General features: G+C 29.3%; 48 protein-coding genes and 1 riboswitch (1 of these 49 running past the window's edge). Of the genes, 36 read left to right on the plus strand and 12 right to left on the minus strand.

What is annotated here, in order from left to right:
• Positions 1-184 precede the first annotated feature (184 nt).
• From Q3287_RS08310 to Q3287_RS08355, 10 genes are all read left to right on the plus strand, one after another.
• On the plus strand, positions 185-832 hold the full coding sequence (locus tag Q3287_RS08310; protein ID WP_407963856.1) for a cobaltochelatase CobT-related protein: 648 nt from the start codon (positions 185-187) through the stop codon (positions 830-832).
• 132 nt (positions 833-964) lie between these two features.
• Positions 965-1,158, plus strand: a riboswitch (cobalamin riboswitch).
• A 188-nt stretch (positions 1,159-1,346) separates the two neighbouring features.
• Positions 1,347-2,099, plus strand: a complete 753-nt coding sequence (locus Q3287_RS08315) for an energy-coupling factor ABC transporter permease (RefSeq protein WP_009888182.1) — start codon at positions 1,347-1,349, stop codon at positions 2,097-2,099.
• Complete coding sequence (locus Q3287_RS08320) at positions 2,089-2,373, plus strand: energy-coupling factor ABC transporter substrate-binding protein (RefSeq protein ID WP_009888183.1); 285 nt, start codon at positions 2,089-2,091, stop codon at positions 2,371-2,373. Before Q3287_RS08315 ends, Q3287_RS08320 begins: the two co-directional genes overlap by 11 nt.
• A gap of 2 nt (positions 2,374-2,375) precedes the next feature.
• A complete protein-coding gene (cbiQ, locus tag Q3287_RS08325; protein WP_407963857.1) occupies positions 2,376-3,074 on the plus strand; it encodes a cobalt ECF transporter T component CbiQ in 699 nt (232 codons plus the stop codon).
• On the plus strand, positions 3,067-3,885 hold the full coding sequence (locus Q3287_RS08330; RefSeq protein WP_054269003.1) for an energy-coupling factor ABC transporter ATP-binding protein: 819 nt from the start codon (positions 3,067-3,069) through the stop codon (positions 3,883-3,885). The genes cbiQ and Q3287_RS08330 overlap by 8 nt, the downstream gene beginning before the upstream one ends.
• A gap of 252 nt (positions 3,886-4,137) precedes the next feature.
• On the plus strand, positions 4,138-6,402 hold the full coding sequence (locus Q3287_RS08335) for a DUF3553 domain-containing protein (protein WP_054275709.1): 2,265 nt from the start codon (positions 4,138-4,140) through the stop codon (positions 6,400-6,402).
• A gap of 18 nt (positions 6,403-6,420) precedes the next feature.
• Positions 6,421-7,719 carry a M18 family aminopeptidase gene (locus tag Q3287_RS08340; RefSeq protein WP_407963858.1) on the plus strand — a complete coding sequence of 433 codons (1,299 nt, stop codon included), beginning with the start codon at positions 6,421-6,423 and terminating at the stop codon, positions 7,717-7,719.
• 30 nt (positions 7,720-7,749) lie between these two features.
• A complete protein-coding gene (locus tag Q3287_RS08345) occupies positions 7,750-8,502 on the plus strand; it encodes a patatin-like phospholipase family protein (RefSeq protein ID WP_407963859.1) in 753 nt (250 codons plus the stop codon).
• A gap of 64 nt (positions 8,503-8,566) precedes the next feature.
• Positions 8,567-9,091, plus strand: a complete 525-nt coding sequence (locus Q3287_RS08350; protein ID WP_054269007.1) for a peptidylprolyl isomerase — start codon at positions 8,567-8,569, stop codon at positions 9,089-9,091.
• 746 nt (positions 9,092-9,837) lie between these two features.
• Positions 9,838-12,270 carry a DNRLRE domain-containing protein gene (locus Q3287_RS08355; RefSeq protein WP_407963860.1) on the plus strand — a complete coding sequence of 811 codons (2,433 nt, stop codon included), beginning with the start codon at positions 9,838-9,840 and terminating at the stop codon, positions 12,268-12,270.
• 85 nt (positions 12,271-12,355) lie between these two features.
• On the opposite strand, the gene Q3287_RS08360 is transcribed toward Q3287_RS08355, so the two are convergent.
• Positions 12,356-13,954, minus strand: coding sequence for a putative manganese-dependent inorganic diphosphatase (locus Q3287_RS08360; protein WP_054268916.1), 1,599 nt, complete (start codon positions 13,952-13,954; stop codon positions 12,356-12,358).
• A gap of 878 nt (positions 13,955-14,832) precedes the next feature.
• Here Q3287_RS08360 and adhE point away from each other — a divergent pair.
• Positions 14,833-17,475, plus strand: coding sequence for a bifunctional acetaldehyde-CoA/alcohol dehydrogenase (adhE, locus tag Q3287_RS08365; RefSeq protein ID WP_054268917.1), 2,643 nt, complete (start codon positions 14,833-14,835; stop codon positions 17,473-17,475).
• 360 nt (positions 17,476-17,835) lie between these two features.
• Here adhE and Q3287_RS08370 read toward each other — a convergent pair whose 3' ends face one another.
• Genes Q3287_RS08370 through Q3287_RS08380 form a run of 3 tightly spaced genes read right to left on the minus strand, consistent with a single transcriptional unit; the run spans position 17,836 to position 21,467 of the window.
• Positions 17,836-18,177: a hypothetical protein gene (locus Q3287_RS08370; RefSeq protein ID WP_021382906.1), complete on the minus strand. Its 342-nt coding sequence runs from the start codon at positions 18,175-18,177 to the stop codon at positions 17,836-17,838.
• A 39-nt stretch (positions 18,178-18,216) separates the two neighbouring features.
• Positions 18,217-18,879 carry an ABC transporter ATP-binding protein gene (locus Q3287_RS08375; RefSeq protein ID WP_054275714.1) on the minus strand — a complete coding sequence of 221 codons (663 nt, stop codon included), beginning with the start codon at positions 18,877-18,879 and terminating at the stop codon, positions 18,217-18,219.
• 11 nt (positions 18,880-18,890) lie between these two features.
• Positions 18,891-21,467, minus strand: coding sequence for an ABC transporter permease (locus Q3287_RS08380; RefSeq protein ID WP_407963861.1), 2,577 nt, complete (start codon positions 21,465-21,467; stop codon positions 18,891-18,893).
• A 207-nt stretch (positions 21,468-21,674) separates the two neighbouring features.
• Here Q3287_RS08380 and Q3287_RS08385 point away from each other — a divergent pair, with 207 nt between their 5' ends.
• Both Q3287_RS08385 and Q3287_RS08390 read left to right on the plus strand, forming a co-directional pair.
• The gene (locus Q3287_RS08385) at positions 21,675-22,610 is read left to right on the plus strand and encodes a sensor histidine kinase (RefSeq protein WP_009888196.1); all 936 of its coding nucleotides are present in this window, start codon (positions 21,675-21,677) and stop codon (positions 22,608-22,610) included.
• Positions 22,611-22,628: 18 nt separating this feature from the next.
• The gene (locus tag Q3287_RS08390) at positions 22,629-23,366 is read left to right on the plus strand and encodes a LytTR family DNA-binding domain-containing protein (protein WP_009888197.1); all 738 of its coding nucleotides are present in this window, start codon (positions 22,629-22,631) and stop codon (positions 23,364-23,366) included.
• Positions 23,367-23,526: 160 nt separating this feature from the next.
• Here Q3287_RS08390 and Q3287_RS08395 read toward each other — a convergent pair whose 3' ends face one another.
• The 3 genes from Q3287_RS08395 to Q3287_RS08405 form a co-directional block, all read right to left on the minus strand.
• Positions 23,527-28,584: a DUF4132 domain-containing protein gene (locus Q3287_RS08395; RefSeq protein WP_407963862.1), complete on the minus strand. Its 5,058-nt coding sequence runs from the start codon at positions 28,582-28,584 to the stop codon at positions 23,527-23,529.
• Positions 28,585-28,608: 24 nt separating this feature from the next.
• Complete coding sequence (locus Q3287_RS08400) at positions 28,609-29,028, minus strand: hypothetical protein (RefSeq protein WP_407963863.1); 420 nt, start codon at positions 29,026-29,028, stop codon at positions 28,609-28,611.
• A 225-nt stretch (positions 29,029-29,253) separates the two neighbouring features.
• Positions 29,254-29,505, minus strand: coding sequence for a hypothetical protein (locus Q3287_RS08405; RefSeq protein WP_054268922.1), 252 nt, complete (start codon positions 29,503-29,505; stop codon positions 29,254-29,256).
• Positions 29,506-29,593: 88 nt separating this feature from the next.
• Between Q3287_RS08405 and Q3287_RS08410 the strand changes: the two genes are divergently transcribed.
• The 11 genes from Q3287_RS08410 (at position 29,594) to Q3287_RS08460 (ending at position 39,113) form a co-directional block, all read left to right on the plus strand.
• Positions 29,594-30,343, plus strand: a complete 750-nt coding sequence (locus tag Q3287_RS08410) for a YkgJ family cysteine cluster protein (RefSeq protein ID WP_407963864.1) — start codon at positions 29,594-29,596, stop codon at positions 30,341-30,343.
• A gap of 40 nt (positions 30,344-30,383) precedes the next feature.
• Positions 30,384-31,295 (plus strand): MBL fold metallo-hydrolase, encoded by a 912-nt coding sequence (locus tag Q3287_RS08415; RefSeq protein ID WP_407963865.1) that lies wholly within the window; start codon positions 30,384-30,386, stop codon positions 31,293-31,295.
• A gap of 50 nt (positions 31,296-31,345) precedes the next feature.
• Complete coding sequence (locus tag Q3287_RS08420) at positions 31,346-32,158, plus strand: GTP pyrophosphokinase family protein (RefSeq protein WP_054268925.1); 813 nt, start codon at positions 31,346-31,348, stop codon at positions 32,156-32,158.
• Between the two features lie 109 nt (positions 32,159-32,267).
• Positions 32,268-32,960: a metallophosphoesterase gene (locus tag Q3287_RS08425; protein ID WP_054268926.1), complete on the plus strand. Its 693-nt coding sequence runs from the start codon at positions 32,268-32,270 to the stop codon at positions 32,958-32,960.
• 86 nt (positions 32,961-33,046) lie between these two features.
• Positions 33,047-33,985: a hypothetical protein gene (locus Q3287_RS08430; protein ID WP_407963866.1), complete on the plus strand. Its 939-nt coding sequence runs from the start codon at positions 33,047-33,049 to the stop codon at positions 33,983-33,985.
• 36 nt (positions 33,986-34,021) lie between these two features.
• Positions 34,022-35,179, plus strand: a complete 1,158-nt coding sequence (locus Q3287_RS08435; RefSeq protein WP_223152931.1) for an SAM-dependent methyltransferase — start codon at positions 34,022-34,024, stop codon at positions 35,177-35,179.
• Between the two features lie 151 nt (positions 35,180-35,330).
• Positions 35,331-35,891, plus strand: a complete 561-nt coding sequence (locus Q3287_RS08440; RefSeq protein ID WP_407963867.1) for a 5' nucleotidase, NT5C type — start codon at positions 35,331-35,333, stop codon at positions 35,889-35,891.
• Positions 35,892-35,919: 28 nt separating this feature from the next.
• A complete protein-coding gene (locus Q3287_RS08445; RefSeq protein WP_021382913.1) occupies positions 35,920-36,411 on the plus strand; it encodes a hypothetical protein in 492 nt (163 codons plus the stop codon).
• 226 nt (positions 36,412-36,637) lie between these two features.
• Positions 36,638-37,189, plus strand: a complete 552-nt coding sequence (locus Q3287_RS08450) for a helix-turn-helix domain-containing protein (protein WP_054268930.1) — start codon at positions 36,638-36,640, stop codon at positions 37,187-37,189.
• Between the two features lie 71 nt (positions 37,190-37,260).
• Entirely contained in the window at positions 37,261-38,196 is a 936-nt protein-coding gene (locus Q3287_RS08455) for a D-aminoacyl-tRNA deacylase (protein WP_223152932.1), read from the plus strand.
• A 53-nt stretch (positions 38,197-38,249) separates the two neighbouring features.
• On the plus strand, positions 38,250-39,113 hold the full coding sequence (locus tag Q3287_RS08460; protein WP_407963868.1) for a GRP family sugar transporter: 864 nt from the start codon (positions 38,250-38,252) through the stop codon (positions 39,111-39,113).
• Positions 39,114-39,292: 179 nt separating this feature from the next.
• On the opposite strand, the gene Q3287_RS08465 is transcribed toward Q3287_RS08460, so the two are convergent.
• The 3 genes from Q3287_RS08465 to Q3287_RS08475 all read right to left on the minus strand — a co-directional run bounded on the left by Q3287_RS08465 (position 39,293) and on the right by Q3287_RS08475 (position 41,767).
• Positions 39,293-39,889, minus strand: a complete 597-nt coding sequence (locus Q3287_RS08465) for a TIGR04100 family radical SAM protein (RefSeq protein ID WP_407963869.1) — start codon at positions 39,887-39,889, stop codon at positions 39,293-39,295.
• Between the two features lie 26 nt (positions 39,890-39,915).
• On the minus strand, positions 39,916-40,443 hold the full coding sequence (locus tag Q3287_RS08470) for a TIGR04002 family protein (protein WP_054268933.1): 528 nt from the start codon (positions 40,441-40,443) through the stop codon (positions 39,916-39,918).
• A gap of 325 nt (positions 40,444-40,768) precedes the next feature.
• Positions 40,769-41,767, minus strand: a complete 999-nt coding sequence (locus tag Q3287_RS08475; protein WP_054268934.1) for a D-2-hydroxyacid dehydrogenase — start codon at positions 41,765-41,767, stop codon at positions 40,769-40,771.
• 676 nt (positions 41,768-42,443) lie between these two features.
• On the opposite strand from Q3287_RS08475, the gene hadA reads away from it, so the two are divergent.
• From hadA to Q3287_RS08515, 8 genes are all read left to right on the plus strand, one after another.
• Positions 42,444-43,643, plus strand: coding sequence for an isocaprenoyl-CoA:2-hydroxyisocaproate CoA-transferase HadA (hadA, locus tag Q3287_RS08480; protein WP_054268935.1), 1,200 nt, complete (start codon positions 42,444-42,446; stop codon positions 43,641-43,643).
• Between the two features lie 38 nt (positions 43,644-43,681).
• Complete coding sequence (gene hadI, locus Q3287_RS08485; protein ID WP_021382982.1) at positions 43,682-44,482, plus strand: 2-hydroxyisocaproyl-CoA dehydratase activator HadI; 801 nt, start codon at positions 43,682-43,684, stop codon at positions 44,480-44,482.
• Between the two features lie 14 nt (positions 44,483-44,496).
• Positions 44,497-45,723, plus strand: coding sequence for a (R)-2-hydroxyisocaproyl-CoA dehydratase subunit HadB (gene hadB, locus Q3287_RS08490; protein ID WP_074179972.1), 1,227 nt, complete (start codon positions 44,497-44,499; stop codon positions 45,721-45,723).
• Positions 45,723-46,850 (plus strand): (R)-2-hydroxyisocaproyl-CoA dehydratase subunit beta, encoded by a 1,128-nt coding sequence (gene hadC, locus Q3287_RS08495; RefSeq protein ID WP_054268937.1) that lies wholly within the window; start codon positions 45,723-45,725, stop codon positions 46,848-46,850. The genes hadB and hadC overlap by 1 nt, the downstream gene beginning before the upstream one ends.
• Positions 46,851-46,897: 47 nt before the next feature.
• Positions 46,898-48,031: a putative isocaproyl-CoA dehydrogenase AcdB gene (gene acdB, locus Q3287_RS08500; RefSeq protein WP_021382942.1), complete on the plus strand. Its 1,134-nt coding sequence runs from the start codon at positions 46,898-46,900 to the stop codon at positions 48,029-48,031.
• 32 nt (positions 48,032-48,063) lie between these two features.
• The gene (gene etfB / locus Q3287_RS08505; RefSeq protein ID WP_054268938.1) at positions 48,064-48,849 is read left to right on the plus strand and encodes an electron transfer flavoprotein subunit beta; all 786 of its coding nucleotides are present in this window, start codon (positions 48,064-48,066) and stop codon (positions 48,847-48,849) included.
• Between the two features lie 18 nt (positions 48,850-48,867).
• A complete protein-coding gene (locus Q3287_RS08510) occupies positions 48,868-49,905 on the plus strand; it encodes an electron transfer flavoprotein subunit alpha/FixB family protein (RefSeq protein WP_021382901.1) in 1,038 nt (345 codons plus the stop codon).
• 483 nt (positions 49,906-50,388) lie between these two features.
• Positions 50,389-52,020, plus strand: a complete 1,632-nt coding sequence (locus Q3287_RS08515) for a sigma-54-dependent Fis family transcriptional regulator (protein WP_054268939.1) — start codon at positions 50,389-50,391, stop codon at positions 52,018-52,020.
• A gap of 239 nt (positions 52,021-52,259) precedes the next feature.
• Here Q3287_RS08515 and fba read toward each other — a convergent pair whose 3' ends face one another.
• Positions 52,260-53,186 carry a class II fructose-1,6-bisphosphate aldolase gene (gene fba / locus Q3287_RS08520; RefSeq protein WP_054268940.1) on the minus strand — a complete coding sequence of 309 codons (927 nt, stop codon included), beginning with the start codon at positions 53,184-53,186 and terminating at the stop codon, positions 52,260-52,262.
• A 192-nt stretch (positions 53,187-53,378) separates the two neighbouring features.
• Between fba and Q3287_RS08525 the strand changes: the two genes are divergently transcribed.
• Genes Q3287_RS08525 through rlmD form a run of 3 tightly spaced genes read left to right on the plus strand, consistent with a single transcriptional unit; the run spans position 53,379 to position 55,809 of the window.
• Positions 53,379-53,708: a DUF1904 domain-containing protein gene (locus Q3287_RS08525; protein ID WP_407963870.1), complete on the plus strand. Its 330-nt coding sequence runs from the start codon at positions 53,379-53,381 to the stop codon at positions 53,706-53,708.
• The gene (locus tag Q3287_RS08530) at positions 53,708-54,430 is read left to right on the plus strand and encodes a pseudouridine synthase (protein WP_231301296.1); all 723 of its coding nucleotides are present in this window, start codon (positions 53,708-53,710) and stop codon (positions 54,428-54,430) included. The genes Q3287_RS08525 and Q3287_RS08530 overlap by 1 nt, the downstream gene beginning before the upstream one ends.
• A gap of 23 nt (positions 54,431-54,453) precedes the next feature.
• Positions 54,454-55,809, plus strand: a complete 1,356-nt coding sequence (rlmD, locus tag Q3287_RS08535; protein ID WP_407963871.1) for a 23S rRNA (uracil(1939)-C(5))-methyltransferase RlmD — start codon at positions 54,454-54,456, stop codon at positions 55,807-55,809.
• Between the two features lie 804 nt (positions 55,810-56,613).
• On the opposite strand, the gene Q3287_RS08540 is transcribed toward rlmD, so the two are convergent.
• A complete protein-coding gene (locus Q3287_RS08540) occupies positions 56,614-57,357 on the minus strand; it encodes a phosphatase (protein WP_407963872.1) in 744 nt (247 codons plus the stop codon).
• A gap of 165 nt (positions 57,358-57,522) precedes the next feature.
• Here Q3287_RS08540 and Q3287_RS08545 point away from each other — a divergent pair, with 165 nt between their 5' ends.
• A protein-coding gene (locus Q3287_RS08545; protein WP_407963873.1) for a sigma-54-dependent transcriptional regulator crosses the window boundary here: on the plus strand, positions 57,523-57,671 show its start. It continues 2,419 nt past the right edge of the window; the window shows 149 of its 2,568 coding nt (coding positions 1-149); it begins with the start codon at positions 57,523-57,525; its stop codon lies off the right edge, out of view.

A 57,671-nucleotide genomic window follows, 5' to 3' on the forward strand; every position in this document is an offset into this window, starting at 1 on the left:
TGTATGTAAGAACCGTAGGAACTATGGGGATAGCCTGTGGAGAATTGGTAAGACATATTTCAGTATGCAAAATTCTATGAAGTAGGAACCCTGTGACTTTAGTCATGGGAGGTTCAGAGAAGAAAATGCTAAAATAAGAGTATACTCTGATTGTGGAACTATATTAGCAAATAGGGCTTGGAGAGTGGGTAGAAGTAATAATAATAAAATATTTTATAAAGATATAGAAAATGAAAAAGGAAAGTATGTTATTGATATATTATTAGATGCAAGTGGTTCTCAAAGTAGAAATCAAGGAAATGTGGCAATTCAGGCGTATATAATTGCAAATGCCTTAACAGAGGTTGGCATACCAAATAGAGTTATGGGATTTTCTAGTTTTTTGGATTATACAATATTAAAAAGATTTAAAGATTATGATGATAGTTTAAAAAATAGTGAAAATATATTTGAATACTTTTGTGCTGGTAATAATAGAGATGGTTTAGCTATAAAATCTATATGTAGTGGTCTAATAAATAGAGATGAAGAAAATAAAATTTTGATAGTTCTTAGTGATGGAAGACCCAATGATGTAAAGATAGGAAAAAATAGTGAGAGAACCTTAAGAGGAGAAAAAGCTTATAGAGGGATAGTTGGTTTAAGAGATACAGCTAATGAAGTAAGAAAAGCTAGGAAACAAAATATATTAGTATTAGGAGTATTCACAGGGAAAGAATCGGAGCTTGAGGCTGAAAGATTAATATATGGAAACGATTTTATATATTCAAGAGATATAACTAGATTTTCTGATGTGGTTTCGATGTATTTAAAGAAGATAATTAGAAATTAATCAAGATTATAAAAAATAATTTATATACATAAAAATATAAAAATGAATAAAATTTGTAAAAAATGTAGAAATTTTCACAGAAAAGGTATACAATGATTTATATAGAAAATGTTTTAAGAATAATTTAAAAATTAAATATATAATATTATAGGTTCTTCAAGCAAGATTAATAGGGAAAAAGGTTAAATTCCTTTACAGCCCCCGCTACTGTGATGCAGACGAAACTTTTGTTAGCCACTATGATGATATACTTTTATATTTCATGGGAAGGAAGAGGAGTAGGAAGAAGCTAAGTCAGGAGACCTGCCTAAAATATTAAAGTAATTTCTTCGGGGATGGAGAAAGTTTCTTATAATAATTATACAGATATGTTCATTTTATGTGTTTGTATTTGGATTGTCGAAAATTAGAAGCCTAGCCATCGAGTTAGGCTTTTTTATTTTTATTTTTAAAATAAATCAGACATATATTATTTATATTTTAATTATTAGAAAGGGAGAGAGGGGATAGTAAAATGAAACAAAATATCAAATTAGGGGTTATAGCTGCACTTATGTTAATCGTTTTAACTCCAGTTACATCGAATGCAATGCACATAATGGAAGGATACTTACCAGTAAAATGGTCTATAGCATGGGGAGTTATATTTATACCATTTTTTTTAGTAGGACTAAAATCAATAGGAAAAATAGTAAAGCAAGACCCTAAAAAGAAAGTATTATTAGCGCTGTGTGGAGCATTTGTATTTGTATTGTCAGCACTAAAGATACCTTCAGTAACAGGAAGTTGTTCACATCCTACTGGAGTAGGTCTTGGAGCAATAATGTTTGGACCAAGTGTAATGTTTGTTCTTGGAACTATAGTTCTAATATTCCAAGCATTACTATTGGCACATGGAGGAATAACTACTTTAGGAGCTAATGCTTTTTCAATGGCTATTATAGGACCAATTATATCATTCTTAATATTTAAAGCATTAAAGAAAAAAGACGGAAATAATGCAATGCCAGTATTTCTTGCAGCAGCAATAGGAGATTTGGCTACATATACAGTAACTTCGATACAGTTAGCACTGGCTTTCCCAGACCCATCAGGTGGAGTGATGGCTTCAGCAATTAAGTTTTTAGGAATTTTCTTTATGACTCAAATACCAATAGCGATAGCAGAAGGTATACTTACTGTAATTGTATATAATTTAATTACAGAAAATGGAGAAAAAAGCATACTAGAAAATAATGATAAAGGAGTTAAAGCTAATGAGTGCTAAAACAAAGACAAAAACTAATATATTACTACTTTTATTAGTAGTAGCTCTTATCATATTCCCATTACTTGTTAATTCGGGAGCTGAATATGGAGGAGCAGATGGTCAAGCTGAGAGTGAAATTACTAAGATAAATCCAGATTATGAACCATGGTTTAGTAGCCCATATGAGCCACCAAGTGGAGAAATAGAAAGTTTATTATTCTCTGCACAAGCAGCGTTAGGTGCTGGTGTAATAGGGTACATATTAGGTGTTCAAAAAGGAAAGAGAAGTTAATTATGCTTATAATTGATAAATATGCATATACAAATAGATTAAGTAAAATAAATCCAAATAAAAAAGTAGCCATAGGAGTAATCTTTCTGATTGCTTCTATGGTAATAAAAAATATATTTGTTTTAAGTGGAATTATGATTTTAATGAGTATTCTAGTTGTTTGTGTAGCTGGAATAGATTTAAAGAATTATTTAAAATTACTCAGAATACCAATGTACTTTTTATTTCTTAGTATAGGAATAACTCTTGTAAATATATCTTTTAATAAGGCAGACTTATTATATAGTTTTGAAATTTTTAGTTTCAATGTAGGAATATCAAAAGCATCTATTGACATGTCTATTCATGTGTTATTTAGAGCTATGTCTTGTTTGACTTGTGTATACTTTTGTATACTTACAACACCTTTTAATCAATTAATATTCTTCTTTAAAAAAATGCATTTGCCTGATACTTTTGTTGAGCTATCAATGTTAATATATAGGTTTATATTCATATTTTTAGAAGAATTTTCAGAAATATATAAGTCACAAGAACTAAGATTTGGGTACATAAATTTAAAAACTTCATATAAATCCTTAGGAATTCTTGGAAGTATGCTGTACAAAAGACTTATGACAAGGTATGATGATATGTGTATATCATTAGACATAAAATTGTATGATGGTAAATTTCACATAGTAGGGGATAATGATGTTTAAAATAAATAATTTAACTTATCAATATGAAAAGAATGCCAATGCATTATTAAACATTAATATGGATTTCTCAAAGGGAAATGTTATAGGTATAATAGGTTCAAATGGTTCAGGAAAATCAACATTATTTATGAATTTAATGGGTATATTAAAACCTACATCTGGAGAAATTCTTTTTAAAGAAGAAAAATTAAAATATGATAAAAAAAGTTTGTATAATCTTAGAAAAAATGTGGGTATTGTCTTTCAAGACCCAGAAAAACAAATTTTCTATTCAAAAGTATACGATGATATAGCATTTGCAATGAGAAATATTGGTATAGATGAAAAAATAATTAAAGAGAGAATAAACAAAGCTCTAGTAGCTGTTAATGGAATAGATTTTATAGATAGACCAGTACATTTTTTAAGTTATGGTCAGAAAAAAAGGGTAGCGATAGCATCAGTTATAGCAATGGAAAATGAAATTATATTGCTTGATGAGCCTACAGCTGGTTTAGACCCAGTAAGTACTAGGTCTATTGTAGATATAATAAAGGGATTGAATAAAGATAATATAAAAATAGTAATATCCAGTCATGATATGAATTTAATGTATGAAATATGCGATTATATATATGTATTGGATAAGGGGATTTTAATTGATGAAGGAAAGGCAGAAAATGTATTTGTAAATGAAAATAACATTATACAAGCTGGCTTAGAATCCCCATGGCTAGTAAAGGTACACAAAAATATGAACCTACCTTTATTTAAGAAAGAAGAAGATTTGTATAAGTACTGGAAAGAAAGAGAACTTAATACAAACAAATAATTAAGCCCTAAACCTATTTTAAAAAAATAGATTTATATATAATAACCCTTAACCTAGACCCCTTAAAGGTGCCTTATGATTCCCCAAATCATAAGGTTATTTTTTTATTAAATAATAAAATAAATTATATGTAAAGTGTTATTTAATTGTAATATATTGGAAATAATCTATTAGTATAATACATAATTATAATTTGAAGTAATTCATATTTTAGATTAAAATATATTTATGGCTGTTAACAGGAGGAGAAATATGAATTTAGATACATTAAATCCTGCTCAAAGAGAAGCAGTAGAAAAGACTGAAGGTCCAGTACTTATACTGGCTGGAGCTGGTTCAGGTAAAACTAAGGTATTAACAACGAGAATGGCATACCTTATAGAAGATAAAGGTGTACAACCACCAAATATATTAGCGATAACATTTACAAACAAAGCTGCAAATGAAATGAGAGAAAGAGTTGAACAAAATATAGGTTCTGAGACTAAGGAAATGTGGATAAGTACATTCCATTCTTGCTGTGTTCGTATACTTAGAAAAGATATAAATAAGATTGGTTACAACAGGAGTTTTGTAATTTATGATGCAGCAGACCAAGTTACATTGGTTAAAGACTGTCTTAAAGAACTAAATTTAAGTGATAAGGTGTTTGAACCAAAAGCAGTTATAAGTGCTATTTCAGGAGCAAAAGATAAGCTTTATACTCCAAAACAGTTTAAAGACATTAACATGGCAGATAATAGAATGAGTAAAATTGCAGATATTTATGCATTATATCAAGACCGTTTAAAAAGAAATAGTGCACTTGATTTTGATGATTTAATACTTAAAACTGTAGAGCTTTTTAAGGCTAATGAAGAAGTTTTAGCATATTATAGAAGTAGATTTAGATACATAATGGTAGATGAGTATCAAGATACAAGTAAAGCTCAATATGAATTGATAAAATTATTAGCCAGAGAACATCAAAATATTTGTGTTGTTGGAGATGATGACCAAAGTATTTATGGATGGAGAGGCGCAGATATAAGAAATATACTTGAATTTGAGAAAGATTATGATAATGTACATGTTGTAAAATTGGAGCAAAATTATAGGTCTACACAAGTGATATTAGATGCAGCTAATAAAGTCATATCTAATAATATAGAAAGAAAAAGGAAAAAGCTTTGGAGTGAAAAAAAAGAAGGAGAGCTTATAAAGATACAATTAACTGGTAGTGAAATAGAAGAAGCTGATTTCATTGCTGATTCAATTGCACAAATAGCTAGAAAAGAGAAGAGACCATATAAAGACTTTGCAGTACTTTATAGAGCAAATGCACAAGCTAGACCTGTAGAGGATGCTTTAAATAGAAGTCAAATACCATATAATATATATGGTGGTACAAAATTTTACGAGAGAAAAGAGATAAAGGATTTATTAGCGTATTTAAGAGTTATTCAAAATCCACAAGATGATATATCTATAAAAAGAATTATAAACGTACCTAGAAGGGGTATAGGGCTTAGAACAATAGAAAAAATTGAAGATAGAGCTAATTTAAAGCAGGAAAGTATATATTCAGTATTAATTGATATAGAGACAAATTCAGATATATCTACTAAAGCAAGAGCAAGTATAAGTGGATTTGTTGATATTATAGGTACACTTAGAACTATAAAAGAAGTTTATCCTGTTAGTAAACTTATAGAAAAGGTCTTAGATACTACAGGATATATGGATGAACTTGTAGAGATAAGGAATAAAAATGAAAAAGATTTGACTGGTAAGGGAGAGGAAGCTCAAGATAGAATTGACAACTTAAGAGAATTCATATCTATAGCTTTGGAGTTTGAAAGTAGTAATGATGAGAATTATGAAAACAAAGACTTAGAAACATTCTTAACTAGTATAGCACTTACATCTGAATCAAATGATGAAGAAGACAATGATAGAGTTTCTCTTATGACAATTCATACATCTAAAGGGCTGGAATTCCCTGTAGTATTCCTAATAGGTATGGAAGAAGGATTATTTCCTATATCAAGAGCTATAAAGTCTCTAAGTGATTCACAGATAGAAGAAGAGAGAAGACTTTGCTATGTTGGTATAACTAGAGCCAAGGAAGAGTTATATATGTCATTGACAGAGAAGAGGACATTATATGGTAAAACAAATGTTGCAATAGCTTCGAGATTTATGGAGGAGTTACCAGAAGAATGTATAGAAAGATTGTACAAAGTAAAGAAAGAACTGAGTTATTCTAAAGCAAGCTATAATATGTTAGATAAATATACTAAAAAGTACATGAATACTATAAGTAAATCTAAAGTTGCTGACAAAGTTAATGCTACAATAAAAGATTCCAATAAAGAGACTAACCCAGATGATATAAAACTTGGTTCTAAAGTGCATCATCCTAAATTTGGGGTTGGGACAGTAGTATCTATAATTGGCACAGATGTTACTATAGCTTTTGACAAGCAAGGAATTAAAAAGATAAACAAAGAATATACAACACTAAATATTTTATAATGGAGGTTAATATAGAGAATGGATAGTATAAATTTTGCTAAGAACTTAATAGACTTCATATATGATAGTCCATCATCTTTTCATGCAGTTGATAGTGATAAAGAAATTCTAGACAAAAATGGATTTGAAGAGTTAGCTTTAAATCATAAGTGGAACCTAAAAGTGGGTGGAAAATACTATGTTACTAAAAATTTATCTGCTATAGTAGCTTTTGTAGTTAATTCAGAAGACATAGAAAAAGATGGTTTTAGAATAATAGGTTCTCATTCAGATTCTCCTACATTTAGCATTAAACCAAATGCAGAAATAGAAGCTGAAAAATCTTATTTGAAGTTGAATACAGAGTGCTATGGAGGAGCAATATTGAGCACATGGTTAGATAGACCTCTTGGCATAGCTGGCAGGGTAGTTTTAAAGAGTGATAATGTATTAAAGCCAAGTGAAAGACTTATAAACTTTCAAAAGCCAATTTGTATAATACCAAACCTAGCTATACACTTAAATAGAAGTATAAATGATGGTCATTCATATAATAAGCAAAAGGATATGTTACCTTTAGTTGGTTTGTTGAATGATACATTAGAAAAAGATAACTTCCTTTTAAAACAAATAGCATCTAATTTGGATGTAAATATGGAAGATGTCATAGATTTTGATTTGTTTTTATATGAATTTGAAAAAGGAAGTTTAATAGGGGCTAATGATGAATTTATATCTATAGGAAGACAAGACAATCTTGCTATGGTACATGCTAGCTTGAATGCTCTTATCGATACTAAAGGTCAAAATGGCGTAAATGTAATGGCCGTATTTGATAATGAAGAAGTTGGTAGCTCTACTAAACAAGGTGCAGATTCAAACATGCTATTAAATATATTGGAAAGAATTTGTCTATCAATAGGTAAAGATAGGGAAGAGTTCTTTGAGTCTATTTATTCATCTTTTATGATATCATCAGATTTGGCTCATGCTATCCATCCAAATACTCCAGAAAAACATGACCCAACTAATAAACCAGTTATGGGAAAAGGACCTGTTATAAAGATAAATGCTAGTCAGGCATATACAAGTGATGGGTATTCTATAGCTGTTTATAAGAATATATGTAGAGAAGCTAATGTTGAGTATCAAGAATTTGTTAATAGGTCAGATGAAAGAGGTGGAAGTACTATAGGTCCAATATCTTCAACTCATATAGATATACCATCTGTGGATGTGGGAAGTCCAATTTTGGCAATGCACTCTATAAGAGAATTAGGAAATGTTGAAGACCATTATAGCATATATAAAACGTTTAGCAAGTTTTTTGAAATATAAATATAAGATAAACAATTTGGAGATGAGACTATGAAATTAGGATTATGCTTAGAAGGTGGAGGCGCAAAAGGGGCTTACCAAGCAGGAGTAGTAAAGGCATTATATGATGGAGGAATAAATAAATTTTATTCAATTTCAGGGACATCAATAGGAGCAATAAATGGATATTATTTGTACACAGGTAATGTTGATAACTTAGAAAAAATGTGGACAAATATAAAAGATATCCAGAATGGAAATGTAAAAATAGTAAATAATACTGTGGATAATTCTCCTGCTATAGACAATTTGAGGGAACTAGATGATAGTAAAATTGAAGAAATGAAGTTTTATGTTAACTATGTAGAAGTCAATAATAAGGTAGTATCAGAAAAGATTGTTGATGTATCAAAAATGACTCGTGATGAAGCAATTATCAGTATTTCATACAGTGGATTGTTACCATCAAACCCAAAGGCTACTCTTGGTTTTAAAGAACAATTTGCAAAAGATGTTCAAGAAGGGTTATATGATGGTTTTAAATTAGATGGAGGTCTAATTAGGAGCGCATTGATTGAACCTTTAATTGTGGATAATGTGGATAAGATTGTTTTAATATCAACGAAATATAATTATGAATTACCAGAAGATATTAAAAAAACATACGATGAAGACAGAATAATAGTAGTTAGACCAAATACTCAGTTCGCACCTAAAGACACTCTTAATTTTGATGATGAGTTTTGTAAAGCTATTTATCAAGAAGGATATGAAATAGGAAAAAATATACTTGATAGACTTTAATTTAGAGTATAATATAATAAATGTAATTGTATAATTTAACTAAGGAAAAGGAAGGTAATGAATTATGGAAAATAAAAATCCTATAGTAACTATAGAAATGGAAAATGGAAAAGAAATTAAAATTGAGTTGTACCCAAATATAGCACCAAATACAGTTAAAAACTTTGTATCATTAGTAAATGAAGGATATTATAATGGAATAATATTTCATAGAGTAATACCAGGATTTATGATACAAGGTGGATGTCCAAATGGTACAGGAATGGGTGGTCCAGGTCACTCTATAAAAGGTGAATTTAGTGGGAATGGATTTACTAATAATTTAAAACATGAAAGAGGAGTCATATCAATGGCTAGAACTATGGCACCTAATTCAGCTGGTTCTCAATTTTTCATAATGCATAAAAATTCACCACATTTAGATGGTCAATATGCAGGATTTGGTAGAGTAATAGAAGGTATAGAGGTTGTTGATGAAATAGCATCAATTAGAACAGATGCAGCTGATAAACCACAAACTCCACAAGTTATGAAATCTGTTACTGTGGAGACTTTTGGAATAGATTACTCTGATGTAGAAAAAAATTAAAACATATATAAAAATTAGTTATAAGTAAAAGTCAAAATATATGTTGTTTATTGAAGATAAAATGGGATGTAGTTACGTCTTTAGACGAATACATCTCATTTTTTATTTATTCTATATAATAAGAAATTGTGTATTAAAATAATAAATTACAGAGTATACCAATTAGAAATAACATTGGATTTTTATGATACTTATTCCATAAAATTAGTATCATAGAATTTTAATTAAAAAATAAAGTATAGTTAAAAAAAATTTTACTAAAAATATTTTTATCCAAGTTTGTATATAATAATATATTAAATAAATATGGAAGACATATGGAAAACAATTATTCCAGTGTCTTTTTAAGCTATTTTATCTATTTTATTTAAGAAAAATAAGTTTTTCTATGTTTTTTATTTATAAAAAAATATCATCATGGAAATATCTTCTATTTACAATTTTATAACTTTGGTTTACAATAATAGAGACAATAAATCCTAAAAAACATAAGAAGAAAAAAGTGCTTAATATTTGAGAGAGACTGGTTTAGTTTACACCAGCTAGGCCAGTCAAGGAATAATTTAAAGTGTAATATATAACAATGAAAAAGAACCTGTAATTAGAATCTTCTAATTTACAGGTTCTTTTTTTGCAGAAATTGGTATTATTATATAAATATTTAAGAAAGTAAATTTTTAACTTTATTGTAACTAAGTATGTTTTTTAACATAGTATAATATAGACCCAAAATGGAGGGATTATAAATGAGAAATATTATACTTTATTTAAATGATGATACCTTTATATCAAGAAAATATCCAGATAAAAACTTTAGTTTTTTAGAATATTGTTTAATAGGAACTAAATATTCAAGCACTTTTGCAGAAGAAAAACTTCTTACTTTTTTCAAAGTAAGAATACCAGAGATATTAAAAGATAAAAATATATTAAAAGCAGAGTTATTTATTCATATTAATTCAGATAATAATTATATTTTTAATGAAAAAATAGATATTGAAGTAAAAAGAATAATCGAATATTATAATTCAAGGACTATATCATGGAATGATAAATTGCCTATAGAAAATATTGAAGGATATTTACCAATTGGTATAAGTGATACGTCTAACTATATATGTTTAAATATTACAAGTATTGTAAAAGCATGGGCGGTGGGCAAGTATCCTAATTATGGATTAGCTTTATCTTTAAATTATCCTTGTAAGATTATAGAGTTTACATCTAGTAGAGGTCGTAACAAACCATATATACTTATAACATTTGAAGAAAGAAAAAAAGAGTGCTGTCCTCCTAAATTCGGATGTCCTCCAATTAGAGTTACAGGTCCAACCGGACCAAGAGGCCCAATGGGAAGCACAGGAGCAACAGGTCCAACCGGAAATACCGGAGTAACAGGTCCAACCGGAAATACCGGAGTAACAGGTCCAACAGGAGCGACTGGTCCAACTGGAAACGCAGGAATAACAGGGCCAACCGGAGCAACAGGTCCAACAGGAAATACTGGAGAAATAGGTCCAACAGGCCCAACCGGAAACACCGGATTAGAAGGAGCAACAGGTCCAACAGGAAATACTGGAGAAATAGGACCAACTGGAGCAACAGGCCCAACAGGAAACACAGGAGAGATAGGGCCAACTGGAGCAACCGGCTCAACAGGAAACACCGGAGAAATAGGACCAACAGGCCCAACCGGAAACACCGGATTAGAAGGAGCAACAGGTCCAACAGGAAATACTGGAGAAATAGGACCAACTGGAGCAACAGGTCCAACAGGGAATATAGGAGAGATAGGGCCAACAGGTCCAACAGGAAATACAGGAGCAACTGGAGCAACAGGTCCAACAGGGTATACAGGAGAGATAGGGCCAACTGGCTCAACAGGAAACACAGGATTAGAAGGCCCAATGGGAGCAACAGGCCCAACAGGAAACACAGGAGCAACTGGAAATACAGGGTTAGAAGGTCCAATGGGAGCAACAGGCCCAACCGGAAATACCGGAGAAATAGGTCCAACCGGAGCAACAGGTCCAACAGGAAATACTGGAGAAATAGGTCCAACCGGAGCAACAGGTCCAATAGGAAACACAGGACCAACTGGAGGAATAGGACCAACCGGAGCAACAGGTCCAACAGGAAATACCGGAGAAATAGGTCCAACAGGCCCAACCGGAAACACCGGATTAGAAGGAGCAACAGGTCCAATCGGAAATACTGGAGAAATAGGACCAACTGGAGCAACAGGTCCAACAGGTCCAACAGGAAATACAGGAGCAACTGGAGCAACTGGAGCAACAGGTCCAACAGGGTATACAGGAGAGATAGGGCCAACTGGCTCAACAGGAAACACAGGATTAGAAGGCCCAATGGGAGCAACAGGCCCAACTGGAAACACAGGAGCAACTGGAAATACAGGGTTAGAAGGTCCAATGGGAGCAACAGGCCCAACTGGAGCGACTGGTCCAACAGGAAACACAGGAGCAACTGGAGAAATAGGACCAACCGGAGCAACAGGTCCAATAGGAAACACAGGACCAACTGGAGAAATAGGGCCAACAGGAAACACAGGAGTGATAGGACCAACAGGAGTAACAGGACCAACCGGAAACACAGGAGTGACAGGACCAACAGGACCAACCGGAAATACAGGAGTAACAGGAGAAATAGGACCAACAGGAAACACAGGAGCAACAGGAGCGACAGGCCCAACCGGAAATACTGGAGCAACAGGTAATTTCTCACAGCCAATTGCTAATTTTCTTGTAAATGCTCCATCTGCACAAATCTTAAATAATGGGGAAGCTATAAAAAATTGGCAAGCAGTACTGGGGAATAGTTCAAGTATAACAGTGGATGCAAATGGTACATTTAAAGTAGAAGAAAATGGTGTGTACTACATTTCAGTTTCATTAGCATTGCAACCAGGTTCATCAAGTATAAATCAATACTCTTTTTCTTTCTTATTTCCTATTTTAGGAGGGAGAGATTTAGCAGGTATCACTACTGAGCCAGGTGGTGGAGGTGTGGTTTCTGGATATTTTGCTGGTTTTCTATTTGGTGGAACTACATTTACTATAAATAATTTTTCATCTGTGTCTGTAGGAATAAGAAATGGCCAATCAGCAGGGACAGCGGCAGCTTTGACTATATTTAGAATAGCTGATACTATTATGACTTAACTTTATATTTAATATTAATATATGTATAATAAAAAACTGTTTCAAATATATATTTGAAACAGTTTTTCTGTTTAAAAATTTTATATTATTTAAAGTTCTTGATTGCAGTAGTTAAATTAGGCACTAGTTGTTTCTTTCTAGATACAACACCTGGTGCAAATGTACCTTGAACACCTTCAACACTAAATGCATCAGCAATTAATCTATCTTCTGCCTTATAGATTAAATAAGAGCCTTCTTTAATTATGTCTGTAACTGCAATAACTAATTTATCATAATCAGTTGAATTTATATAAGATAAAAATTCATCTTTTTTAGCAAATATAGAATCTATATCTAAAGTAAATACTTGTCCAATACCAACTTTATATCCACTCATATTGAATTCTTTAAAGTCCATATTTACTATTTCTTCTATAGTATATTCATCTAAAGAAGTACCACATTTAAACATATCCATAGCATATTTTTCCATATCTACATTTGCTATTTTGCTTAGTTCTTCACATGCTTTTTTATCCATGTCAGTTGTTGTTGGAGATTTGAATAATAATGTATCAGATAATATAGCAGATAAAAGAAGCCCAGCTATTTCATAAGGTATCTCAACATTATTTTCTTTATACATTTGGTAAATTATAGTACTATTACATCCAACAGGCATAACTCTAAAAGACATAGGAACATCAGTAGAAATACCACCAAGTTTATGATGGTCAATTATTTCAACTATATTTGCTTGTTCAATTCCATCAGCACTTTGGGCATATTCATTATGGTCAACTAAAACAACATTCTTTTTAGTTGGGTTCAATAGATGCCCTTTTGAAATCAATCCTAAAAACTTATTATCATCATCTAATATAGGATAAGATCTGAAGTTTGTCTCTAGCATGATTTCTTTAATTTCATCCATGTAATCATCTTCTTTGAATGTAATTAAATTTTCTGTAGCCTCTATAGAGTCTAAGAAACTACATTGATTTATCACATTAGAAGTTTTATAGTTATCACTTTCAACAGAAACAACAGAAACTCCATTTATTTTAGCAAGAGCTAGTAAGTCTTTTGAAATCTCTGTATGATTAGTAAGTATTAAAAGTTTAACTTTTGTATCAATAGCATATTCAATACTATCATATCTATCACCAACAATAGCTATGTCTCCCTCTTTTAGAGTCTCTATTAGAGTTTCCATACCAAATGATAGAGTAACCACTCTACCTTTTACATCTTCACCACAATCCACAAGAATAGTACCATTAAGGTTTTTACAAATATTTGATAGTGATGTGTGTATAGTTGTAAAGTGTTGATGAAGTAGGTTTTTAGCTATTTCTTTCATAGTAATGATACCAGCAAAAGTTCCATCATCATAAGTTACAGGCAGTGTCTTAACATTTTTTTCATCCATAAGATTATAAGCTTCTAATATAGATGAAGTTGGAGTTAAAGGAACTACTTTATCATAATTTAAATCTCTAACTTGTATTCTAACATTATCTAAAATTTCAGGTGCATCTACCTTAAAGTAATCTAAGGCATATTTAGCCTCTTTTCTGATATCTCCTAAAGCATAAGCTGTTGCTTTTATTCCTAGTTTGTTCTTTAAATGTGCTAATGAAATTGCAGAACATATTGAATCTGTATCTGGATTTTTATGTCCGAAAACTAATAAACTCATTTTAATACTCCTTTCAAAACTTGAATATAAATAATAATTGATAAAAATATTATATCAAAAGGTTGTGGGTATATGTTGTAAAAAGAAAAAAATTTAATGAAAAAATATTATATAAAATTTTATTTCTTACATAAATACAATGAATTTGATATAAAAATCATTATGATATTATACTTTTACCCAATTATATTCTAAATTAAATTTACTTTTATTCGAAATAAATCGATTAAATATACCTGCGAAAAAATTAATTAATATGATAATAAACTAAAAATTTATAAATATTTTATACTATAAAAATTTTTGTATATATGTTATAAGTAAAAAATTAACGGATTTAACATAAAAATTATTTATAGATATGAAAAGTATACTAAGTATGTATTGATTTAAAAATAACTTATATAAACTATACTAATTTCAGTTTATATATTTTTTAAAATTATACGGATGTTGTAGAACGAAAAATTGCATATAAGTCAAAAATAAGTGTTATTTTATGAAAATATGACAAAAATTTTATATGTTATTTATGCAAATAATACATAAATAACATATAAAATTTAATAAGTAAAAAAAGTGAAAGATATAAATTATCATTTTAGTATTTTATTTAGTCAAAGTAAATTATTCAAATGAAAAATATCTCATTTAAATAAAAAATTTAAATAAAAGTAAAAAAAATAATGTATTTGTTAAAAAATAAATTGACAAAATATTCAGAAAAAAACTTCTTGACCTAGAGAGACAAAGTAAATAAAATCTAAGGTATAGACATGAAATCTATAAAAATATTTTAAGTATAAGTTAAAATATAGATGATGTATTTAAGATTTATAAAAATAGGCGATACATAATTATTTAGGGAGGTTTTTAGTATGGAGAAGAAAGAAAAAGCTGTAGAAAAATTAAATGTTGAAGTATGTAGTCCTGAAATTGTCAATAGTGTTGAGACATTAAAAATGAGGCTAGAAGAAATCAGACTAGCACAAAAAGAATTTGCAACATTTACACAAGAGCAAGTAGATAAAATTTTCTTAGCTGCTTCAACTGCAGCAAATCAACAAAGAATACCTCTAGCAAAAATGGCAGTAGAAGAAACTGGTATGGGTATTGTTGAAGATAAGGTTATAAAAAATCATTTTGCTTCAGAGTATATTTATAATGCTTATAAAGACACTAAAACTTGTGGTGTTATAGAAAAAGATGAAGCATTTGGTTTCACAAGAATTGCTGAACCAGTAGGTGTTTTATCAGCAGTTATACCAACAACTAATCCTACATCGACTGCAATATTTAAGTCCCTAATAGCACTAAAAACTAGAAATGGTATAATTTTCTCTCCTCATCCAAGAGCTAAAAACTGTACTATAGAAGCAGCTAAAGTTGTACATGATGCAGCAGTTAAAGCAGGTGCCCCAAAAGGACTTATAGGTTGGGTAGATGTACCTTCAATTGAACTTACTAACGTTGTTATGGCAGAGGCAGACCTTATATTGGCTACTGGTGGACCTGGAATGGTTAAATCTGCATATTCTTCAGGAAAGCCAGCTGTTGGAGTTGGACCTGGAAATGTACCTGCAATAATAGATGAGAGTGCAGATGTAAAAATGGCTGTTAGTTCAATATTAGTATCAAAATCATTTGATAATGGTATGATATGTGCTTCTGAGCAAGCAGTAATAGTGCCAGAAAAAATATATGAAGAAGTTAAAAAAGAATTTAAATATCGTGGAGCACATTTCTTAAATAAAGAAGAAACAGAAAAAGTAGGAAAAGTAGTAATAATTGATGGTTCATTAAATGCTAAGATAGTTGGTCAGCCAGCTCATGTGATAGCTAAAATGGCTGATGTAGAAGTTCCAAAAACAGCTAGAATAATAATTGGTGAAGTAGAATCTGTTGAAGTAGAAGAACCTTTTGCACATGAAAAACTTTCTCCAGTACTTGCAATGTACAAATCTAAAAGTTTTGAAGATGCAGTTGCTAAAGCTGAAAAATTAGTTGCAGATGGTGGATATGGCCATACATCTTCGTTATATGCAGACTCTATAAATCATCCAGATAGAGTAGAGAAGTTTGTAAATGCTATGAAGACTTGTAGAGTATTAGTTAATACTCCATCGTCACAAGGTGGTATAGGTGACTTATATAACTTTAAATTAGCGCCATCTCTTACTCTTGGTTGTGGTTCTTGGGGTGGAAACTCAGTATCTGAAAATGTAGGAGTGAAACATTTACTTAATATCAAGACAGTAGCTGAAAGGAGAGAGAATATGCTTTGGTTTAGAGCACCAGAAAAGGTTTATTTCAAAAAAGGTTGTTTAGGTGTAGCAGCAAGAGAATTTAAAGATGTTATGGATAAAAAGAAAGCCTTTATAGTAACAGATTCTTTCCTTTACAATAATGGATACACTAAGAAGCTAACTGATTTGTTAGATGAGATGGGAATTAAGCATACTACATTCTTTGATGTTGCTCCAGACCCAACATTAGCTTGTGCAAGAGAAGGAGCTAAGGCTATGGCTGATTTCCAACCAGATTTAATAATAGCTGTAGGTGGAGGTAGCGCAATGGATGCTGGTAAGATAATGTGGGTAATGTATGAGCATCCAGAGGTAGACTTCCAAGATTTGGCTATGAGATTTATGGATATAAGAAAAAGAGTATATGCATTCCCTAAAATGGGTGAAAAAGCATACTTTGCTGCTATCCCAACTTCAGCAGGTACTGGTTCAGAGGTAACTCCATTTGCAGTTATAACTGACCAAGATTCAGGTGTAAAATATCCATTAGCAGATTATGAATTAATGCCAAACATGGCTATAATCGATGCTGACATGATGATGGAGATGCCACCAAGATTAACAGCAGCATCAGGTGTTGATGCCTTAACACATGCACTAGAAGCATATGTGTCTATGTTAAGAACTGAACCAGCTGATGGATTAGCACTTCAAGCAGGTAAAATAATATTTGAATATCTACCTCGTGCATACAAAAATGGAAAGAATGATAAAGAAGCAAGAGAAAAAATGGCAATGGCATCTACTATGGCTGGGATGTCTTTCGCAAATGCTTTCTTAGGAATTTGTCACTCTCTAGCACATAAATTGGGTGCATTCCACCACGTTCAACATGGTGTTGCAAATGCATTATTAATAAATGAAGTAATTAAGTTCAATTGTGCAGAAGCTCCAAATAAGATGGGTGCATTCTCACAATACAGATATCCTGATTGTATACAAAGATATGCTGAATTTGCTTCTTTTGTAGGAATCAAGGGAAATACAGACCAAGAAAAAGTAGATAACCTTATAAAAGCAATAGATGAATTAAAGGCAAGAGTAGGACTTCCTAAAACTATAAAAGAGGCTGGGGTAGAAGAATCTAAATTCTTAGAAGGATTAGATGCTATGGTTGAACAAGCTTTTGATGACCAATGTACAGGAGCTAATCCTAGATACCCATTGATGAGTGAATTAAAAGAGATATATTTAAAAGTTTATTATGGTAAATAATATTTATTGTACAATATAGGTTCTATTAGACTTGAATATAAATTATTAGATTTGAATATAAATAGATTTTTATTAGAGTCGTATATAAATAGTTTTTAATAATACATTATAACTTAAATCTTAAACGGAAATGATAAAAAGTTAAGAAATTCATATTGATTTTGAATATGTGTATTTAATCAATTAACTTTAAAATTAGTCGGAAAATTTTTTTATTACATATAATTTTAAAGCAGAATATATAAAAAACTTTATGAAAAAATTATAAAAATATTCAGAAAATTCTATTGACTAATTTATTTATCATGATATAATAAGTTTAGAAAACAAAAAGAATTGGGGCCTATTAAGGCCCCCTTACTACTTTTTGATAGATTTATTTAGAATAACTTTTTCACTTTGATTTTTTATATTTATTATAGAATCAGTATAATCTACTTCAAAGTTAGCAAAAGCAGAGAATAAATCTATGTCCCTTAATAAATGAATTGTCATACATTGATTGTTCTTATTTACCCTTAGAATCAATGCTCTTACAAAGGGAAATTGGATTCTAGAATTAAATAAGTTAGAACCGTCAGTATCTATATCTAAGCTACGATAATTAATATCTATAAATACATCTACATCATCGTTTTCTTCTCTTATTATTCTATAGTCAAAATCCAAGTCTAAATTTAAATTACCTAAAACCAATAACATTTAAATCCTCTTTTCTATAAGTAGTTTTAGAGTATTAGTTTAACTAAGCTCTCCATCTATTATAGATATAATTCTATCTGCTTTTCTAGCAATATTTTCATTATGTGTTATTATTATAAGAGTTTGGTTATATTTTTTTATAGAATTTTTTAGTAAATCCATGACTTCTTCTGTAGTTTTACTATCCAAATTTCCTGTTGGTTCATCTGCTAGTATTATACTCGGTTTTGCAGATAAAGCGCGTGCAATAGCAACTCTTTGTTGTTGACCACCAGATAATTGATTTGGAAGATGATTTTTCCTCTCACTAAGACCCAATAAATTTATAATGTCTTCGATGTATTCTTCATCAACTTTTTTATTGTCTAACTTTAGTGGTAATTCTATATTTTCTTTTACATTTAATACTGGAATTAGGTTATACTGTTGAAAGACAAATCCTACTTTTTGTCTTCTATATTTTGCTAATCTTTTATCTGAAAGGCAACATATATCTTTACCATCGACTTTTATAGTCCCGCTACTTGGTCTTTCAAGACCGCCTACTAAATGTAGAAATGTGCTTTTTCCACTTCCACTTGGACCAATTATCGCAACAAATTCACCCTTATTTATTTTTAAATTTGCATCCTTTAGTGCATGTACAGCTGTTTCCTTTTTTCCATAAATCTTACCTAAGTTAAGAATCTCTAATATAGGCATAATTAATCCTCCTATTCTGTAATGTTTATAGCTTCAACTATACTAATTTTATTTATTTTCCTTAATGGAATATATGTAGCTAGAATACCTACAATTATGTTTGCTAAAACAACTAGGATATATATTTTGTAATCTATTGAAAATCCCAAGCCATATGATACAAAGCCTTGCATATAATACATTTTAAACTGTATTATAAGTCCTGAAATGATGGTAATTACACTTGAGAGTGTTCCATATAATATTCCTTCATAGAGTATCATATTTTTAAAGCCTCTCTCAGAAATACCAATAGCTCTCAACATTCCAAATTCACTAGTTCTTGAAGTTAAGTTATAACTTATGTTATTTATTATGTTAAGTACACTAATTATAAACATTACTGTTACTATGCCATAACTATAAATCAAAGACCTAGATGTCATCTTATCAGAATTTTCTTTTTCTACCATCATATCTACTGTTGTAGTTCCAGGAACTTCACTTCCAATTTTACCTAGAAGTCTATTTATTTTTTTCTTGTTTGCATTTTCATTAATGTCTGTATAAACTAAGTTATACTTATCTACACCAGTTAATTTTTTTAGATATTCGCTACTCGTTATTACATCTACACCATCATCTCCAGAGTACATACCATTATCTGCAAAAGGATAACTTATAATAGCTCCAACTTTAAATTCATATTCTAAGTATTCATAATTATCTTTTAAACTTTCATAAAGTCCTGTATCCATTCCAGCCTTCGGGTATTTAACTTTTATAGTATCACCTACCTTTATATCTATAGCTGGTGTCCCTTCACCAGGAGTAAAGGTCTTTGTATATTTTTGTGTTTTAGAAATTTCTGGTACATATACTATAGCTAAGTTTTCTTTTTTCATTTTTTTTAAGTTTATACTTCCACTTACTAAGTAATCTTCTAATGAATTTATCATCTCATCATTATAACCTTTTAACTTTTGTTTTAATGTATATTTTCCAGTAGTCTTATTTTTTATAAATAAAGGATTTTTCTTATAATAAGGAGCTGAATTTATAGCTTCGTAGTAATCTAATCTATTTATTTTATTTACCTCTATTCTCGTGTTTAAGATGCTAGCAGTTTTGACTTTGTCAATTCCATCTATATTTTTAATTTTATCTATCTGATTATCATTAAATCCCCTTATATCTTTAAAAGAGGTATTGCTGCCAATTTCATTGAGATAAGTATTTGATAGAATAAAATCTGCATTCATATATACTTGCTCTTGAATGTTTTTGTTTTTGACATCTAAAAAAGAATATTTATAATTGTCTTTTATGACAATTATACCTCCTATACTCATAGATAATACAATTATAAGGAATCCCTTTTTATTTCTAAAGATGTTTTTTGCAGATATAGATTTTGTTACTGACATATTTAAAGTCAATTTTGATATTAAAGAATTAACTTTGATTATATTTTTATCAGTTCCAAAAGTTTTTCTTATAGCATCAATAGGAGAAATTCTTCTTATCTTTAAATATGTAAAGAAACTTATAATGAGTATTGTCAGTATTATACATGCAATTGATAAGAGGATTATTTTATCTGGAATAACAAAAGGAGTAACATTTATATTTCCTTCAAATTGAATATTTCCTGCAAACCTATTAAATATTTGTGCACCTCCCATACCTGTACATATACCTAGAGGCATTGCTATCAGAGCAAGTATGAAAAGTTCATAAAACATAAGTTTGAAAATCCTAAAGTTAGTGGAGCCAATAGCTCTTAAGATACCATATTCTTGTACTCTTTGGTATATTGATATAACATAGATACTATAGATTACAATACCAGAAAATATACTCATAGCAATTGCAACATATTTACTTGAATTATCTAAAGTACCATTTTCCATAGTAGCGTCTATAAGCATTGAGTTTATTCCTACGCTTTTCTCATCCAACATAGCATTTTTTACTATATTGTCTATGTTTGTATTTATATCACTGCCTTCATTAAATTCAATAGAAGCTGTAAACTTATTCAATTTTGATTCATGTAGGTTTAAAAAAATTTCACATTTCCCCTTTTGTTTCTCTATAAATCTATCTTCAAGTATTCCTACAACTTTAAAGGTCTCTGGTTTTTCTTTTTGATATAATTTAAAAGTAAGGTTTTGATTTATTTCTGGCTTTAAACCCATACTATTTAAAACCCATTTTTCTACCACCACCTCATTGTTAGCTTTTGGGAGGTGACCTTTTATAAGTTTAGATTGATTAGTTAAGTAATTTTTATTTGCATATTGTATGTTTATAGGTAATTTTTCATTAACATCTGTAGATGCATAATAAGATGTTATACCTAGGTTTTTAATATCTTTACCAGATTTTATGGATTCTAATTGATTTCTCTTTATATCTTTAAAGTATGCATGGTCAGTTCCAAGCTCTCTCTTTGATCTATCTACATCTGCTTGTTGAGCACTTCTTGAGAGGGTGCCAATACCGACAATGAGTGATGTAGCAAGAATTATACTCAGAGTAATTGCTAAAGATCTTGCTTTATAACTTTTTATGTATCTTAGTACTATTTTTAAATTATCTTTCATATTTACCACTTCCTTTCTTAGCTAACTCAATTATATGTTTATTTAAAATATATAGCAAAGTAAGTATTTACAAGTTTTGAGTACTTAATTGTACAAATTTATATGCATATTTACAAGTTTAATTAATGTACATGTAAAATTTGACTTTTTACATAATTTTTCTAAAATGATATAATCCTCATATAAAGTGTAGATGGGAGGGGAATTATGGAGAATAATTTTATATTTCCTATAGTAATACTAACTTTGTTTATATTTAGTAATCTTATAATGAATAAATACAGGTTTTATAAAGAATTAGACATATTAAAAAGAGGAATATTAACATTTTTTGTATCGTGTTTTGTATGGATTTTATTCATGGAGGGTATTGAGTATATACAATTAAGTTTAGGATATAATTTTTTACTTGAAGGAGTATTAAATATTATACTTTTTTTAATTTTAATTATTTTAAGTTTTTATATAGGATTTAAATTTATAAGATTACTAGACAATAACAATAAACAAGAGTATAAGCTACAAAAATTAGACAGTAAAATAAATCATAAGGACAATATAATCGTAAAATTAAGAAGTCAAAAACATGACTATTTAAAACATTTACAAGTAGTATATTCTCTATTAAATACTGGCTTAGCTGAAGATGCCAAAGAATATATAACGAATATATCAAATAGCTTTAAATCAAAGAATTCAAGATATGGGAAAGTATCTTATTTAGATGCTATAGCTTCCTTAAAATATGAGGAATGTCTTGAAAAGAACATATCTTTTGATGTATATATCCAAGATTTTATGGATAATTTAGAGATTGAACCTAATGATATGAGTTCAGTGCTATTAAACATAATAGACAATGCAATAGAATCTTTGTCTGCTATACAAAAGGAAAAGAAGTATATAAGATTACATGCATATGAAGATGAATTTCAGTATATTATAGCCATAAAAAATAATGGTCCTAAAATACATAATGTCGAAAGTATATTTTTGGATGGATTTAGCACTAAAGAAGGGCAAGACAGAGGTTTTGGGTTATATCTAGTTAAAAATATACTAGATAAGTATGATTATAGTATACTTGTAAATAGTGACGATTTTTTAACTGAATTTGTAATTTTAATACCAAAATATTATTAGTTAGGAGGAGAGAAGTCTGTGATAAAAGTTTTGATTTGTGATGATGATAAAATTGTAAGAGATGATATAGCAAATATAGTTAAAGAGTCCGGATATGTAGATTATGTTAAGAAAGTCAAGGATGGGATAGAAGCAATTGAATTTATAAAAAGTGAGAAAATAGACTTGTTGATTATTGACATTGATATGCCATATAAAAATGGGATTGATTCTGCCAAAGAAATTCTTTCTATAGATAAAGATATACATATAGTTTTTGTAACAGGTTTTGCTGACTATAGTCTTGAGAGCTTTAAAGTACATCCTATAGATTTTATAGTTAAGCCGTTTAAAAAAGAAAAAATACTTGATTCAATTAATATAGCAATAGACCACATTAACTCTCATAAAATTGCAAAAAATAATTTTATAGAAGATACTCTTTTTGTATATAAAATAAGGAAACAGATACATATGATTAATTTTGATGATATAGTCATGTTTGAGAAAAATTCAAGAGCTATTAATTTATATACTAGAGATGAAGATACGATAAAATTTTATGAAAACTTTGATGATTTAAAAAAACGCCTACCTCCTAATTTCTTTATGACTCATAGACAATACATAGTAAATTTAAGACTTATACATAAGGTTATACCTATAAATAAGTCTTCTTTAGAGATAAAATTTATAAATTTTCAAGAAAGTGCTACTTTAAATAAATCTTTAGAAAAAGATTTTCTATACAGATTTTATAGGGTTAAAAGGTTTTAATGAAGAAAAAAATTTTCAGTGATATACAATATGTATGATGAAGATATCATATAAATTTGCTATAGTTATAAATTAATTCATATAAAATATAATATAAAAACATATTGGACTTTCATGGAAAATTAGAAAGCCCAATATGTTTTAGAGATAAATCTTATATTTATAAGTTGCTTAAAATACTAGGGTCTTTAATCTTATTATCTTCAGCAAGTAATAAGATTTTAGACATAATCTCAGCAGTCTTAGGGTCTTCATCAGCAAAAGGAAGGAATATCTTTCCTCTACTTTGAGAATGTACAGGAAGTATATTTAAAGCACCCATTCCTTTTTTATGTACGATACCAGAACCCATATGTACAGAATACTCACCTAAATTGCCTACTATAAGAGCATGAGAACCTTCAAAATTGACATTTTTAATCTTTAACAATAATAGCAATTCTTTAGCAATTGCTATACGCATATCTACAGTAGAATGGCTTGTTTCAGGGTCAACACCACCAGCATGAGCGACACTTACAACGAGGTCTATATCACGCATAACTTCTGAAAATAAAATTGGAGGTATTGAAGCCAATTCTAAGCTTTTATAAGTTTTTCTATCAAAGAATTCTACTGTTTCAATAGTAGGTGGCTCAATGTCTGCTGGCGAAAACCAATCAGCAAGTGCAAACATTTTTGCTACTATATTTTCTTTATAAAACACTTTTTGTAAACCTTCTTCATAATCAACAGTCCAAAGCTGATTTCTAAGAAGTGCTACAGTTTTCTTTGGCTGGATTTGGTGCCCAGCATATCTACGAGATATAGTTTTTTCAGATAATTCATCACTATTTATTCTATAATACTCGCGGAATACTTGCTTAAATGGCTGAACAATTTGCTTATTAAATAAGTCATGTTGGAATTCACTCCATTTACCAGATTCAAAAAGATGAACCGGATGTGCAAGTTTTAATTTATTTTTTGCTGTTAATTTAGAAGTCTCGCCCTCTATATTGCAAATAAAGAACTTAGACTTATCATTATAAACATATCCAATATTATCATCGCACACCCACACTAGATTCTTAATCAAAGGGCAGATAACTGGGTTTTTATAAATATTGGAGATTTCTTTAACTGTAAATATTATTTCATTTTTCATAGCTTGTTCTAAACTCTGTTTTGCACGAGAATACTGACTCTTTAAATCTTTTTGAACAGATTTAAGTTCAAGTACATATGGATGTTTGGCAATGGCTTTTGGTATACTTTTTAAAGCTTTATTACCTTTCTGGACTTTAGTAGATGCTTTACCATTTTCATCAACATCTATCCAAATTGAAGTTCCATCAATATCTTTTGGTTTAAATAAATGAGAGACTTCATTTAGTTTTTCAGTTTCAAGAGCCCACATCATACGATTGACATCTCCAAAACCAGCACTTCGAGCTAGATTTTCTAGCGCTATTGTACAAGCTTTTGATTCACTTTCACGACGTTGTGCTCCAAATTGTTTACTTTCTTTAGCAAATTTTTGGATAAATTCATAACGGAAAGTTGCTTCTTTAAGGTCTCCTTTTTTCATAGGAAGTAAAGAAAAACTTCTCAGTTTGTCTTGATTTCTATTTGTTTCAATTTCCTTCATTAACATGTCCTTATCAAGTTTACCGAGTGTAGCATCAGCATAAAGTTGTGCACGTCTATGAGAGTTTCCACCACTAGTTATATACTTAGCTGATTTGTAAAGTAGATTGAATCTTTCTTCACCAATGGTCTTATATGAATCCCAAAACCAGTCTATATCAAAAGCCCCATCGATAAAACTACGTGGTGAAATAGGGGAGAATAGAGCAACTTCTGATTCTTTTTGTGCAGAAAATCCTTCATTTATGTGTGCATGGAAGTACCAAATTGTACTCTTTAGACCCTTCCAGTTCAAATACTTTTCAATTATATTGACCCATTGAGGAGCATACATAGCAGCTTCTATCAATCTTAATTCAGTAATATCAGTGTCTTTAAGCAATTTTTTTAATTCTTTTGAGTCATCTTCTTTAGTAGGATAACAATTTTTAAGTAGAGAACTTAAAACATCTTTCTTTGAATAATTGTTACCATATGAATATCCCCTTTGAAAAGTTTCTTTACCAAGAGCAACTAATAGATTTACAAAATAATTTATACCTTCAAAATATTGTATGTTATTAGCTAGATGAGAAACTTCTGTTGGCATATCACCTCTACGTGATTCAATTTCTATAACTCTATTTGTAACAGTTTTTAAATTGTTTTTAAGCCAAGGATACTTTTCTAATGTGTCGCCAGCCCATCTAGGATTTGTTAGTGTTCTTATTATATTTGATGAATTGTATCCACTTATAATTTCTCTATTAACTTGTTCTTCAGTCATTAATCCTAATTCATGAGCACGAGCAAATACACCTATGCTAGTATAAAAAGGAAACTTATATTCTAATAACTGATAATTTGAAAATGTAGTATAGAAAAACTTAGTAAAAGAAATATCATCATAAATAAATGAATTTGCTTTATCAAGCCAATAATTTAAAATAGGGGCATCCAAAGCAGGGCAGTATTCATTTTGTCTATAATAGTTTTTAGTAAATTCAACTCTTTGTTTTTTACATTGTTCTGTAGTTAATAAATTTCTTAGTTTATAATATATATCTAAACAATAGTCAAATATCTCTTTATGGTCAAACTCATTTAGTAAAACTCTTAGAAGTCTTCTTGTAAGTGCATCGAATTTTAATTTATCAAGTCTTGCATATATTTTCTTTTGTTTTTTATAGTCAAGAACATTTGAATAGATAGACGAAAACCAACTTTTTTCTATTTCATTATATCCACATGTATTTATATTATAAAATAAAATATCAAGTATTAATTTGTAGTCTAAATCGAGTTTTTTACTAATTCCCCTCCAAAGTCCTGCCAATGGATAATTATCAATAGTATCATTAGAAGTCTTATATTTAATAGGAGTCAGATTATAAGTAGAGTAACCTAAAAGTACTTTTTCTACATTACCTGACCATCTTTCAACTTCATATTCATAGTCTGCATTTTCAGTAATAAGTTCATCAAATTTTTCATAAACTTGTATTATTTTATTTATGTCTGTATCAAGAATTTTTTTAGCTTCTTTTTTTGTTGATATAGAAATAGATTCTTCACCTGAAGATAAACTTATATTTGAAATAATTTTATTAAGTTTTGATGGAGTAGAAGAATCATCTTTAAAAGTAAATTGTTCAGGAATTTGAACCTTGTCTTTAGGATTATATATTCCAAACCCATTTTCTTTACAATAATCATTTTTTGCTTTACCTAATAAATTATCAATTAATATTTGAACTTGAGATGTATTCTTTTTAGATTTATCAATATCTTCTATCAGTAAAATAAGCTTATTATATAGTTTTTGTCTATTAGTATTGTCTTTTAATAAGTTTACAATTTCAAGACCTCCAAGACATTTTTGTGAATTTGAAGATTTTATAAGAGAGGAAGCGATGTTCTCTAATTTTGAATCATCTTGTTCAAGTAAAATTTTTATTACAGTTTGTCTAATAGAGCTTGTCTTTAAAGAAAGTAGATTGGTTATTTTGTCTAGCTCTATATCTGTTAGTTCAAGCTTTCTAAGTAGACTTAATACAGTTTCTCTATTGGAAACACTCTTATCACTTAAACATTCTAGTAAGAACTCACGTTGTCTATCCGTTTTTGGTTCATTTATAAAGTTGACTATAAGTGAAGCTCTTAAGTCTGAGCTCATAAGATGACAATTTTCCATAAGAGTGTCTATAAATTGGGCATTCATATCGTATGCTGTTAATGTCATCATACATTTAAGTATATCGTGAGAAGAAATTTCAATCCAAGTCCATGGAAATACGCTTCCTGAAAAAGATTTAGTCTTTGAATTTAAAATTTCTAAAGTATGTTTTAAATTTTCAAATTGTTCTTTTCTAGCACTAAAGTCTTTATCAATTGGAGTGTTTGACAGGTCAAAGTCAGTTTCTCTTTTTTGCCAATTATAGTAGTAGCCAACAGAACTTTCTACATAGAAATTTCTAATTACCCATGCTAGAATTTCTAAATCATCTCCCTTGATATTTTTAGATGCTATTGAGTGTTTGAAATATGTACTTTCTGTATGTGACAAGAAGTAAAGACCTACAAGTTTTTTATATTTTTCCTGACAAGAAAGTAAATCTTCAATAAGAGAGTAAGAGTCATATATATTGTAAGTTGCAGTAGACCATAAAGCAAAATAAATTTCAAGATTATCATCACTATTAACTGATTCTGTACGGAAATTTTCATCAGTTAATGATTTATATGAAAGTTCTAAGCACTTACGTATTATTCCGGGTTTTTGGTCTGAAAAACCAAGTCCTGTCCATGTATCTAAGGCTCTTATAACAGAACTAAATCTCTCTAAATTATTGTCCAAGATAGTTTTTAACATGTATATTGATGCAGGAATTGTACCTTCATCTAAGCTCTCCACAATTTGTTGTCTAAGCCCTTCTTGTTGCTTAGCTGCCAAAAGAAGTTTAGAAAGCATTTCATAGCATTTCTCACTATGACTTTTCATAATACCAATTATCATTTGTCTTGTAAGTAGAGCAGTTTGATTCTCTCCAAATATTACTTCTTCCAAGGCATTGATTATTTCTTGATTACCTTTATCTATTTCCAGTGCTATTTTATCACTCATTACAGAGTCATAGTATAAGACCTTATTTGGAAGCGTAAGATAATCTATAACTGAGAAATCATAATAAATTAAATCTACATAGTTTGAAATAAATCTAATTATACTTCTAAAATAATCTACAAGTCTATTTGAGCGATAACCTTTACGATAATAGCCTCCTGAATATGTATAATCCATCTTTATTTTAATTAACTGACAAAGTTCTTCTACTTGTTCAGAAGTAAGTATTAACTCCAAAGCATTTTTTAAGGGTCCAGAAAGTAGTTCATCTATATTTTTAATCTCATAATAATAGCAATTATAGTATTTTTTTATCATATTTAAGAATTTATCTTCAGGGTCTCTATAATAGTATGAGCTATTTTCTATACAGTCCCAGAGAGCTTTTGCTAAGTCATAATACTTTTTTGAAGAGGATTTAGTAAAATTATTTTTTAAATTTTCAATTATTTTAGGATTTTTTTCTACTCTAGTACGTTCCAACATTTATGTACCTCCAAATTATTTATTTTAAAACATTCTTCCAGCAAGTAGGGTAAGTCTTATAAAGGTAAATCTATCTCCATTTTTTAGACTTATAGGGGAATTAAGTTCTTCAATAACATCTTCATTTATAAGCACCTTGTAAATTCCATCTTCAAATGCTTGTAATGCAACTTCTATTGCTTTTTCTACAGATTGTTTATTTTCGTTATAAATAGAACCAAATCCAACTTTTCCAATATCAGCCTGAGATTCAATTTCTTCGTTAGTTAAGAAGCTTATTATTGATTTTTCTGGGATTTTTTCATTATATTCAAGAACATTTTTAGATACAATTTCAGAGATAGCCTCTTTTAGGCAATTGATGTTGTCAGATAAATCAAAAGGAGTAAGTTCTAGCATAGGTTTACGTTTGCCAACGGCTTTAACTCTAAAATAAATTTGCATAAAATCACCTCGCAAAACATTAATTATATATTTAAAAATTTATCTATTTGTTATATTATATCATTTTGTGAATTATTAATGTGAATTATGAGATTATTTTACAAAAAATAGAAAAAAAGCTATCTTAAAGTCTAAAAAAGAAATAAAAGATAACTTTTAACTATGAGTATATAAAATTATAACCATACATTTATTAAATTTTAATTTTAGAATTACTTTTGGTATCTATCTTTTTTTATTTACAAATTTTGGTCCTAAATATTTTTTTATTTCTTCTTCAGGAGAAAAGTCATCAATAAGTATTTCTTTTCCAGTATCCTCAAATACTACAAGAACCTCACAGTCACCTTGTAAGAAAAATTTTCTAACAGTATCTTCTTTAACTTCTCTAACCTTTATTACATTCTTTTTTTCTTTCTCAAAGTCTTTTGTGTAATAACTTCCCATCATATTAATTATTTTTGTATATCTATTCATAAAATGCCTCCTTATGCGATTAAATTTTAAAAATATGTTATAATAATTGTTTGTATTAACTTAATAATTATAACAAGGAGTAATAATAATGACTAGTATAAAAAATAAAGATATTTTAAATTGTATAGATTATTCCATTAAAAATGAGCTCTTTGATGAATTAAATGATGTATATAAATCTTTGCCAACAGGAAATTGTTCTGGATGTGGAAGTTGTTGTATGGAATCAGTAGGTATAAATTTAATTGAGTTTTTGAATATATTTTGTTATCTTGAAGATAGAGTTGATTTAAAAAGAAGTTGTATAAGTAAGGTATTAGATTACTACTTTGAAGAGTATACAAGAAAGAATGCATGTCCATTTAAAGATAATAATAATAGATGTTTGATATATGAAGTTAGACCATTAAATTGTAGACTGTTTGGACATTGGAAAAAAGAGGACTATAATAAAAATTTAGATAATGTCACTAAGAAAAATAACGATTATAAAGTATTGATGAAGAAACAATATGGATTTGAAATAAATGATGAAGTAGTAAACTATAGAATAGATTACTGTGATAGCTTTGTTCCAGACAAGGATTATTTAAGTAAATCTGAGAGATTAAGTTTTTCTGATAAACTTATGATATTAGATTCAAAGATTTATTCTAATGGACTCATAGATATAGATTTTAGAGATAGAGGGATAGTTGAATATTTTATAGAGTCATTACTTTATAGAGGCTTATCATATAATGTAAAAATAAGGATATCTAAAGAGTACAAAATAAGAAGAAGAACTATTGATAGAATAAAAAGGATTGTTCTTGTAGATTCTCATATTAGTAAGTAATAAATTGTAGCATAAATATTGTCAAAATGAGGTGAAGAAGGTGAATCTTACAAAAGTAAAAGGAAATACCTTTTTTATAAAAGGTGGCACAAATACAGGAATATATGTATTTGAAGATAATACAGCACTTATGATAGACCCAGGGTTATGTGGTTCAAGACCTAGGAGAGTAAATAAAGTTTTAGATGAAAATGAAATACAAGTTAAATATATTATAAACACTCATGGTCATGATGACCACTATGGAGCATGTAATCAATTTAAAGAGTATTATAAAGATGTGTGTATAATGTCATCAAAATACGATAAATTATATATAGAAAATCCAGAACTATTTTCAAAGTATATTGTCGGGGGAAAGAGCAATGTATTTATGGATAATATTTTAAAAAATAAACTTTTGGATGATATAAAAATAGATAAATCTATAGAAGCTGGTAAGCTTAAATTAAATAATGAAATGTTTGATATAATTGAATTTCAAGGTCATACACCTGGAAGTGTCGCTGTTTTGACAAAGGATAAGGTAATTTTTGTTGGAGATTTATTGATAGGAGATGAAATTCTATCAAAATATGATTTCTTGTTTTTATATGATATACAAGAACAAATAAATTCATTAGAGAAATTAAAAGATATAGATTTTGAATACTTAGTCTTAGGGCATGGCAAGCAAGTAATATCAAAGGAAGATTCTCATGAATTAATCGAAAAACATTTAAATGCTCTAAAAAAATATCTATATCAAATAAGAAAGTTACTTGAAGAGCCTAAATCTTTAGAAATTTTATTAAAAAACATTATAAATAACAATAATTTAAGCAATAATTATAAAGAGTATCATTTTTTTAAATCTTCATTAGTATCTGTTATAAGTTACTTAGTTGATTTAGGAGAAATAGGATATATATTGGAGAATGGGGAATTGCTTTACTATACAAAAACAAAATAAATTATGATAAAATAAAGAAGGTCATAAAAAACAAATAAAGGGTGAGCAATATGGAATACGAAAAATGGAATGAAATACTAGCGCCTTATGAACATGCAGTAGAAGAGCTAAAAATAAAATTTAAAAATATAAGAAAAGAATATTTAGCAAAAGGTGAATATTCTCCCATAGAGTTTGTTACAGGCAGAACAAAAAAAATATCTTCCATAATATCTAAATTAAAAAGGATAAATGCAAAAGATATAGAAACTGAAATTGATGATATTGCTGGTATAAGAATAATGTGCCAGTTTGTTGAAGATATATATGCTATAGTTGATTTGATAAAAGTAAGAAATGATATGACTATAATAGGAGAAAAAGATTATATTACAAATTACAAAGATAGTGGTTATAGAAGCTATCATGTTATAATAAAATACCCTATAAACTCAATTGCGGGTTCAAAGGAAATTATATGTGAGATACAAATAAGAACTCTTGCAATGAATTTCTGGGCTACAATAGAACATTCATTAAAATATAAATATGACCATTACATACCTGAGACTCTTGCCGAAAGACTTAGAAGAGCATCTGATGCTGCCTTTCTTTTAGACCAAGAAATGAGTGAAATAAGAGAGGACATAATGAAAGCTCAGGCTATGTATCAAATGAAATCTATAGCTATTAGAGATACTCTAAATAGAATACAAGAATTATATGACTTAGGGGACACACACAAAGCTATGCAGTATCAAAGAAAATTGGATAGAACTGAAACAGATAAAAATATAACCGAGATATTGGAATTAAAACAAGAAATAGATATATTACTGGAGCAATATAAAAATACTAAGGTAGATGATAAAGTAGTTCAATAAAAAGCTACTTATAGAAAATTTGCTAAATATTAATGGGGCTGCCTCTTAATGGAAAATAATTTCTAAAAAGAGACAGCCTATTTGGTGTAATCAAGAAAGGAATGATATTATGAGTTTATATGCTATAGGTGATTTACATTTTTCAACATCAGTCAATAAGCCAATGAATATCTTTGGAAGTAATTGGGATGGTCATGAAAAGAAGATTATAGATAACTGGAAAGAAGTTGTTAAGGAAGACGATTTAGTCTTAGTATTAGGAGATACATCTTGGGGAATTAATTTATCAGAAGCTAAAAAAGACTTAGATATAATAAGCGAACTTCCAGGACAGAAAATACTTATAAAAGGAAACCATGATTATTGGTGGACAACTGTTACAAGTTTAAATAAATTATACGAAAACATGAGTTTCATTCAGACAAATTTCTATGAATATAAAGATTATGCAATTTGTGGTGGTAGGGGTTGGATATGCCCTAATGATGTCAAATTTGATGAGACTGATGAGAAAGTTTATAAAAGGGAAGAAAATAGACTTAGATTATCATTAGAGTCTGCTCGCAAAAGAGGTCACTCAAAAATAATTGTGATTACTCATTATCCTCCTACAAATGATAAATTAGAAGAATCTTTATTTACAAAGCTATTTGAAGAATATAACGTAGAGAAAGTGATTTATGGTCATTTACATGGAAAAGAATCTTTTAAAATGGGATTAAAGGGAATTAGAAATGGAGTAGAATATATATTAGCATCCTGTGACTATACAGAATTTAAATTAATAAAAGTTAACGATTAAAAAACATAAATTGGTAAATACTATAAGATACATGATTAAAAATAAATATTTGAGGGATTTCGGTTTTGAGAAAGGAGACACGACTTATGAGGTGGATATTAGTTTTTATATTTTTATATCTTATTCCTTTAGTAGTGATATTCAGAAATTACAAGAATTTTAAGAGGTCTTGTATCTACAGTAGTATTTATGTGGTATTAGCTACAACAATAATGATAAGTAATATTTATATGAGTGGACTTAATAAGATAAAAGAATCTATGTATTATCACAATTATATTTCCGATGAGACGTATGATGAAAAGTATGTATCAAATTTTAATGAAAAAGAAAGTACTGATTTAAAACAGAATAAGGTAAATAATGAAGAAGAATCAAATAATAAAGAATTAAATAGTAAACAAGATGAAAATGAACAAAATAACAAAAGTAATGAAGAGAATACGAATTTAAAAGAAAATAGCGATTCAGAGAATAATGTTTCAGCAAATGATAAATCAGAAGAACAAGAAAATACAACAAAAGAAAGTAGTAATCAAACGAACAAAGAAAAAAATAGTGAAGATATAAAAAAAATAGATATAGAAAGTATAGGAATTTTTAAGAAAGAAATCTATAATATAGAAAGAGTAGCTTTGGTTCCAATGAGAGAATGTATACCTTACACTAAGGACATAGCAAAAAATATAACTAAATTGTCTAGTATAAAAAAAGATGTTACAAATGCTAGAGATAAGTGTAAAGAAGTTGTAAAAGAGTATAAAAATATGCAGATTCCAGAACTTTCTAAGGAAGAGTATACAGAAACATTGAGCAATGCTAGAGATGATGTAAAGAAAGCATATGAACTTAGAGAAAAATCTATGGAAAGTGCTTTAAAGTTAATAAATACTAAAAGCCCTAAATATATAGGGAAGATAACTGAGTATCTTGACTTGTCAGATAAGCAGATAGAAAGTTTTAAAAATAGATTGAATGATTTAAAAGAAGAAATAAATGAAGCAGAAACAAATAGTATTGATTAATAAGAATTAAGCATATAAGTTAAAAGGGAGATTAAGATGAATAAGCAGAGTATTGGAAAACTAAATATGTTTTTTATGGGGATTACTCAAAGAAACCTTGATAATAGGGATTTTTTTATTGAGTTAGAAGTGATTTTTAAATCTGGAAGAAAAGAATTTAAAGGAGTGGCAACAGAGGAAGATAATAAGTATAAATTTAATTTTAAAGGAAAATCAGATTTATATACATTTAATGAATTGCTTAAGAATATTTCTAAAGAAGCAGAGAACTATGATAGTTTAGTATTTAAATATATTGAGAGAGGAACTATTGTTGTAATCGAAGGCGATAATAAGAAGGTAAATGTAAAGTATCTAGACAACATAGAAGAAGTACCTAAAATAGATGAATTCACAGCATCTCAAATAAAAAACAGAGATTATTATGTAAAAGTAGGACAGGCAAATGCACTTTTAAAAGAAATTGGGGTACTTACAAAAGATGGTAAGATAAAAAATGATAAAATAAGAAAGTACAATCAGATAGACCATTTTGTGGAATTAATAGATAGTATTCTAAAGGAAATAAAGGATAAAGACTGTATAACAATTTTGGATTGTGCTTGTGGTAAATCTTATCTAAGTTTTGTTTTAAACTTTTATATAAAAGAAGTGCTAAAGAAAAACTGTTATTTTATAGGAATAGACTATTCAGATGTAGTTATAGAAGCATCAAGAAATATGGCTAAAAACTTAGGATATAAAAATATGTCGTTTATAAAAGAGGACTTGACTAATTATACACCAAATAGAGATGTTGACCTTGTGATAAGTCTACATGCTTGTGATACAGCAACAGATATGGCAATAGGTCTAGGAATTAGGGCAAAATCCGAAGCTATAGTAGTAGTACCATGTTGCCATAAGGAATTATTAGGGCAATATAAATATGAATCTATGGAACCAATATTAAAACATGGAGTATTTAAAGCTAGATTTGCAGATTTAATAACTGATGGTCTAAGAACTTTGTTATTAGAAGGCAATGGATATGATACTTCTGTAGTAGAATACATATCTCCACTCGATACACCAAAAAATTTAATGATAAGAGCAATAAAAACTAAAACAAATAATGAAAAAGCATTAAAAGAATATAGAGAGCTTAAAGCTCAATTTGGAGTTGAACCAACTTTAGAAAAACTTATATATTAGTTAAAAATGTAAAATTCACAAAAAGCTTGCTTAAATATGCAAGCTTTTTGGTATTATATAGGTATAGTCATATCCAGAGTTTTGATTTATAATTAAAGCTGTGCTATAATATGTGATTAATCAAATCAATAAACGTTACATGGAGGTAAAAATGAACAAATTAAATATATGTATTGATATAGATGGAACAATAACAAGCCCTTATCATTTTCTTCCATACCTAAATGATATTTTTAATAAAAACATAACTGAAGCAGAGTGTATAACACATAATTGGGAAGAATTATATGGTTCAGGGATAAGAGATGTATATGCAGAATTTAATAATAAGTATATACATTCATATGATGAAGCAAAGATTGTGGAGGGTGCTACTGAGGTAATTGGCACATTATCTAAAGGACATAAGTTATCTTTTGTAACAGCTAGACATGAGTGTTTAACTGATGTAACTAAAAACTGGCTATCGAGACAAGGATTTTCAGATATAGATGTTTACTTATTAGGAAGTGATTATAAAGTTGAAAAGGCAAGAGAGCTGAGTTGTGATATATTTATAGAAGATAATCCTTTAAACTCGGTACAATTAGCTGATGCTGGAGTTAAAGTAATACTTCTAGATACTAACTATAATAAAGATATTATACATCAAAATATAGTTAGAGTTAATAATTGGATAGATATTGAAAAAATTATAAAACAAAGTGTTTAAAAGATTTGTAAATCGAAAGGGGGAGCATATGATAGATTTAAAACTTGAAAATAGAAAAGGAAAGATTCATGTAAAGAGCAGTGAAGTAAAAGATATTTTAGAATTACGTCCAGACTTTGAATATGTACAAGATATATCAAATACTATAAATCAAGAAAACATATTAGTGTTTGATTGTCAACTGACAGGAAATTCTTTTGATATGGATGATTTAGATATAGAAGAAATATTAGAAGAATTGGGTGAAGAAATAGATGAGTCTTATTTCAATGTTTTATTTGAAGATGTAAGAGCTTATTTAAAAGATGCTACTGATGAGATAGAAGCAGATTTACAAGAAAATTACTTATTTGATAATTTGAGATGTTATTTTGATATATACAATATAAATCAAGAATTTACCGATTTTAAGTTTGTATTTTTAGTTTCTTTTAAAGATATAAAAATTTCTTCATTAGCAAACCTAGCTAAGATTGTTTCTAAAAGACAGCTTATAGGTGCATCTAAGTTTTATAGTTAAAATGGAATCGTATGGTGTTAAAAACTAGTAGCCTTGTAAAAACATTGGTTACTAGTTTTTTTATTTGTACATTTTCACAAAGTTTCAGAAAACTATTTACATTATTAAAAAAGTAATGTATATTAAACATAATGTACAGTATAATGGAAAAAATAGAGTTGAGTTACTAAATGTATTAAACAACTAAATGATTTATTTTTAGCTTAGTATAGCAGGAGGAGAATTTATGCAAAATTTAAATGAAATAATTTCAGAAAATTTGAAAAAAATAAGGAAAGAAAAACACCTTAGTTTAGATAAGATTGCTCAACTTAGTGGAGTAAGTAAGAGTATGTTGTCCCAAATTGAGAAATGTGAGGTAAATCCTACTATATCTACTTTAAAGAAAATAACTAATGGACTAAAAATTTCATTTACATCATTGATGGAGAGACAGGAAAGTGATATAGAATTGGTTCAAAAAAGTGATGTGGACCATTTTATTGAGGATGATGGAAAATATATAAGTTATCCGATATTTCCATTTGATTCTAAAAGAAGATTCGAAATATTTATGATTGAAATAGAAGAGGGTGGAAATTTAGATTCAAATGCTGAACTTCCAGGGACACAAGAGTTTATAACTGTTTTTAGTGGTGAGGTAACCATCAAAATAAATGGAGATGATTATGTTGTGTGTAGTGGAAATTCTATAAGATTTAAAGCAGATGTATCACATATATATAGAAACTCAGGTAAGGGTATAGCTAAAATGAGCATGGTAGTATATTATGTATAAATAATTTGGTGAAGTATATAGTTATATTTAGATGCTTTTAGGTATGAGATTAAATAATAGGAGTGTGATTTATGATGATTAACAAAAAAGCTGTCTTTTTCTTTTGTAATGATTTAAAGAAAGACCCAGTAGCAAATAGTGTGATTAAATGTTGTGAGGAAATGATGGATTTAAAGCAAAGTGATATTGTCATTGATGAAAGTTTTGTATTAGAATTTACAGATAAAGACAATAATTTATTTCAGTTTGTAAAGACAAAAGATGTAATAAGTCATAATTACAAATATTACTTGCCAATTTTAAATAAATATTTCAAAGATTATAATTTTGCAGGTGTTGTAAATTGGCATGAGGGGGAAAATGCTCCAGAGCAGATTTTAACAGCTCATACAATTGGAGATGTACCAACAGGAGAGTTTGGAAATTCTAACCCAAGATACTTTAAAAACATAATTAATGCAATTGAAGATATAAAAAATGAAACTTCACTTGATGAATTTACTACATTAACAGAAGCAACCCATTGGTCTGGCACAACATATGGCGAAGAATCTAAACTAATTACAGAATATTCTGTACCTATGTTAGACATAGAGATAGGAAGTAGTAGTGATAGTTTTAATAATAAGATGGCAATACAAGTATTAGCAAAAGCACTGGTTAGAGTATTTGATAATGATGAACCTTTAAAAACTTTATTATGTGTTGGAGGGGTTCATTTTGAAAAATCTTTTGCAGATATTATAAAAAATAAAGAATATAACATATCAATTGGACATGTACTGCCAAATCAGTGGATTGTAAGTGGGATGTATGATGATGAATTTGGATTTGAAAAATTAGAGAAGTGTGTAAATAGTATTGAAGGTGGAATTGATGGTATAGTTTTTCATGATAAATTAAAAGGTACTTATAAAGAGCAATGTCGTAAATTAGGTGAAAAACTTAATGTACCTGTATTTAAACATAAAATATTAAAAAATCCAAAAGATTTACCTATATGGTAGCTATATAATCAATATAAATAATAAGTCAGATTAATTTTTAAGTGAGGTCAAAAATGATATTATCTTATTTTGCATTATTAATTAGAGTAGTGCTATTAGCTTTTGAGAGAGTAGTTGTAAGGTTATTAGGCGATGAAGAAGGTGATATTTATAAAAATATAGCTTCATCATTTTTATTTTTCTTTATTGGAGGAGTATGTTTACTTCCATTTAGTTTAACGTATAAAGTTAGTGATTGGTCATTTTTAATACCATGTTATATAAGTAGCTTAGTTTACTCAATTGGATCAGTAGCATATGTGACATCTTTAGCAACTGGTGAAGTTTCACTTGTGACTCCAATAAACAGTCTAAATTCTTTGTTTCTATTACTTTTATCAGTTATATTTTTAGGTGAAGGTTTAAGTTTAGCAAAAGTTGCAGGAATCATAGTTATGATTGGTGGAGTATTCATATTAAAAAAAGTAAGTTCTTTTCTAAAAAATGTATCCGTGATTTTTAACAACTTGCCATGTAGACTAATGTTTTTGTACATATTTTTACAATCAGTAGGGAGAGTGTTGGATAAGGCTTTTTTTGTACAAGTATCTCCTATACTATATTCGACTATACTTTATTTCTTTGTAGGATTAAATCTATTTGTATTCTTAGCATTTAAAAAGAAGCAAAAAGTAATTTATGAGATTTTTAGTAATAAAAAAGTTCTTTCAATTGTAAGTGGTGCTATTAATGGATATTCTTATTTAGCGTTATTAATCGCTTTAAATAATCTAGAGCTTAGTATAGCTGAACCGTTTTCTCAGGTATCTATGATAATAACTTTGATACTTGCTCATTTTATATTCAAAGAAAATATAAAAGAAAAAATACCAGGTTCAATTTTAATACTAATTGGTGGATGGCTATTGTTACTTTAATCGTTCCATTAATTAAAAAGAAGTATAGATAATTAAAGTCAGTTTAATAAATAGCTAATACATAATTAATAAATAATAAATAGGGAATATAAACATATTTATTTAGATAAATTTGTTTATATTCCCTATTTTGGTTATATTGATTTTTATATTTGATATAATATGAATCTCACAAATTATTAGTTCTTATGTCTAACTCTTAGTGGTATATCAAGTTCTTTTGCTAATTGCTTAGATTCTTCTATTTCTTCTGGAGATATTTCATCTACTACTGAGAAAGCCACCTCTTTTATGTGTTTTTTGCAATCTCTTGCAAAATCTAACATATAATCAAATGATTTTTCCCCAAACTTTGGTTGTGTAACTCTATTATATGCTTCTTTATTTGGAGCATTAAGGCTTATTGATACTGCATCTATAACATCTTTTAATAGGATAGCTGTTTTTTTATTGTGTATTAAATCACTTAAACCATTTGTATTTATTCTTGTCTTTATGTTACTTTTTTCTTTTATAAACTTAGCAACTTCTATTAATTCATTTATTCTCATTAAGGGTTCACCATATCCACAAAAAACAATTTCATCGTAGTCGTCTAAATTGTATTTGTTGAAGGCTTCTTTTACTTCGTCTATACTTGGTTCATGTTCCAACCATAGACTACCACTATTTGCTACTTCATCTTTTTCATTTCTTATGCAAAAAACACAACTACATGGACATGTATTAGTTATATTTACATAGATACTATTTTCAATTGTATATAAGATATTCATAATTTTCCCTCCATAAATTTAAATTCTTAATTAAAATAACGTCTTTTAAAGTCAAGTTTATCAAGTGCTATACCTAAAATTATAAAGACAATAAAACTTCCTATTGGCTGTAATAAACCGAGTAAGCTCATTATAAATGCACTTGTAAAGCTTCCAATGATTATTCCTTCAGCAAACATGTATAAGACTAACCCTACTATACCTGCTATAATCGAAGCAATTATATTTCTTTTATTTATTATCTTGTCACTTTTAGAAGTGAAAAATAATACAAGTATTGGCTTTATGATTATAGTTGGTATTACCCAAATAGCAGCACCTGTAGATAAATCAGCTAGACCAGCACCTATTGCAGAGGCTGCTATAGCGTAGTTTGTTGGTAAGATGGTTGCAGCAAGATAAATAAAAGCATCTCCTATATGAACATATCCATTATTTCCACCCACTGGGATATGTAGTATATACGCTATTGTCAAACATATTATGGATGCAAATAACGCAGAAGTAACAATATAGGTCGTTTTTTTAGAAGTAACTTTATTCATTTTTTCCAATATACTCCCTCCCTAGAAATCCAAAACTAAGATAATTGTAATGTTTTCTTATACATATATTAATATTAATCATACAATTTTCATAGTTTGTTTAGTGTTTTTTTTGTAAAATATAGATTGTACCCATTCAAATGTATATAAATAGAAACGAGGAATAGAGTAGTAGGCAAAGTAGAATATAATATGTGATGTATTAGAAGTGGATAAATTAGAGATAAAAAAATAATATAAGAGAGTCTACCCAATAGACTCTCTTATATTTGGGAAATTAAAGGCTATTTTGTTAGATAATAGCTAATTAATAAAAAAATATATTTATAAAATACTAATTTACTCTGTTAGTAGCAGTTCCTGTTTCTATAACTTCTACAGCACTACTTAAACTAGAATAAACTATATTTTCTATCGCTGTACTAGTGAAGAAACCAAGGTGATGAGTGAATATAACTTGTTCCATAGAAAGAAGTTTGTTTATTTCTGGGTCAGTTAATTCGCCTGGATTCATCTTTTTATTTAAGAATAATCCTTCAGTTTCAAATGTATCAAGGGCAGCAGCTCTTATTTTTCCTGATTCTAGTGCTTCTATTAAGTCCCCTGTCTTAATTAAACCACCACGACCAGTATTTACTATATAAGCTCCATCCTTCATTATAGCTAGAGTATCTTTGTTTATCATATGTTTTGTTCCTTCAAGTAAAGGAGTATGTAATGTTATAAGGTCAGCTTCTTTTAAAAGGTCTTCTAAAGTATCTTTATAAGTTAATATATCATTTAAATCATTATTTGGATATTGGTCAAATGCAATTACGTTAGCCCCTAAGCCTTTGAATAGTTTTGCAGAAGTAGCACCTATTTTTCCAGTACCTATAACACCTACTGTAATAGATCTAACTTCTGTTCCAAGAAGTTCAGCTATCCAACGATAGTCACCTTCACAGACTTTTTTCTTTACTAAAGGAGTTTTTCTTAAAAGGTTCATAGCTTGAGTAACAGCTAATTCAGCTATTGCATTAGGTGAATAAGAAGGAACATTAGTAACAATAAGTCCATTTTCATTAACTAGACCAAAATGTATCATATCCATTCCTGCAGTTCTTGAAGCTATAACTTTAACCCCAGCATCTTTTAAAGTCTCATAAATATAAGGGTTATCTATATAGTTAGTTTGTTGTATAGATATACCATCATACCCTTTAGCTTTAACCACATTTTCTTCAGTCATGTTTTCAGGATAAATATCCACTTGAACATCCTTATGCTCTTCAGACCATTGTTTTATTACTGGTTCTTCATAATCGCGTGCTCCAAATACTAGTATTTTCATATCAATACCCTCCTGTAATTATTAAATTATATGGTAATCTTTCATTTAGAAATAATATGTAACATATAAGGCTATGTTTTTTATACAAAATTTTTAAGGTTAAAAATTTAGTTTTGAAATTGTTTTCCCTGTCATATTTCGATATTTAGTTATTTTTTATTTAATGTAATAATTGCTTTAAAAATTTATCAAAGAAATTGTTATTTTTTAGATTAAATATTATTAAAAATTTATCTAAGTTTGAAATTAGTTAACTAACTTGCTGATTAATTACAATGATAACATGTGTTTTTGAGTTTAGCAATGAAAACTTTTTTTGAAATGTCAAGCTTTTTCACAAAAAAATATATAAAAAAAACTTTTATATGCATAGAAAGGATAGCAAAATGCAATGGAGAGTTGCATAATGCCACGATATAAAAATAATAATTCAATTGTATATTGTTAAAAAACATTCAAATCAAGCGATATTTTGCTTAAATATAAAGTTGGCACGATAAATGCTTAACAATATAGGTGTAAGACAATAAAACAATAAAAAATAATTTTAATAATTTTTAAGTTATTTTAGATAAGATTAGGAACTTTGACATCAAATAGTTAATATCAGAAAAAGGTATTTCATGAGTGATTTAATCGAAATTTTATAATTGATACTATTAAGGAGGAAAACGTTATGCTTTTAGAAGGAGTTAAAGTAGTAGAACTTTCAAGTTTCATCGCAGCACCATGTTGTGCAAAAATGTTAGGTGACTGGGGTGCAGAGGTTATTAAGATTGAACCTATAGAAGGTGATGGAATAAGAGTTATGGGTGGAACATTTAAATCTCCAGCATCAGATGATGAAAACCCTATGTTTGAATTAGAAAATGGAAATAAAAAGGGTGTAAGTATTAATATAAAATCAAAAGAAGGAGTAGAAATATTACATAAATTATTATCAGAAGCAGACATATTTGTAACTAATGTTAGAGTTCAAGCATTAGAAAAAATGGGTATAGCTTATGACCAAATAAAAGATAAATATCCAGGATTAATATTCTCTCAAATATTAGGATATGGTGAAAAAGGACCTTTAAAAGATAAACCAGGATTTGACTACACTGCATACTTCGCAAGAGGAGGAGTTAGCCAATCTGTTATGGAAAAAGGAACATCTCCAGCAAATACAGCAGCAGGATTTGGTGACCACTATGCAGGTCTAGCATTAGCAGCAGGAAGTTTAGCAGCATTACATAAAAAAAGTCAAACTGGTAAAGGTGAAAGAGTAACAGTAAGTCTTTTCCATACAGCTATATATGGAATGGGAACAATGATAACAACAGCACAATACGGAAATGAAATGCCTTTATCAAGAGAAAATCCAAACAGCCCATTAATGACTACATATAAATGTAAAGATGGAAGATGGATTCAATTAGCTTTAATACAATACAACAAGTGGTTAGGTAAATTCTGTAAGGTTATAAATAGAGAATATATATTAGAAGACGATAGATACAATAACATAGATTCAATGGTTAATCATGTTGAAGATTTAGTTAAGATAGTTGGAGAAGCTATGTTAGAAAAAACATTAGATGAGTGGTCAGCTCTATTAGAAGAAGCAGACTTACCATTTGAAAAAATCCAAAGCTGTGAAGACTTATTAGATGACGAACAAGCTTGGGCAAACGACTTCTTATTTAAGAAAACATATGATAGCGGAAATACAGGTGTCTTAGTTAATACTCCAGTTATGTTTAGAAATGAAGGAATAAAAGATTATACACCAGCACCAAAAGTAGGTCAACATACTGTAGAAGTATTAAAATCTTTAGGTTATGATGAAGAAAAAATAAATAACTTCAAAGATAGTAAAGTTGTAAGATACTAATTAGTAATTCTAGATTTTATAAAAGGAGAATGCTAAAGATGTACACAATGGGATTAGATATAGGTTCAACTGCATCAAAGGGAGTAATTTTAAAAGATGGAGAAGATATTGTAGCTTATGAGACAATATCTTCTGGTACTGGGACTACTGGACCATCAAGAGTTTTAGAAAAATTATATGGCAAGACTGGTCTTGCAAGAGAAGACATTGAAAAAGTTGTAGTTACAGGATATGGAAGAATGAATTATTCAGATGCTGATAAGCAGATAAGTGAATTAAGCTGTCATGCCAGGGGAGTAAACTTCATAATTCCAGAGACAAGAACCATTATTGACATAGGTGGTCAAGATGCAAAGGTATTAAAGTTAGATAATAATGGAAGACTACTAAACTTTCTTATGAATGACAAGTGTGCTGCTGGTACAGGAAGATTTTTAGATGTAATGGCAAAGATAATAGAGGTTGATGTATCTGAACTCGGAAGTATATCTATGAATTCTCAAAATGAAGTGTCAATAAGCAGTACATGTACAGTATTTGCAGAGTCTGAGGTTATATCACATTTATCTGAAAATGCAAAAATTGAAGATATAGTGGCAGGTATTCATACTTCAGTAGCAAAGAGAGTTTCTAGCCTAGTAAAAAGAATAGGAGTACAAAGAAATGTAGTTATGGTTGGTGGAGTTGCTAGAAATAGTGGTATCGTAAGAGCTATGGCAAGAGAAATCAACACAGAAATTATTGTACCTGATATACCTCAATTAACGGGCGCTTTAGGAGCAGCATTATACGCTTTTGATGAGGCGAAAACATCACAAAAAGAAGTGAAAAATATATAAAAAGAGGGATGAAAATGTCTGAAAAAAAAGAAGCTAGAGTAGTAATAAATGATTTATTAGCTGAACAATATGCAAATGCATTTAAAGCTAAAGAAGAAGGAAGACCTGTAGGTTGGTCAACATCAGTATTTCCTCAAGAATTAGCAGAAGTATTTGACTTAAATGTGTTATATCCAGAAAACCAAGCAGCTGGGGTAGCGGCTAAAAAAGGTTCTTTAGAATTATGTGAAATGGCTGAATCTAAAGGATATTCTATCGACCTATGTGCATATGCAAGAACAAATTTTGGTCTTTTAGAAAATGGTGGCTGTGAAGCTTTAGATATGCCAGCTCCAGATTTCCTACTTTGCTGTAACAATATATGTAACCAAGTTATAAAATGGTATGAAAATATTTCAAGAGAATTAGATATACCTCTAATAATGATTGATACAACTTTCAATAATGAAGATGAAGTTACTCAATCAAGAATTGATTATATTAAAGCTCAATTTGAAGAAGCTATAAAGCAATTAGAAATTATATCAGGAAAGAAATTTGACCCTAAGAAGTTTGAAGAAGTAATGAAAATATCAGCTGAGAATGGAAGACTATGGAAATACTCTATGAGTTTACCAGCAGATTCTTCTCCTTCACCAATGAATGGATTTGACTTATTTACTTACATGGCTGTAATAGTTTGTGCTAGAGGTAAAAAAGAAACTACAGAAGCATTTAAGTTACTTATAGAAGAATTAGAGGACAACATGAAAACTGGTAAATCTTCTTTCAGAGGAGAAGAAAAATACAGAATAATGATGGAAGGTATACCTTGTTGGCCATATATAGGATACAAAATGAAAACATTAGCTAAATTTGGAGTTAACATGACAGGTAGTGTTTACCCACATGCTTGGGCATTACAATATGAAGTTAATGATTTAGATGGAATGGCAGTAGCATACAGTACTATGTTTAACAATGTAAACTTAGACCGTATGACAAAATATAGAGTTGATTCTTTAATAGATGGTAAATGTGATGGAGCATTCTATCATATGAACAGAAGCTGTAAACTTATGAGTTTAATACAATATGAAATGCAAAGAAGAGCAGCTGAAGAAACTGGATTACCATATGCTGGATTTGATGGTGACCAAGCAGATCCTAGAGCTTTTACTAATGCTCAATTTGAAACAAGAATTCAAGGTTTAGTTGAAGTAATGGAAGAAAGAAAAAAACTTAATAGAGGTGAGATATAATGGAAGCTATTTTATCTAAAATGAAAGAAGTAGTTGAAAATCCAAATGCGGCTGTAAAAAAATATAAAGATGAAACTGGTAAAAAAGCTATAGGTTGTTTCCCAGTTTACTGCCCAGAAGAGATTATACATGCAGCTGGAATGCTTCCAGTTGGTATATGGGGAGGACAAACAGAATTAGATTTAGCTAAACAATATTTCCCTGCATTTGCATGTTCAATAATGCAATCATGTTTAGAATATGGATTAAAAGGTGCTTATGATGAATTATCTGGAGTTATTATACCAGGTATGTGTGATACATTAATTTGTCTAGGACAAAACTGGAAATCAGCAGTACCTCATATAAAATATATATCATTAGTACATCCACAAAATAGAAAACTTGAAGCTGGTGTAAAATACCTAATCAGTGAGTACAAAGGTGTAAAAAGAGAGCTTGAAGAAATATGTGGTTATGAAATAGAAGAAGCAAAAATTCATGAAAGTATAGAAGTTTACAATGAACATAGAAAAACTATGAGAGACTTTGTTGAAGTAGCTTATAAACATTCTAATACTATAAAACCATCAGTAAGAAGCTTAGTAATCAAAAGTGGATTCTTTATGAGAAAAGAAGAACACACTGAATTAGTTAAAGAATTAATAGCAAAATTAAATGCTATGCCAGAAGAAGTCTGTTCTGGAAAGAAAGTTTTATTAACAGGTATAGTAGCTGATTCTAAAGATATATTAGATATTTTAGAAGACAACAATATATCAGTTGTAGCAGATGATTTAGCTCAAGAAACAAGACAATTCAGAACAGATGTACCAGCAGGTGATGATGCGTTAGAGAGATTAGCAAGACAATGGTCAAACATAGAAGGATGTTCATTAGCTTATGACCCTAAGAAAAAACGTGGGTCACTTATAGTAGATGAAGTTAAAAAGAAAGATATAGATGGTGTTATCTTCTGTATGATGAAGTTCTGTGACCCAGAAGAATACGATTATCCTTTAGTTAAAAAAGATATAGAAGATAGTGGAATACCTACTTTATATGTTGAAATTGACCAACAAACTCAGAATAATGAACAAGCCAGAACTCGTATTCAAACTTTTGCTGAGATGATGAGTTTAGCGTAAGTTCATTAAAATAAATTTACTATAAAATGTGAAAATTGGAGGAAGCTATGTTATATAACAAAGAACAAGAACTTTTAAGAAAAGCAGTAAGAGATTTTGTTAGTAAAGAATTAGATACTTTACCAGCAGAAATGGATAAAACAGGTGTAATGCCTAAGGAATTAATCAAAAAGTTAGCTGAAACAAAATTTATAAGCAGTAATATTCCAGAAGAGTATGGTGGTGGGGGAGCAGGATATGTTTCTTATGCTATCATAATGGAAGAAATAGCTAGAAGATGTGCATCAACAGCTACTTTTGTTACAGCTGGTTCTTCTCTTGCTACATTACCAATACTTTACAATGGTACTGAAGAGCAAAAACAAAAATACTTAAAAGGTTTAGCAACAGGTGAATTAATAGGAGCATTTGGTTTAACTGAGCCAGGAGCTGGTTCTGATGCAGGTGGACAACAAACAACAGCAGAATTAGTTGGAGACCACTACATCTTAAATGGTAGAAAAACTTTCATAACTAATGGACCATTCTGCGACATAGCTATAGTAATAGCAGTTACAGATAGAAGTAAAGGTCTTAGAGGTACATCAGCATTTATAGTAGAAAGTAAATGGGATGGTTTCTCAACAGGAGCTCATGAAGATAAAATGGGTATAAGAGGAACTGAAACTTCTGACTTAATATTTGAAAATGTTAAAGTTCCAAAAGAAAACCTTATAGGAAAAGAAGGTAATGGATTTAAAATAGCAATGGGTACTTTAGAAGTAGGTAGAATAGGTGTTGCTGCTCTAGCTCTAGGAATTGCTCAAGGTGCTTTAGATGAAGCTGTTAAATATACAAAACAAAGAGTTCAATTTGGTAAGCCTATAGCTAAATTCCAAAATACTCAATTTACTATAGCTGATATGGAAACAAAAGTTTGTGCAGCTAGAGGATTAGTTTACGATGCAGCACAAAAGAGAGATGCAGGAATGAGAGTTGCTCAAGAATCTGCAATGGCTAAATACTATGCAGCAGAAGTTGCAAATGAAGTTGCTTACAAAGCATTACAACTTCATGGTGGATATGGATTCATAAAAGATTATGAAATCGAAAGAATGTACAGAGACGCTAGAATCGTATCAATATACGAAGGAACATCAGAAGTTCAAAAAATGGTAATTTCATCAAACGTATTAAAATAATAAATAATCTAATGAAATTGGAGGTATAGACTTTGAAAATATTAGTTTGCGTAAAACAAGTTCCAGATACTAACGAAGTAAGAATAAATAAAGAAACAGGTACTCTTATAAGAGATGGAGTTCCAAGTATATTAAACCCAGATGATGCTAATGCATTAGAGGAAGCTTTAAAAATTAAAGATGAGCATGATGATGTAACTATAACAGTTATAACAATGGGACCTCCTCAAGCAGACTTTATGCTAAGAGAGTGTTTAGCTATGGGTGCTGATGATGCAATATTATTAAGTGATAGAGCATTTGGAGGAGCTGATACTTGGGCTACATCAAATACTATTGCAGCAGGTATAGCTAAAGTTGGAGATTATGACATAATATTTGCAGGAAGACAAGCAATAGATGGAGATACTGCACAAGTTGGACCACAAATTGCAGAGAAATTAGACATTCCTCAAGTTACATATGTACAAGACTTCAAAATAGAAGGAAAAGATATAATAGTTCAAAGACAATTAGAAGATGGATATGAATTAATAAAAGTAAGTACACCTGTACTTTTAACAGCAGTAAAAGAGTTAAATGCACCTAGATACATGTCTGTTGATAAAATAGTAAAAGCATATAAACATGATGTAAAAGTTTGGACAATTGATGATTTAGATGTAAATAAAGAAGAGGTTGGTTTAAAAGCATCACCAACTAAAGTATTTAGATCATTTACTCCTGAGCCAAGAGGAAAAGGAGAAATCTTAGAAGGTAAAGCTGATGAAATAGCTAACAAAATAATAATCGGTCTAAAACAAAAGCACATTATATAAGTTGGAGGAGTACAAACTATGAATGATATAAAAGATTTAAGTTCTTATAAAAACGTATGGATATTTGCAGAACAAAGAGAAGGAAAAATAGCTCCAGTAGTTATCGAATTATTAGGAGAAGGAAGAAAATTAGCTACAGAAGTAGATGCTGAGCTTTGTGCAGTATTATTAGGAAAAGATGTTGATGGATTAGCTAAAGAGTTAATCACTTTTGGAGCAGATAAAGTTTATGTTGCAGATGATGCTCTTTTAGAAAAATATACAACTGATGCATATACAAAAGTAATAAAAGATGCAATAGATGAAATAAAACCAGAAATAATGCTTTTCGGAGCAACTCATATAGGTAGAGATTTAGCACCTAGAATAGCTTCAAGAGTTGGAACTGGATTAACAGCTGACTGTACTAAGTTAGAAATAGACCCAGAAGATAAGAAAATAAAACAAACTCGTCCAGCATTTGGTGGAAACATAATGGCTACAATCATATGTCCAAACCATAGACCTCAAATGTCTACAGTTAGACCTGGTGTTATGGATAAAGCTGAGCAAGACGAAACAAGAACTGGTGAAGTTATAGCATTAGACTATAAAATAACTCAAGATGATATAAGAACTACTGTTTTAGAAACAGTTAAAACTAAAAAAGATTTAGTATCTCTTACAGATGCAAATGTTATAGTATCAGGTGGTTTAGGATTAGGTGGACCAGAAGGATTTGAAATGCTTAAGAAATTAGCTGACAAATTAGGTGGAGTAGTTGGTTCTTCTCGTGCAGCTGTAGATGCTGGATGGATAGACCATTCTCACCAAGTAGGTCAAACAGGAACTACTGTTAAGCCAAACCTATACATAGCTTGTGGTATATCAGGAGCAATACAACATTTAGCAGGTATGCAATCATCAGATTTCATAATTGCTATAAACAAAAACCCAGCAGCTCCAATTTTAGAAATCGCTGATTATGGAGTAGTTGGAGATTTACATGAAATAGTACCAATGCTTATAGATAAATTAGATAGCGTTGATGATTTATTAGAAGCTATAAAAGCTTAATTGATACAAATTATATAAATATTACTGATTGAATAAGTCTTATTAGTTAGTAACATGATTATTAACCCTTTGATAAGTTGTTGCTAGTTTGTATTTGTCAGTTATTAAAAAGTCTGTTTGAATAAAATTTTACAATACAAGATAATCTAGATAATCCTTATATGTGTATTGCTTACAAAATGTGAGTCATACCCTATAAGGATTATCTTTATTTTTTTTGAATAAATCTTAAATTTAATTAAATTGTACTAAATAGACAAATAATTACTAAATGTGTGATAAAATACAATTAAAAGCAAAATGAAATTTTTAACAAACTATAATCATTAAAATTATATCTTAGTTACATTTTAATGAAGGAAGCTATTTAAAAAGACAAATATTACGAGGAGTTGGTTGTATGTGCTAATGGTATTTATTGTAAGCAAACAATAAATTTTGTATGTAGTTCAATAAATTACTTAATGAAAGGTGCGAATATTAATGGATAATAATTTAATAGGGCTTATAGAACATGTAGAAAATCCAGCTATTTTATGTAAGGAATCAGGCGAAATAATATATTGTAATCATCTAATAGATAGTATTTTTAGTTTTCTAGATATAAAAAAGCCTAAAAATATAAATGAATTAGATTCTAACTTTGACAAAAAAGAAATTCTGACAGATAGTAAAAAGAAAATAGCTTTCAGAGAATTAAGAATGAATGCACATATATACAATATGAAAGATAATAATAATGAAAATACTATAGTTTATTTATTTGAGAAATCTGTAATATCGGATAAAGTAGTTGAGGATATAATAGAACATATAGATGAAGTTGTCGTTGTATTTAACAAAGATGGGGTAATTGAAAAGATGAATAATGTTAGTGATGAGATATTACCTTTTAAAAGAACTGAAGTACTTGGTAGAAATATAACGGACCTTGTAAGACAAGGATTAGTAGAAGAACCAATAATATTAAATATGCTCAAAGTGAAGAAAAAGATTTATAGAAATATCGTTTACCCTGATGGAAAACTTATTGCCTATACAGCAGTTCCAAGATGGGACTCTAAGGGAAAACTTACAGGAGGAGTACTTACAGGAAGAGATATTTCAAGGGTCATTAAGCTTGAATCTCAGATAAGATATAGTGATATGTCAGAGGATACAGAGTATATAAGTCAAAGTAAGATTATGGATAACATAAAAAAAGTTGTCAAGAGAGCTGCAGCTTCGGATTCTTCTATATTTATAAATGGAGAATCGGGTGTAGGAAAAGAAATAATAGCGAGAACTATCTATAAGTACAGTTCAAGAAGGGAAAAACCTTTTATCGCAATAAACTGTGGAGCTATACCAAATGAACTATTAGAATCAGAGTTTTTTGGATATGAAGAAGGTTCTTTTACTGGAGCTAAGAAAAAAGGTAAAAAGGGACTTTTTGAAGAGGCAAATGGTGGAACTATCTTTTTGGATGAGATAGGTGAGTTACCAATGCAGATGCAAAAAAAATTACTTAGAGTTATACAAGAAAATACGATTACTAGAATAGGTGGTAGCAAACCTATAAAGATAGATGTTAGATATATAAGTGCTACTAATATTTCTCATGAAGACCTTAGAAATAACCTTAAATTTAGACAAGATTTATACTATAGATTGAGTGTTATTCCAGTAAAAATACCACCACTTAGAGAGAGAAAAGAAGATATAGTACCATTAGTAAATTATTTCTTAAAGCTTTACAATGAAAAGTATAATAGAGAAGTAGAAGTTTCACCTAAGGTTATTGAATTATTGGAAGAATATTCTTGGCCAGGTAACATAAGAGAATTGAAAAATATCATTGAAAGATTCGTAGTTTTATCAGCTAAAAATGTAATTGGAGAAGATGAATTTAATATGCTTATAAATCTAGATATGATTGATAATGAAACAGATGATTTATCACCAATAGTGGTAAATGGAATTATGAATCTTAATGATGCATATAAAATAGTAGACCAAATAATGATAAGTAAGGCTATAAATAAGTATGGTTCAATAACAAAGGCTGCTGAAGTTATAGGTATATATCCTTCTACTATTCATAGAAAGATAAAAAGTGGACACATTCATGTATAGTCAATTAGCTTAGAAAAGTAATTAGAATTGATGGAGTCTTACTTTTTAAGAGCTAATGATAGACGATTACATAGAAAACATAAACTGTTTGGCATAACTTAAAAAAAGAATAGATTAAGTTATGTTGATTTTGGACAACCTTTTTGGGAAATGTATGTACAACTTAAAAGAGATGGCTTAGAAATAAAATTAATTATTCCAAGTCATCTCTTTTCTTTTATAAATATTTAAAAGTTATATTAGTTTATAGAGTTAGCAGAACCTAAAACATCATCTATTTTGCTTTCAACTACAGCTTGTATAGCATCTCTACCAGCGCCAATGTATTTTCTTGGGTCAAATTCTTTTGGATTTTCAGCTAAGAATTTTCTGATAGCAGCAGTCATAGCTAGTCTTAAGTCAGTATCCATGTTTATTTTACAAACAGCCATAGAAGATGCTTTTCTTAACATTTCTACAGGTACACCTTTAGCTCCAGCTATATTTCCACCAAATTCATTACATGTAGCAACTGCATTTTGGTCAACAGCAGATGCACCATGAAGAACTATTGGGAAACCTGGTAATTTGCTTTGGATTTCTTCTAGTATGTCGAATCTTAATTTAGCTTCTCCTTTGAATTTGAAAGCTCCATGAGAAGTTCCTATAGCTATTGCTAATGAATCAACTCCTGTTCTTTCAACAAACTCAACAGCTTCAGCTGGTTGAGTATATTTGTGAACATCAGAAGTAACATCATCTTCTGTTCCAGCTAAAACACCAAGTTCTGCTTCAACAACAACACCTTTAGAGTGTGCGTATTCAACAGCTTCTTTAGTTATTCTAACATTTTCTTCAAAGTCAAAATGAGAACCATCTATCATAACTGAAGAGAAACCAGCATCAATACAAGTTTTAATAGCATCCATATTTGGGCCATGGTCTAAGTGAAGAGCTACGTCTACACCTATTTCATCAGAAGCAACTTTAACCATTTCAACTAATGTATGAGGTCCAGCATATTTAACAGCTGACATAGAAGCTTGTATCATAACATAAGAATTTTTAGCTTTAGCAGCTTTTAAAACACCTTGTAATTGTTCTAAGTCACTTATGTTAAATGCACCTATAGCAAATCCACCTTCATAAGCTTTTTTAAACATTTCTTTTGTAGTAATTAATGCCATTTTAAAACTCCTCCTATTAACTTTTAAAATTTACCCATCACTTATATTATAACGTTAAATCAAAAAAAGTATATAGTAAATTGTAATAACTATAAATTACAAGTATAATGTTAAATATAAGATAATAGGATTAGATAAAATAATAAAAAATATGAACGTTTTAAGAAGAATTAAGATAAAGGAGACCTAACAATGCCACAGATAAAAATTAGAGGAATTAATGAGAATGATATATGCAAAATAAGTGAAAAGATGATAGATGATTTAGTTGAAGCTGTAAAATGCCCAAGAGATTATTTTGAAATAGAATGTATAAAGTCAGTTGCAATAAGATATGGTAAAATAGCAGATGTATATCCTTTTGTTGAAGTAGCTTGGTTTGATAGAGGGCAAGAAGTACAAGATATAGTAGCAAGAATAATAACTGATAGTATAAGAAATAATTTAGATGTAGAAAGTATGGATTTAGCATTTACAGTATTTGAAAAAGAAAAATATTATGAGAATGGAGAACATTTTTAATGGCTAAAAAGCAACGTATAGATAAAATTCTTTCAAATTTAGGTTATGGAAGTAGAAGTGAAATAAAGAAGTATTGTAAGCAGGGGTCTGTAGTAGTAAATGGGAGTGAAGTTTCAAATCCAGGAACTCAAGTAGACACTGAAAATGATGAAATATTGTTTAATGGAGAAGAAGTTATATATAGAGAATATATATATTTAATGATGAATAAACCAGATGGATATATATCAGCAACTACTGATAAATATGACCCAACGGTTTTAGATTTAATTGATTTATCATACTTAGCTTTTGAACCATTTCCTGTTGGAAGGTTAGATAAAGACACAGAGGGATTATTAGTTTTAACTAATGATGGGAAGCTTTCTCATAGAGTTTTATCTCCTAAGAAGCATGTGCCTAAGACTTATTATGCAAAAATTGATGGAGTAGTTACTGAAGAAGATGTAGAAGCTTTTTTAGAAGGTGTAGTGCTTGATGATGGATATAAAACTATGCCATCTCAGTTAAATATATTAAAGAGTGATGATGAATCAGAGATAGAACTTACAATACATGAAGGTAAGTTTCACCAAGTAAAAAGAATGTTTGAAAGTGTAGGCAAAAAAGTAGTATACTTAAAAAGATTGTCTATGGGTAATTTGAAATTGGATGAGAGCCTAGAATTAGGTGAGTATAGAGAGTTAACAGATGAAGAAGTAAAGATGATTGAAGAAAGATAATATAATAAATTGGAGGAAGGTTTGTGAAGAAAAAGGATATTGTAGAATTTGAAATAGATAAAATGGAATTTGGTGGTACATCATTAGGCCAAATTGGAGACAGAGTTATTCACATGAAGGGTGGAATAAGTGGTCAAAAGGTAAGAGCTGGTGTTAAAAAAGTTAGAAGTAAGAAAGCCGAAGTTAAGATGATAGAATTATTAGAGTACTCACCACTTGAAACTGAAGAAGCTTGCAAGCACTTTAGAGAGTGTGGAGGATGTACATTACTATCAGTACCATATGAAAAGCAATTGGAAATAAAAGAAAAACAAGTTATGGATTTATTCTTAAAGCAAGACTTATTTGGATTTCAATTTTTAGGGATAGAAGGAAGTCCAGAAAACAAATATTATAGAAATAAGATGGAGTATACTTTTGGAGATGAAGTAAAAAATGGACCTTTGACATTAGGGCTTCATAAAAAAGGAAAGCATATAGATATACAAACTGTTGAGGAGTGTATGTTAGTTGATGAGGACTTCTCAAAAATATTAGTTTCTAGTGTAGAGTTTTTTAATGAAAAAGAGCTTCCTTATTATAGAACAATGAATCATAAAGGATATCTGAGACATCTTGTAGTTAGAAAAGGGATTCATACTAATGAGATTATGGTTAATATAGTAACTTCTTCTCAAGAAGATTTTGACATGAACGAATTTAAGGACATGCTTTTAGGGATTGATTTCAAAGCTGAGTTAGTAGGGATACTTCATACTATTAATGATGGTTTAGCAGATGCAGTCCAATGTGATGAGTTAAGAGTATTGTATGGAAGAGATTATATACAAGAAGAAATTTTGGGTCTTAAGTTTAAGATTTCGCCATTTTCATTTTTCCAAACTAATACTAAGGGAGCAGAGGTTCTTTATAGTATTGCTAGGGATTTTATTGGAGATTACAATGATAAGGTTGTGTTTGACTTGTATAGTGGGACTGGGTCTATTGGACAGGTTATGGCTGGTGCTGCTAAGAAGGTGTATGGCATTGAGATAGTTGAGGAAGCTGTTGCTGCTGCTAATGAGAATGCGAAGTTGAATGGGCTTACTAATTGTGAGTTTATTGCTGGAGATGTGGCTAAGGTTGTTAAGGATTTGAAGGACAAGCCTGATTTGATTATTGTTGACCCTCCTAGACCAGGTATTCATAAGGATGCTATTAGGGATATTTGTGGATTTGGTGCTAAGGAGATAGTTTATATTTCTTGCAATCCGAAGTCTTTGGTTGTGGATTTGGTTGATTTTAAGGGGTATGGTTATGAGATTAAGATGGTTAAGTGTATGGATATGTTTCCAAATACGCCTCATTGCGAGACTGTAGTTAAACTTATTAGAGAATAACAGGGTTCTAGCTATTGAATGATGTTATAGAGGTGGTTCTGCCACCGATTTGCCACCATAATTATTTTTCAGTGGGAAATTTATTCTATAATGCTTTTAAAAATATTTCCAGACTCCAAATTAATTTAGAGTAAAGTCTATACAATAGATTTGTAATAGTAAATAATTACTTGTTATATAGATGAAAAAATTTAATTTACACTATAAATATTCACTTAAGGTACTATACTAAAACATTGATAGTATAGTACCTTTTTGTAAGCACATAAAAAGTAGACAAATACATAAATTATAGTCTATTTGTAGTTAATATGAGATTGGCATTTTCAATAGGATAATATTCCAAGGTATTTTTTCTTAAGTGGAGAAGTACCTATTTTGCTATTTACATTTTATATCTTCTAAATTACTTATATATCTATCATTTTATTTATACTATTTTATTCTTATTTTTATAGAAACTAAAATTTTATTTGGTAAATAATTATATTTCTATTGGATGTTGTAATAACAATATCACTCTTCTTTAGAATTTATTATATCTAATTAACTTAAGATGTATAAAATCATAAATGTGTAAGATGTAAGAAGGATAATTCAAATTTTTTAATTGTAATTTTAGTGAGTTAGCAAGTGTACTTTTATCTGCTTCTCCTAAACTATCAATACTAATAATATATATTTTATTAGAAATGTCCTAATTTATTAGTTTATCAAATATCATCTTCATTATAATTTCATCATTTCATTAATATAAATAGTATTAAGCTTTTTATAAGAGTTAAAGCAAGCATGTATTATTACTTAAATATTTGTATAATCAACATCTAGCAATTTACCTTTTTGGTGAAAATGATTAACAAGTTTTTTAGGATAATTCATTATTAATTCATCTGGAAAATTAATTTCTTTTAAGATATTCTCAGAATACTCATAGTTACCTATATCAAAACAAATGTGAGCATCTGAAGTTAGTATGATTTTAGCACCATATTTTTTGCAAAGTGTAGCAATATACTTACAATTATCCAAGCTACCACTTCTTGACACGCCTTTGATAGAACAATTATTTATTTCTATTAATATATTCTTTTCCATGGCTAATTTAATGATTAATTCATAGTCAATTGGGTAGTTTGGGTTTCCAAGATGACCTAATATTTCAATATTATCATGCTTATCTATTACATTTATTAAGGCTTTAGTATTATTCTCCAATGTATTTGGTGAAAAAACGGCTTCATGAAATGACAAGATAATATAATCTAATCGAGGAATGACAAAGGGTTCTAGGTCTATGTTTCCTTCAGTGTCTAGTATATTTGCTTCACATCCTCTTAGGATTATAATGTCATTTATGATTCTTGGGATATTTTGAATGTTGTGAAAGTACCATTTGTGGGGAGAACCAGGCATCTTAGGACCATGTTCAGATGTACCTAGTATCTTAATTCCATTTTCTTTACAATAATTAATATTTTCTAACAAAGTGCTATAGCCATGACCACTGACTATAGAGTGGGTGTGTAAATCTGATAAAAAATTCATATAAATTCCTCCTCTATTAAAGATGAGGGTAACGTAATTTATATTATAAAACGAACCAGAAATAAAATCAATAGTTACACAATTAGACAAAAATATTAAAATATTGTAGAATTAAGCTTAATAATAAATATTTAACAGTATTACTGCTTATGGGGGAGGTCAACTATGATACAAAAGAGGCTATCAAGGAAAGAAAAAGTTTTAATTTGCTTGAAAAGGCTAACAGAGGAACACTTGAACCTTAATAATGGCATTAGATTTGGATTTGATGCAGAATATATTGCTACTGAAGTAGGTATAAATAGAAGTAATGC

This window comes from Clostridioides sp. GD02404 (assembly GCF_045898275.1).
GTDB classification, from domain to species: domain Bacteria; phylum Bacillota; class Clostridia; order Peptostreptococcales; family Peptostreptococcaceae; genus Clostridioides; species Clostridioides difficile_A.

Excerpts from the sequence above, each read along its gene's own strand:
- Q3287_RS08315 (WP_009888182.1), top strand. The coding sequence starts at position 1,347 with ATGAAACAAAATATCAAATTAGGGGTTATAGCTGCACTTATGTTAATC.
- Q3287_RS08320 (WP_009888183.1), top strand. The coding sequence starts at position 2,089 with ATGAGTGCTAAAACAAAGACAAAAACTAATATATTACTACTTTTATTA.
- cbiQ (WP_407963857.1), top strand. The coding sequence starts at position 2,376 with ATGCTTATAATTGATAAATATGCATATACAAATAGATTAAGTAAAATA.
- Q3287_RS08330 (WP_054269003.1), top strand. The coding sequence starts at position 3,067 with ATGTTTAAAATAAATAATTTAACTTATCAATATGAAAAGAATGCCAAT.
- Q3287_RS08335 (WP_054275709.1), top strand. The coding sequence starts at position 4,138 with ATGAATTTAGATACATTAAATCCTGCTCAAAGAGAAGCAGTAGAAAAG.
- Q3287_RS08340 (WP_407963858.1), top strand. The coding sequence starts at position 6,421 with ATGGATAGTATAAATTTTGCTAAGAACTTAATAGACTTCATATATGAT.
- Q3287_RS08345 (WP_407963859.1), top strand. The coding sequence starts at position 7,750 with ATGAAATTAGGATTATGCTTAGAAGGTGGAGGCGCAAAAGGGGCTTAC.
- Q3287_RS08350 (WP_054269007.1), top strand. The coding sequence starts at position 8,567 with ATGGAAAATAAAAATCCTATAGTAACTATAGAAATGGAAAATGGAAAA.
- Q3287_RS08355 (WP_407963860.1), top strand. The coding sequence starts at position 9,838 with ATGAGAAATATTATACTTTATTTAAATGATGATACCTTTATATCAAGA.
- Q3287_RS08360 (WP_054268916.1), bottom strand. The coding sequence starts at position 13,954 with ATGAGTTTATTAGTTTTCGGACATAAAAATCCAGATACAGATTCAATA.
- adhE (WP_054268917.1), top strand. The coding sequence starts at position 14,833 with ATGGAGAAGAAAGAAAAAGCTGTAGAAAAATTAAATGTTGAAGTATGT.
- Q3287_RS08370 (WP_021382906.1), bottom strand. The coding sequence starts at position 18,177 with ATGTTATTGGTTTTAGGTAATTTAAATTTAGACTTGGATTTTGACTAT.
- Q3287_RS08375 (WP_054275714.1), bottom strand. The coding sequence starts at position 18,879 with ATGCCTATATTAGAGATTCTTAACTTAGGTAAGATTTATGGAAAAAAG.
- Q3287_RS08380 (WP_407963861.1), bottom strand. The coding sequence starts at position 21,467 with ATGAAAGATAATTTAAAAATAGTACTAAGATACATAAAAAGTTATAAA.
- Q3287_RS08385 (WP_009888196.1), top strand. The coding sequence starts at position 21,675 with ATGGAGAATAATTTTATATTTCCTATAGTAATACTAACTTTGTTTATA.
- Q3287_RS08395 (WP_407963862.1), bottom strand. The coding sequence starts at position 28,584 with ATGTTGGAACGTACTAGAGTAGAAAAAAATCCTAAAATAATTGAAAAT.
- Q3287_RS08400 (WP_407963863.1), bottom strand. The coding sequence starts at position 29,028 with ATGCAAATTTATTTTAGAGTTAAAGCCGTTGGCAAACGTAAACCTATG.
- Q3287_RS08405 (WP_054268922.1), bottom strand. The coding sequence starts at position 29,505 with ATGAATAGATATACAAAAATAATTAATATGATGGGAAGTTATTACACA.
- Q3287_RS08410 (WP_407963864.1), top strand. The coding sequence starts at position 29,594 with ATGACTAGTATAAAAAATAAAGATATTTTAAATTGTATAGATTATTCC.
- Q3287_RS08420 (WP_054268925.1), top strand. The coding sequence starts at position 31,346 with ATGGAATACGAAAAATGGAATGAAATACTAGCGCCTTATGAACATGCA.
- Q3287_RS08425 (WP_054268926.1), top strand. The coding sequence starts at position 32,268 with ATGAGTTTATATGCTATAGGTGATTTACATTTTTCAACATCAGTCAAT.
- Q3287_RS08430 (WP_407963866.1), top strand. The coding sequence starts at position 33,047 with ATGAGGTGGATATTAGTTTTTATATTTTTATATCTTATTCCTTTAGTA.
- Q3287_RS08435 (WP_223152931.1), top strand. The coding sequence starts at position 34,022 with ATGAATAAGCAGAGTATTGGAAAACTAAATATGTTTTTTATGGGGATT.
- Q3287_RS08440 (WP_407963867.1), top strand. The coding sequence starts at position 35,331 with ATGAACAAATTAAATATATGTATTGATATAGATGGAACAATAACAAGC.
- Q3287_RS08445 (WP_021382913.1), top strand. The coding sequence starts at position 35,920 with ATGATAGATTTAAAACTTGAAAATAGAAAAGGAAAGATTCATGTAAAG.
- Q3287_RS08450 (WP_054268930.1), top strand. The coding sequence starts at position 36,638 with ATGCAAAATTTAAATGAAATAATTTCAGAAAATTTGAAAAAAATAAGG.
- Q3287_RS08455 (WP_223152932.1), top strand. The coding sequence starts at position 37,261 with ATGATGATTAACAAAAAAGCTGTCTTTTTCTTTTGTAATGATTTAAAG.
- Q3287_RS08460 (WP_407963868.1), top strand. The coding sequence starts at position 38,250 with ATGATATTATCTTATTTTGCATTATTAATTAGAGTAGTGCTATTAGCT.
- Q3287_RS08465 (WP_407963869.1), bottom strand. The coding sequence starts at position 39,889 with ATGAATATCTTATATACAATTGAAAATAGTATCTATGTAAATATAACT.
- Q3287_RS08475 (WP_054268934.1), bottom strand. The coding sequence starts at position 41,767 with ATGAAAATACTAGTATTTGGAGCACGCGATTATGAAGAACCAGTAATA.
- hadA (WP_054268935.1), top strand. The coding sequence starts at position 42,444 with ATGCTTTTAGAAGGAGTTAAAGTAGTAGAACTTTCAAGTTTCATCGCA.
- hadI (WP_021382982.1), top strand. The coding sequence starts at position 43,682 with ATGTACACAATGGGATTAGATATAGGTTCAACTGCATCAAAGGGAGTA.
- hadB (WP_074179972.1), top strand. The coding sequence starts at position 44,497 with ATGTCTGAAAAAAAAGAAGCTAGAGTAGTAATAAATGATTTATTAGCT.
- hadC (WP_054268937.1), top strand. The coding sequence starts at position 45,723 with ATGGAAGCTATTTTATCTAAAATGAAAGAAGTAGTTGAAAATCCAAAT.
- acdB (WP_021382942.1), top strand. The coding sequence starts at position 46,898 with ATGTTATATAACAAAGAACAAGAACTTTTAAGAAAAGCAGTAAGAGAT.
- Q3287_RS08510 (WP_021382901.1), top strand. The coding sequence starts at position 48,868 with ATGAATGATATAAAAGATTTAAGTTCTTATAAAAACGTATGGATATTT.
- Q3287_RS08515 (WP_054268939.1), top strand. The coding sequence starts at position 50,389 with ATGGATAATAATTTAATAGGGCTTATAGAACATGTAGAAAATCCAGCT.
- fba (WP_054268940.1), bottom strand. The coding sequence starts at position 53,186 with ATGGCATTAATTACTACAAAAGAAATGTTTAAAAAAGCTTATGAAGGT.
- Q3287_RS08525 (WP_407963870.1), top strand. The coding sequence starts at position 53,379 with ATGCCACAGATAAAAATTAGAGGAATTAATGAGAATGATATATGCAAA.
- Q3287_RS08530 (WP_231301296.1), top strand. The coding sequence starts at position 53,708 with ATGGCTAAAAAGCAACGTATAGATAAAATTCTTTCAAATTTAGGTTAT.
- Q3287_RS08540 (WP_407963872.1), bottom strand. The coding sequence starts at position 57,357 with ATGAATTTTTTATCAGATTTACACACCCACTCTATAGTCAGTGGTCAT.